61 protein-coding genes and 1 pseudogene (1 of these 62 cut by a window edge) are annotated in these 54,685 nt (G+C 59.4%); 16 read left to right on the plus strand and 46 right to left on the minus strand.

All coding sequences use genetic code 11. The features are described from left to right. Nucleotides 1–887: FAD-dependent oxidoreductase (locus ACQUQ1_RS18190; protein ID WP_435065720.1), on the minus strand; the 887-nt coding region annotated here is incomplete at its 3' end. Nucleotides 888–965: 78 nt separating this feature from the next. Between ACQUQ1_RS18190 and ACQUQ1_RS18195 the strand changes: the two genes are divergently transcribed. Further along, nucleotides 966–1,310, plus strand: a complete 345-nt coding sequence (locus tag ACQUQ1_RS18195; RefSeq protein WP_435065721.1) for a winged helix-turn-helix transcriptional regulator — start codon at nt 966–968, stop codon at nt 1,308–1,310. A gap of 101 nt (nt 1,311–1,411) precedes the next feature. Then, nucleotides 1,412–1,966 (plus strand): peroxiredoxin, encoded by a 555-nt coding sequence (locus ACQUQ1_RS18200; RefSeq protein ID WP_435065722.1) that lies wholly within the window; start codon nt 1,412–1,414, stop codon nt 1,964–1,966. A gap of 42 nt (nt 1,967–2,008) precedes the next feature. Here ACQUQ1_RS18200 and ACQUQ1_RS18205 read toward each other — a convergent pair whose 3' ends face one another. The 7 genes from ACQUQ1_RS18205 to ACQUQ1_RS18235 form a co-directional block, all read right to left on the minus strand. Then, nucleotides 2,009–3,169 (minus strand): hypothetical protein, encoded by a 1,161-nt coding sequence (locus ACQUQ1_RS18205; protein WP_435065723.1) that lies wholly within the window; start codon nt 3,167–3,169, stop codon nt 2,009–2,011. 197 nt (nt 3,170–3,366) lie between these two features. Then, nucleotides 3,367–3,756, minus strand: a complete 390-nt coding sequence (locus tag ACQUQ1_RS18210; RefSeq protein ID WP_011222465.1) for a hypothetical protein — start codon at nt 3,754–3,756, stop codon at nt 3,367–3,369. A 57-nt stretch (nt 3,757–3,813) separates the two neighbouring features. Next, nucleotides 3,814–4,350 carry a hypothetical protein gene (locus ACQUQ1_RS18215; RefSeq protein ID WP_332379496.1) on the minus strand — a complete coding sequence of 179 codons (537 nt, stop codon included), beginning with the start codon at nt 4,348–4,350 and terminating at the stop codon, nt 3,814–3,816. Continuing rightward, entirely contained in the window at nt 4,347–4,982 is a 636-nt protein-coding gene (locus tag ACQUQ1_RS18220) for a hypothetical protein (RefSeq protein WP_049938500.1), read from the minus strand. Before ACQUQ1_RS18220 ends, ACQUQ1_RS18215 begins: the two co-directional genes overlap by 4 nt. 26 nt (nt 4,983–5,008) lie before the next feature. After that, a complete protein-coding gene (locus ACQUQ1_RS18225) occupies nt 5,009–5,140 on the minus strand; it encodes a hypothetical protein (RefSeq protein WP_011222462.1) in 132 nt (43 codons plus the stop codon). Then, the gene (locus ACQUQ1_RS18230) at nt 5,140–5,826 is read right to left on the minus strand and encodes a DUF6166 domain-containing protein (RefSeq protein WP_435065724.1); all 687 of its coding nucleotides are present in this window, start codon (nt 5,824–5,826) and stop codon (nt 5,140–5,142) included. Before ACQUQ1_RS18230 ends, ACQUQ1_RS18225 begins: the two co-directional genes overlap by 1 nt. A gap of 78 nt (nt 5,827–5,904) precedes the next feature. Then, nucleotides 5,905–6,423, minus strand: a complete 519-nt coding sequence (locus tag ACQUQ1_RS18235) for a DUF6166 domain-containing protein (protein ID WP_430506198.1) — start codon at nt 6,421–6,423, stop codon at nt 5,905–5,907. Between the two features lie 616 nt (nt 6,424–7,039). Between ACQUQ1_RS18235 and ACQUQ1_RS18240 the strand changes: the two genes are divergently transcribed. Further along, nucleotides 7,040–8,404, plus strand: a complete 1,365-nt coding sequence (locus ACQUQ1_RS18240; protein ID WP_435065727.1) for a restriction endonuclease — start codon at nt 7,040–7,042, stop codon at nt 8,402–8,404. 36 nt (nt 8,405–8,440) lie between these two features. On the opposite strand, the gene ACQUQ1_RS18245 is transcribed toward ACQUQ1_RS18240, so the two are convergent. The 12 genes from ACQUQ1_RS18245 to ACQUQ1_RS18300 all read right to left on the minus strand — a co-directional run bounded on the left by ACQUQ1_RS18245 (nt 8,441) and on the right by ACQUQ1_RS18300 (nt 17,036). Then, a complete protein-coding gene (locus tag ACQUQ1_RS18245; RefSeq protein ID WP_011222457.1) occupies nt 8,441–9,391 on the minus strand; it encodes a hypothetical protein in 951 nt (316 codons plus the stop codon). Nucleotides 9,392–9,435: 44 nt separating this feature from the next. Beyond that, nucleotides 9,436–10,020 (minus strand): hypothetical protein, encoded by a 585-nt coding sequence (locus ACQUQ1_RS18250; protein ID WP_011222456.1) that lies wholly within the window; start codon nt 10,018–10,020, stop codon nt 9,436–9,438. Nucleotides 10,021–10,102: 82 nt separating this feature from the next. Continuing rightward, nucleotides 10,103–10,498, minus strand: a complete 396-nt coding sequence (locus tag ACQUQ1_RS18255; protein ID WP_011222455.1) for a DUF7567 family protein — start codon at nt 10,496–10,498, stop codon at nt 10,103–10,105. A 72-nt stretch (nt 10,499–10,570) separates the two neighbouring features. Next, nucleotides 10,571–10,936, minus strand: a complete 366-nt coding sequence (locus ACQUQ1_RS18260) for a DUF7568 family protein (protein ID WP_011222454.1) — start codon at nt 10,934–10,936, stop codon at nt 10,571–10,573. A 6-nt stretch (nt 10,937–10,942) separates the two neighbouring features. Next, nucleotides 10,943–11,443, minus strand: a complete 501-nt coding sequence (locus ACQUQ1_RS18265) for a hypothetical protein (RefSeq protein ID WP_011222453.1) — start codon at nt 11,441–11,443, stop codon at nt 10,943–10,945. Nucleotides 11,444–11,551: 108 nt separating this feature from the next. After that, the gene (locus ACQUQ1_RS18270) at nt 11,552–11,974 is read right to left on the minus strand and encodes a hypothetical protein (RefSeq protein WP_011222452.1); all 423 of its coding nucleotides are present in this window, start codon (nt 11,972–11,974) and stop codon (nt 11,552–11,554) included. A 120-nt stretch (nt 11,975–12,094) separates the two neighbouring features. Continuing rightward, complete coding sequence (locus ACQUQ1_RS18275) at nt 12,095–14,458, minus strand: heavy metal translocating P-type ATPase (RefSeq protein WP_435065725.1); 2,364 nt, start codon at nt 14,456–14,458, stop codon at nt 12,095–12,097. Nucleotides 14,459–14,517: 59 nt separating this feature from the next. Then, nucleotides 14,518–15,267, minus strand: coding sequence for a helix-turn-helix domain-containing protein (locus ACQUQ1_RS18280; RefSeq protein ID WP_004594502.1), 750 nt, complete (start codon nt 15,265–15,267; stop codon nt 14,518–14,520). 61 nt (nt 15,268–15,328) lie between these two features. Further along, complete coding sequence (locus ACQUQ1_RS18285) at nt 15,329–15,613, minus strand: hypothetical protein (protein WP_004594503.1); 285 nt, start codon at nt 15,611–15,613, stop codon at nt 15,329–15,331. Between the two features lie 37 nt (nt 15,614–15,650). Continuing rightward, nucleotides 15,651–16,313, minus strand: a complete 663-nt coding sequence (locus tag ACQUQ1_RS18290; RefSeq protein ID WP_004594504.1) for a DUF6735 family protein — start codon at nt 16,311–16,313, stop codon at nt 15,651–15,653. A gap of 67 nt (nt 16,314–16,380) precedes the next feature. Beyond that, complete coding sequence (locus tag ACQUQ1_RS18295) at nt 16,381–16,761, minus strand: hypothetical protein (RefSeq protein WP_004594505.1); 381 nt, start codon at nt 16,759–16,761, stop codon at nt 16,381–16,383. Between the two features lie 86 nt (nt 16,762–16,847). Then, nucleotides 16,848–17,036, minus strand: a complete 189-nt coding sequence (locus ACQUQ1_RS18300; RefSeq protein ID WP_004594506.1) for a hypothetical protein — start codon at nt 17,034–17,036, stop codon at nt 16,848–16,850. 335 nt (nt 17,037–17,371) lie between these two features. Here ACQUQ1_RS18300 and ACQUQ1_RS18305 point away from each other — a divergent pair, with 335 nt between their 5' ends. Continuing rightward, on the plus strand, nt 17,372–17,923 hold the full coding sequence (locus tag ACQUQ1_RS18305) for a DUF7342 family protein (RefSeq protein WP_049938513.1): 552 nt from the start codon (nt 17,372–17,374) through the stop codon (nt 17,921–17,923). 17 nt (nt 17,924–17,940) lie between these two features. After that, the gene (locus ACQUQ1_RS18310) at nt 17,941–18,429 is read left to right on the plus strand and encodes a hypothetical protein (RefSeq protein ID WP_011222449.1); all 489 of its coding nucleotides are present in this window, start codon (nt 17,941–17,943) and stop codon (nt 18,427–18,429) included. Here ACQUQ1_RS18310 and ACQUQ1_RS18315 read toward each other — a convergent pair. From ACQUQ1_RS18315 to ACQUQ1_RS18325, 3 genes and pseudogenes are all read right to left on the minus strand, one after another. Beyond that, nucleotides 18,426–18,586 (minus strand): annotated as a pseudogene (locus tag ACQUQ1_RS18315) (transcription initiation factor IIB family protein); the annotation flags it as partial. The gene ACQUQ1_RS18310 and the pseudogene ACQUQ1_RS18315 overlap by 4 nt on opposite strands. Before the next feature lie 93 nt (nt 18,587–18,679). Then, nucleotides 18,680–19,549: a hypothetical protein gene (locus ACQUQ1_RS18320; RefSeq protein WP_011222448.1), complete on the minus strand. Its 870-nt coding sequence runs from the start codon at nt 19,547–19,549 to the stop codon at nt 18,680–18,682. 263 nt (nt 19,550–19,812) lie between these two features. Next, a complete protein-coding gene (locus ACQUQ1_RS18325; RefSeq protein WP_049938512.1) occupies nt 19,813–20,733 on the minus strand; it encodes a transcription initiation factor IIB in 921 nt (306 codons plus the stop codon). 221 nt (nt 20,734–20,954) lie between these two features. On the opposite strand from ACQUQ1_RS18325, the gene ACQUQ1_RS18330 reads away from it, so the two are divergent. Continuing rightward, a complete protein-coding gene (locus ACQUQ1_RS18330; RefSeq protein WP_011222446.1) occupies nt 20,955–21,704 on the plus strand; it encodes a hypothetical protein in 750 nt (249 codons plus the stop codon). 5 nt (nt 21,705–21,709) lie between these two features. On the opposite strand, the gene ACQUQ1_RS18335 is transcribed toward ACQUQ1_RS18330, so the two are convergent. The 7 genes from ACQUQ1_RS18335 to ACQUQ1_RS18365 all read right to left on the minus strand — a co-directional run bounded on the left by ACQUQ1_RS18335 (nt 21,710) and on the right by ACQUQ1_RS18365 (nt 26,528). Then, nucleotides 21,710–23,047, minus strand: a complete 1,338-nt coding sequence (locus ACQUQ1_RS18335; protein WP_011222445.1) for an AlbA family DNA-binding domain-containing protein — start codon at nt 23,045–23,047, stop codon at nt 21,710–21,712. A 231-nt stretch (nt 23,048–23,278) separates the two neighbouring features. After that, the gene (locus ACQUQ1_RS18340) at nt 23,279–24,139 is read right to left on the minus strand and encodes a hypothetical protein (protein ID WP_004594516.1); all 861 of its coding nucleotides are present in this window, start codon (nt 24,137–24,139) and stop codon (nt 23,279–23,281) included. Nucleotides 24,140–24,726: 587 nt separating this feature from the next. Continuing rightward, entirely contained in the window at nt 24,727–24,984 is a 258-nt protein-coding gene (locus tag ACQUQ1_RS18345) for a HalOD1 output domain-containing protein (RefSeq protein ID WP_004594518.1), read from the minus strand. An 84-nt stretch (nt 24,985–25,068) separates the two neighbouring features. Next, on the minus strand, nt 25,069–25,398 hold the full coding sequence (locus ACQUQ1_RS18350) for a hypothetical protein (RefSeq protein WP_004594519.1): 330 nt from the start codon (nt 25,396–25,398) through the stop codon (nt 25,069–25,071). A gap of 6 nt (nt 25,399–25,404) precedes the next feature. Next, nucleotides 25,405–25,755 (minus strand): hypothetical protein, encoded by a 351-nt coding sequence (locus ACQUQ1_RS18355; RefSeq protein ID WP_004594520.1) that lies wholly within the window; start codon nt 25,753–25,755, stop codon nt 25,405–25,407. Nucleotides 25,756–25,911: 156 nt separating this feature from the next. Further along, nucleotides 25,912–26,238, minus strand: a complete 327-nt coding sequence (locus ACQUQ1_RS18360) for a DUF7558 family protein (RefSeq protein ID WP_011222441.1) — start codon at nt 26,236–26,238, stop codon at nt 25,912–25,914. Continuing rightward, a complete protein-coding gene (locus tag ACQUQ1_RS18365; protein WP_004594521.1) occupies nt 26,238–26,528 on the minus strand; it encodes a hypothetical protein in 291 nt (96 codons plus the stop codon). Before ACQUQ1_RS18365 ends, ACQUQ1_RS18360 begins: the two co-directional genes overlap by 1 nt. 525 nt (nt 26,529–27,053) lie before the next feature. Here ACQUQ1_RS18365 and ACQUQ1_RS18370 point away from each other — a divergent pair. Next, a complete protein-coding gene (locus ACQUQ1_RS18370; RefSeq protein ID WP_004594522.1) occupies nt 27,054–29,033 on the plus strand; it encodes a hypothetical protein in 1,980 nt (659 codons plus the stop codon). 43 nt (nt 29,034–29,076) lie between these two features. On the opposite strand, the gene ACQUQ1_RS18375 is transcribed toward ACQUQ1_RS18370, so the two are convergent. The 8 genes from ACQUQ1_RS18375 to ACQUQ1_RS18410 are packed head-to-tail and all read right to left on the minus strand — an operon-like array spanning nt 29,077 to nt 42,967. Continuing rightward, the gene (locus tag ACQUQ1_RS18375) at nt 29,077–31,092 is read right to left on the minus strand and encodes a hypothetical protein (protein ID WP_134671650.1); all 2,016 of its coding nucleotides are present in this window, start codon (nt 31,090–31,092) and stop codon (nt 29,077–29,079) included. 39 nt (nt 31,093–31,131) lie between these two features. Next, nucleotides 31,132–35,502, minus strand: coding sequence for a type IV secretory system conjugative DNA transfer family protein (locus tag ACQUQ1_RS18380; protein WP_004594534.1), 4,371 nt, complete (start codon nt 35,500–35,502; stop codon nt 31,132–31,134). Continuing rightward, nucleotides 35,495–37,579, minus strand: a complete 2,085-nt coding sequence (locus ACQUQ1_RS18385) for a VirB4 family type IV secretion system protein (RefSeq protein ID WP_004594535.1) — start codon at nt 37,577–37,579, stop codon at nt 35,495–35,497. The genes ACQUQ1_RS18380 and ACQUQ1_RS18385 overlap by 8 nt, the downstream gene beginning before the upstream one ends. Next, the gene (locus tag ACQUQ1_RS18390; protein WP_004594536.1) at nt 37,576–38,589 is read right to left on the minus strand and encodes a hypothetical protein; all 1,014 of its coding nucleotides are present in this window, start codon (nt 38,587–38,589) and stop codon (nt 37,576–37,578) included. The genes ACQUQ1_RS18385 and ACQUQ1_RS18390 overlap by 4 nt, the downstream gene beginning before the upstream one ends. Before the next feature lie 6 nt (nt 38,590–38,595). Further along, nucleotides 38,596–39,969 carry a hypothetical protein gene (locus tag ACQUQ1_RS18395; protein ID WP_004594537.1) on the minus strand — a complete coding sequence of 458 codons (1,374 nt, stop codon included), beginning with the start codon at nt 39,967–39,969 and terminating at the stop codon, nt 38,596–38,598. Continuing rightward, nucleotides 39,962–40,864, minus strand: coding sequence for a hypothetical protein (locus ACQUQ1_RS18400; protein WP_011222439.1), 903 nt, complete (start codon nt 40,862–40,864; stop codon nt 39,962–39,964). The genes ACQUQ1_RS18395 and ACQUQ1_RS18400 overlap by 8 nt, the downstream gene beginning before the upstream one ends. Beyond that, on the minus strand, nt 40,864–42,519 hold the full coding sequence (locus ACQUQ1_RS18405; protein ID WP_011222438.1) for a hypothetical protein: 1,656 nt from the start codon (nt 42,517–42,519) through the stop codon (nt 40,864–40,866). Before ACQUQ1_RS18405 ends, ACQUQ1_RS18400 begins: the two co-directional genes overlap by 1 nt. Before the next feature lie 25 nt (nt 42,520–42,544). Continuing rightward, nucleotides 42,545–42,967 (minus strand): hypothetical protein, encoded by a 423-nt coding sequence (locus ACQUQ1_RS18410; RefSeq protein ID WP_004594540.1) that lies wholly within the window; start codon nt 42,965–42,967, stop codon nt 42,545–42,547. A 139-nt stretch (nt 42,968–43,106) separates the two neighbouring features. On the opposite strand from ACQUQ1_RS18410, the gene ACQUQ1_RS18415 reads away from it, so the two are divergent. Next, nucleotides 43,107–43,310, plus strand: coding sequence for a hypothetical protein (locus ACQUQ1_RS18415; RefSeq protein ID WP_004594541.1), 204 nt, complete (start codon nt 43,107–43,109; stop codon nt 43,308–43,310). A 20-nt stretch (nt 43,311–43,330) separates the two neighbouring features. Here ACQUQ1_RS18415 and ACQUQ1_RS18420 read toward each other — a convergent pair whose 3' ends face one another. From ACQUQ1_RS18420 to ACQUQ1_RS18435, 4 genes are all read right to left on the minus strand, one after another. Next, nucleotides 43,331–43,615 carry a hypothetical protein gene (locus ACQUQ1_RS18420; RefSeq protein ID WP_049909612.1) on the minus strand — a complete coding sequence of 95 codons (285 nt, stop codon included), beginning with the start codon at nt 43,613–43,615 and terminating at the stop codon, nt 43,331–43,333. Nucleotides 43,616–44,260: 645 nt separating this feature from the next. Further along, nucleotides 44,261–44,443 (minus strand): exodeoxyribonuclease VII small subunit, encoded by a 183-nt coding sequence (gene xseB, locus ACQUQ1_RS18425; protein ID WP_011222436.1) that lies wholly within the window; start codon nt 44,441–44,443, stop codon nt 44,261–44,263. 3 nt (nt 44,444–44,446) lie between these two features. Further along, nucleotides 44,447–45,499, minus strand: coding sequence for an exodeoxyribonuclease VII large subunit (gene xseA / locus ACQUQ1_RS18430; RefSeq protein ID WP_004594545.1), 1,053 nt, complete (start codon nt 45,497–45,499; stop codon nt 44,447–44,449). A 75-nt stretch (nt 45,500–45,574) separates the two neighbouring features. Next, nucleotides 45,575–45,742: a DNA-binding protein gene (locus tag ACQUQ1_RS18435; RefSeq protein WP_004594546.1), complete on the minus strand. Its 168-nt coding sequence runs from the start codon at nt 45,740–45,742 to the stop codon at nt 45,575–45,577. Nucleotides 45,743–45,875: 133 nt separating this feature from the next. On the opposite strand from ACQUQ1_RS18435, the gene ACQUQ1_RS18440 reads away from it, so the two are divergent. Then, complete coding sequence (locus ACQUQ1_RS18440) at nt 45,876–46,169, plus strand: PadR family transcriptional regulator (protein WP_004594547.1); 294 nt, start codon at nt 45,876–45,878, stop codon at nt 46,167–46,169. Between the two features lie 71 nt (nt 46,170–46,240). Here ACQUQ1_RS18440 and ACQUQ1_RS18445 read toward each other — a convergent pair whose 3' ends face one another. Together ACQUQ1_RS18445 and ACQUQ1_RS18450 are read right to left on the minus strand one after the other, a co-directional pair. Next, nucleotides 46,241–46,759 carry a winged helix-turn-helix transcriptional regulator gene (locus ACQUQ1_RS18445; protein WP_004594548.1) on the minus strand — a complete coding sequence of 173 codons (519 nt, stop codon included), beginning with the start codon at nt 46,757–46,759 and terminating at the stop codon, nt 46,241–46,243. Next, nucleotides 46,756–47,034, minus strand: coding sequence for a DUF7471 family protein (locus ACQUQ1_RS18450; RefSeq protein WP_225935279.1), 279 nt, complete (start codon nt 47,032–47,034; stop codon nt 46,756–46,758). The genes ACQUQ1_RS18445 and ACQUQ1_RS18450 overlap by 4 nt, the downstream gene beginning before the upstream one ends. A gap of 230 nt (nt 47,035–47,264) precedes the next feature. Here ACQUQ1_RS18450 and ACQUQ1_RS18455 point away from each other — a divergent pair, with 230 nt between their 5' ends. The 4 genes from ACQUQ1_RS18455 (at nt 47,265) to ACQUQ1_RS18470 (ending at nt 51,584) form a co-directional block, all read left to right on the plus strand. Continuing rightward, nucleotides 47,265–47,852 (plus strand): methyltransferase family protein, encoded by a 588-nt coding sequence (locus ACQUQ1_RS18455; protein ID WP_004594550.1) that lies wholly within the window; start codon nt 47,265–47,267, stop codon nt 47,850–47,852. A gap of 76 nt (nt 47,853–47,928) precedes the next feature. Then, a complete protein-coding gene (locus ACQUQ1_RS18460) occupies nt 47,929–49,236 on the plus strand; it encodes a twin-arginine translocation signal domain-containing protein (RefSeq protein ID WP_011222434.1) in 1,308 nt (435 codons plus the stop codon). Beyond that, a complete protein-coding gene (locus ACQUQ1_RS18465; protein WP_004594552.1) occupies nt 49,223–50,284 on the plus strand; it encodes an iron transporter in 1,062 nt (353 codons plus the stop codon). Before ACQUQ1_RS18460 ends, ACQUQ1_RS18465 begins: the two co-directional genes overlap by 14 nt. Before the next feature lie 229 nt (nt 50,285–50,513). Continuing rightward, nucleotides 50,514–51,584: an iron transporter gene (locus tag ACQUQ1_RS18470; RefSeq protein ID WP_011222433.1), complete on the plus strand. Its 1,071-nt coding sequence runs from the start codon at nt 50,514–50,516 to the stop codon at nt 51,582–51,584. Between the two features lie 60 nt (nt 51,585–51,644). On the opposite strand, the gene ACQUQ1_RS18475 is transcribed toward ACQUQ1_RS18470, so the two are convergent. Beyond that, on the minus strand, nt 51,645–53,156 hold the full coding sequence (locus ACQUQ1_RS18475; protein ID WP_004594554.1) for a hypothetical protein: 1,512 nt from the start codon (nt 53,154–53,156) through the stop codon (nt 51,645–51,647). Next, nucleotides 53,140–53,406 carry a hypothetical protein gene (locus ACQUQ1_RS18480; protein WP_004594555.1) on the minus strand — a complete coding sequence of 89 codons (267 nt, stop codon included), beginning with the start codon at nt 53,404–53,406 and terminating at the stop codon, nt 53,140–53,142. The genes ACQUQ1_RS18475 and ACQUQ1_RS18480 overlap by 17 nt, the downstream gene beginning before the upstream one ends. 481 nt (nt 53,407–53,887) lie before the next feature. Here ACQUQ1_RS18480 and ACQUQ1_RS18485 point away from each other — a divergent pair, with 481 nt between their 5' ends. From ACQUQ1_RS18485 to ACQUQ1_RS18495, 3 genes are all read left to right on the plus strand, one after another. Continuing rightward, entirely contained in the window at nt 53,888–54,292 is a 405-nt protein-coding gene (locus tag ACQUQ1_RS18485) for a DUF7541 family protein (protein ID WP_004594556.1), read from the plus strand. A gap of 20 nt (nt 54,293–54,312) precedes the next feature. Beyond that, nucleotides 54,313–54,501, plus strand: a complete 189-nt coding sequence (locus ACQUQ1_RS18490) for a DUF7333 family protein (protein ID WP_004594557.1) — start codon at nt 54,313–54,315, stop codon at nt 54,499–54,501. 126 nt (nt 54,502–54,627) lie between these two features. Further along, on the plus strand, nt 54,628–54,685 hold the 5' end (the start) of the coding sequence (locus ACQUQ1_RS18495; protein WP_004594558.1) for a heavy metal translocating P-type ATPase. Its footprint extends 2,627 nt past the window's final position; the window shows 58 of its 2,685 coding nt (coding positions 1–58); the start codon lies at nt 54,628–54,630; its stop codon lies beyond the right edge, outside the window.

Genomic DNA, 54,685 nt, shown 5'->3' on the forward strand with positions numbered 1-54,685 from the left:
GTTTCGAGGCCGATGCCCTCGCTATTCGGCTGGACGCCGGTCGCGACGAACAGCGCGTCGCCGGTGACCGTTCGCTCGTCTCCGTCGATGGTCGTTTCGACGGCGACGCCTGACTGAATCGCTTCGGCGCCGCCGTCAGCTGCTAGCGTGCGGACGCGCTGGAAGTCGTTGCCGGTGATCACCTCGATGCCCTCCTCCTCGAATGCACGCTGCATCTCGCGACCAAGTTGGCCTTCCATGTCCGAGAGGACGCGGTCGGAGCGCTGGAGAACCGTCACGTCGATGCCGACACGGTGCAGGATCTGTCCCCACTCCAGCGCGATGTATCCCCCACCGAGCATTAGGATACTCTCGGGAAGGTCGCGCTCCTCGAGGATGGTCTCACTCGTGTAGTAGTCGACGTCGTAGAGGCCGTCGATGGGCGGCGCCCACGGTGAACTGCCGGTCGCGACGAGGGCCTTTTCTCCAGTGATGCGCGCGCCCTCGTCGGCGCCGTCGACGACCTCGATGGTCGTGTCGTCGACGAGCCGGCCATAGCCCTCGTAGATGTCGGTCTCGAAGTGCTCAGCGATGTCGACGTAGTTCTCCTGCCGGAACCGCTCGACGAGTTCGTCGGTGTCGTCGAGGGCGGCGGCCCAATCCACGGTCGGCTCCTCGGGGTATCGGACGGCGTCGAAAGGGTTCTCCGACGCTGCAGCGCCGCTCTCGGCGACGGCGAGCAGATGCTTACTCGGGACACAGCCGACGTTCACGCACGTCCCGCCGATGGGCAAGCCGGTATTCACCATCGCCGTCGAGAGGTCCCGTCGGCTCGCTTCAGTGATCGCGGCGAAGGCTGCGGCGCCCCCACCGAGAATCACGAGATCATAGTCGGATGTGTGAGTCATCTATACCGAAACTTTACGACGGGAAGTTCTTATACTCCAGAGTCCGAAGCTATAGAGTAGGTTGGAGTCCACGAAGCTATGGCAGATACTACTTCATCGGCGCCAGAGTGCGATGTCGACGGGACGTGCTACTGCCCGCTCACAGGAGTTATCGACACATTGAGCCGAAAATACGCGATGCAACTCGTCAGTATCATCGGCGCACACGATTCGCTGCGGTTCGCGGAGATTGAGGAGCACCTCCCGACGGCGAGTACCTCGACAATCTCGAAACGCCTCGACGAGTTCGAGGAGGCAGGACTCGTCTCACGGACGCAGTACAACGAAATTCCGCCACGCGTCGAATACGCGCTAACTGCCGAGGGGGATGAGATTCGTTCGAGATTAGAACCCCTTCTTGAGTGGGCGACGGCGAACTCCTGACGTACGGGTTCTAATGGATTTCATCCCCCATCAAGTAGTCAACAATTCAGATCGCAGTGCTGACCCAAAGACTATCCTGTCTTCGTGTGCGACTATGTCGCATGATAAACGAGGGAGCGTCTGCACCGTCATTTACTCTTCCGGGTTTCCGTGACGGAGAACAAACCGGGTACTGCTTGGATGAGACAACTGCCAATGATCGGGCTGCATTGCTGGTATTTTACCCATTTGATTTCAGTCCTGTTTGTACAAACGAACTGTGTGCGATTCGCGATGCGGAGTGGTTTCAGCTGACGCCAGCTCTCGATGTCTGGGCAGTTTCTGGTGACAGCGTCTACGCCCACCGAGCATTCGCCGAGGAATACGGCCTCAATTTCCCGTTACTTAGTGATAGTTCCGGGCGGGTTGCTGAGTCATATGACATCTGTTATGACGAATGGGAGAATCACGAGCGCGTCCCGCAGCGTGCCGTGTTCCTTATCGATTCCCAGCAAACGATTCGATACGCCTGGGCGACAGAAGATGCACTCGAGAAGCCGGATTTCTTCCCTGTTAAAGACGCTCTTGAGACGCTGGAAGCGGAACGCGATGAACTCGGTCCTGAGGATGTTGAATTAGTAGTCGAATATAACGAGGAGCCAGAATCTTTCACGTAGACTATTATTTTAGAATTGTATCAATGAACGCCGCTCCGACAATCAGCTCATCGCATCTTGGAACCGCTCACGGAGCGCGTCCTCACGCTCCTCGAACTGGTCGACCTTCTCCTGTAGATCTTCGTTGACCCGCTCAATGCTCGCGAGCGCCCGCTCGCCGGCGAGCGACGCCTGCGACCCGTCATCGCCGTCTGTCTCCAGCTGCTCCTCGTAAGCGCGTTCGACACGCTCGATGGTGCCCTCTGGGTTGAACAGAATGTCGTTGGCCGTGCGAACGTAGCCGTCCAGCGACGCACCCTCCTTGCCCTGGAAGAAGTGGGTCAGCGCGTACGTCGCCCCGGAATGCAGCGTCCACATATCGATCTCGATCGGTGAGGGCGCGTTGGCCTCCGCATCGCTCGCAGCGCGCTCGGCCAGGTAGTCCGGGAAGCCCAGCAGACTATAAAACTCCGTGACGGTGAACGGCAGCTCCGAGAAGTCGAGGTCGATGTCCTGGGCGTCCCGGATGAACTCGAAGAGGTCGTCAGCGACGAGTTCGACCTGTGCGAGGAGTTCCTCCCACCAGCTCCGGAAGTTCCACACGTCGCCGACGTGTTTGATGACCTCCTTGTCGGTGAGCGAACGCATCGTGTTCGAACAATACCCGTCCTGAGCGAACCCCTCGACGTAGACGGCGTGCTCACCGAAGAAGTCGTAACCCGACGTGACGCCCATCGTGATCGGGTCCGACCGGCCGGGGAGGTGCACTTCGAGGCCGTCGAACATGATGTCCATATGGACCTCGCCGCCGCTCCGGTAGCGCCGGATCTCGCCGAACATCACGTCACCCAGCGGCGTCCCATCGATGGTCTCTTCGCGAAGGACCTCCTCCAGCGGTCCGTAGACGTCGACGGGGTTAATGATCGCGTAGCTGTCCGTCGGAACGTGAAATAGCGGATCGGTCTCGGCGTCCCCTTCTCGGGCCTGCGAGCGAGCGCGACTTGGCTCGACGAGCGCGTTGAACCGCTCCGTCTCGACCCACTCGTCAGTATAGGGATTCTGGTACGCCACGGTCGTCTCGACGGCCTGCGGGAGGTCACGGATCGCCTCGGCGAAGCTCACGGGGTTTTCGCCCCCGTGCCGCTGTCGGTACCACTTGGGCAGTTCGGTGTCGGTACGTCCATCGACGCCAGCGAAGATGGTTCTCGACTCTGGGTCCTTCATTTCAGTCACCTCGACGCAGGAACGCTCATCGACGGCCGCCTGCATCGTCTCGCGCCCTGCGCCCCTCTGCCGGGCGCAACAACAACACCACTTAACCAACACTCACTCTGGTCCCTCGGAATTCGTTGGTTAATCAACTGTCGCCGATAGGCGTGAAGAACCTCTCAAAATGCGGCTGGATGGCCCAGTATCGGCGACTACTCTCGCTCTTCGAGGACGATTTGCCTTGCCTCAGCTACAAGCCCGTGAGCATCACCCATGGCTTCAGCATCAAGAGCGACTGCGGCCCCAATCCCATCGTCGAGAACGAAATTCATCTCAATAACATTCTCGAAGCACTGTACAAGGCACGTGAGCTGTCCGTGGCCTTCTGAGAACGTGTTCTCATATATTGGGGCAGCTAACGATTCCATCCGGGACTCATCGATTGCCGATTCAAGCTCGTCCGGCGTATATTGCTTGGCAACATCATCCCTGAGGTGGATGATCTCGTAGGAACTCTCCTCGTATTTCACGATGCTACGGAGCTTTCCGTCCGTTCGTTGCTCGAAGTAGTCCTCAAGTCGGGTGGCCATCCTTGTCGCCATATTACCACACACAAATTCAAACGATATAGAGATTGGTCATTAAATAACAACTATATGTTATTTCCTTCGCGCACGGCGAATCTGCTTGGGATTTGGAATCCAGAAGTGTTCTTTCCAACAATGAACAGCGTGGGTCTGTGGTTCGTCAAACAGCTCACCACAGGGACCACACTCGTAGACATCGTCGGGCCAGGGCTCACTGACATACCTCGCTGTCACAGTCGTCGCGACCGGCTCCGGAGCCTCACTCCGCTGAACGTACCTGTAGCCGAGAACCGTCCGTTGACGGATCGCTATTCGGGCGATCTCGGCGGGCTTGCCCTCGGGGAGATACACCCAGCGAACGAAGTCGTCGACCGACTCCTTGGCCGAGGGCTGGAGGATGAACCACCGCTCGTGGGCATCCCGGAACAGGTAGCGTTCGGTGCCCCTATTTTGGAGGTACACCGGGTCACCCCGACCAGGGATGAGTCGCAGCCCGAGGGCCGGTGATATCGGGTCCAACAGTCGCTCAACCACTGATGGATCGCGCTCCGGCTGGTTGTTCGAGTCTTCCTCTGCTGCGAACTCAATGAGGCGAGCGTTCGTGGTCACGGGGTCCACCGTCCGAGTGAGGTCTGTTCCCGTCTCGACTCAGCAGGAACTTCACAGAGAAACCGCCATTTCGGCCGCTCTCGGATTTGCTTGTCGGGTCGGTTACCTGCCTGTCCGGGTTCCGTTTTCCCGGCACAGTGCCAGCCCTTGTCTCTGAGCGCTTTGATCATCGAGCCATCGAAGTCAGCTCGCACGAACGTCAGCAGAAGGCGAACGCCTCGCCGCCGGCCGTGCCGGCGCACGAACCGTTCCATCGACCGGGCGAGGGCGGCAGAGGCGAGGTTCGGGAAGTCGACGCCGATGCAGATCCGTGCTGCCTCGACGATCTCGTCACCCTCGTATCGCGTCCCGTCGTACTCCAGCGAGCGAATCAGCGGATAGCGCCAGGTAATCGCACCCAGTAGCTGGTCCTGGTAACAGAGCCCGTGATGGACGAGGTTCGTCCGCGGGACACTGTCCATATAGGAATGATGGGCTTCGTAGATCGCGCCGGCGACGTGGCGCGGGATCGATTCGATATGGACGCGCTCTGCGAACCGCAAGCCGAGCGGCGCCGTGAACGGCTGGCCGTCGCGATGAATGGGACACGAGCACCCCTCGGGAGTGCGCGTGTACTGGAACCCGGTACTCACTCGCTGGCCGGGAGAACGTGTCTGCGTCACGAGTCGGTACCGTCAGTCTGCTCTTGCCGGTCGTTGTACCGTTCCAGTTCGCGACCGATTTTCTCGAGCGCCTCGACCCCCCGTTCGAGCAACTGGTGGGTGGCTCGCGACAACCGAAGCGTCTCCATCAGCACTCCCCCTCCGGTGGCTCGATGAGGTCGTTGCTCTCGTCGACGAGGGCCCGGACGGCCCGATCGACATCGGCATCGCCCGAAACCGTCCGGCTCGCTAGGGGTGCCGGGTAGGCGCGGTCTCCCTGACTGCAGAGGACGGCCAGCCAGCCGTCGGTTCCCTCCCCGAGCACGATGTAGTGGTCGCGATCAGCCCGCTGGAAGACTCGTCGGTCAGGGCGAGTGACCGTTCGCCAGTTCTCGGGGAGTGACGGTGACGGCCCCCCGCCGTCGGGAAGGGCGACGACATCGTCGGTGATCGTCGCCATCGCCGCGTCGATTTCTTCACCTGTGAGGTGCCAGCACGCCGCGGGGCCATCACACTCGAGCTGGCTGATCACGCAATTCCGGAACCCAATGTAGTGTTCTCTCGCGATCTGGGCGTCGTTGTAGTAGTCGAGGAGGAGCCCACAGGCGAGCTGTGCGGGCCCGCTTCCAGCGTATCCCCACTCGAAGCCTGTCGGGCTGTGGTTGACCAGATCGAGACTTCGATCGGGAGTGAGACGCTGGTGTTCGGAGAGATTCAGAACGACGGCCTGGCCGTCGATGCGAAAGCCGACGTATTCGACGGAGTCGTCGCGACGGTTAGCGAGCGCTTCTGTCTGGACTACGTTCGACGTGGTGCGTCGGGCGTTCCCGTTCATCGGTACGTTGCGGGAGTGGTGACCCCCGCACCCCTCTCGGGGGTTCTACAAACAGAGCCGGAAACGCCCTCACCGTCCCTACTGGCTAGCTGCGGGGAACTCGAACCCGCCGGTGTCGGTCTGTGACTCCTCCGAGTCGGTAGTTTCTGATTGGACTGCCTGGCGGGCGTCTTCCAGTTCCTCGCGGCGGTCGTCGACGCTCTGGTGGATGCTAATGTCGTGCTGCTCGCAGAGCGCTCGCTCGACCGCGAAGGTCATCTCGTCGAAATCGACTGCCGTGATGTCGACGTCCTCCGGTGAGGGCGTCTCATCAGCCACGTCGATGTCTCGCGACCAGGTATCGGCCGAAATGTCGCTGGTCGGGAGCCGCCACTCGTCACCCTCGAGCTCTTCACGCAGGTACTGCGCGAACTCCTTGTAGTGGTCGAGTGCGATCTTCTTCGTCGCTGAATCGGCCAGCAGCGCGATCGCGAGTTGATCGATGCAGGCCTCGTCGGCCTCCGGTCCCCAGTCGAATCCACCAGGAGCGCGGCGCAAGACGTGGAGGTGCTTGTCCAGTACGTCGCCATCGGGCGTGTACACCAGCTGTCCACCCATACAGCGTTCACCGCGGTACGCTCGGCCGCCGGTCATCGGAACCCACCCTCCCAGTGACCCATACCTCGTGGTCGTTCTGGGGGCTGGCGGGGGAAGGAATCCGACGGCCGACGGGCGGTATCTGGACCAGGTCCGGCTCCCTGATTGCTCCCACTCGCGGCCTCGGTTGGTCGGGGCCCGACGTACATCGGTTTTCGCGCTTGACTTCGCTCCGTGACGACCTCCCGATGGAGCATCGTACAGAGCTCCATGACGCTCTTGGCGAGGTCGAACGCCGCTGCTCGCGACCGGAGGTCGTGCTGACTGAAGAGGATCGTCCCATCGGCTCGATCGATCCGGACCAGCCAGTCCGAGGGTTGCTGGACGTGGCAAAGGACGGATTTCGAGAACTCGTAGGCGAACACGAAATGGTCGTCATCTGTTCGGCGTTGCAACCACCAGTTGTCGGGGGCGCTCTCGCTGTTGCTCTCAGAACTCATCGGTAATCCGGGACGAATGTGTCGTCCCGCACCCCTTGCGGGACGAACAACAACACCAGCGCTCACGTCGTCGCGACTTCGTCGCCACCGTCGGCAACGTATATAGTCATAGCAAGATACTGTCCAATTACATTCGGATGGCTGTACTGGACGACCTCTCGGGATTCGAGTTCGAGGACTTGATGGAGGACGTCTTCCGGAACCTCGGCTACGAAAACGTCCGCCAGGCCGAGCGGACGGCCGACGAGGGGCGCGACGTCATCATGGAGGAGATCGTCGACGGCACGCGACGGGCGATCATCGTCGAGTGCAAGCACACCGGGACGGTCGGCCGGCCGGTCGTCCAGAAGCTGCACTCGGCCATCGCGACGTTCGACTTCGACGGCCCGAAGCGAGGGATGGTCGCCACCACAGGTCGATTTACGAACCCTGCCGAGGAGTACGCTGACCGGCTCCAGCGGAACGACGATCCCTATCCCATCGAGCTGATCGACGGCGAGGACCTTCGGGAGATCGCCGACGAAATCGGTCTCGATCTCTACAACGGGCGCATCGAGATCCTCTGTGACGAGACGCTCCGACCGTACGATCCGGCGGCGGATGTCGACGCACCTGTCCAGGAGGCGTTCCGCGACATTGAGAACATCGAGGCCGCGGATCTGCCGGTGCCGCACTCGCAAGTGACGTTCCGACCAGTGGTTGCGATCACCGCCGACACGAACTCTGTCTTCGAGACCTCAGTCGGTGTCATCCACCGGATCAACGACCGCACACAGTTCGTTGTCCACGCTGAGCGCGGCCATCCGAAGGTGGCCGACGACGAAGTCGCGACGCTGGTCACCGAGAATTTCCACGCGACGGTTCCCCTCGATACCGGGCAGTTTACCGAGGTATTCGACGACGTCGACGAACGACGGTTCGGCCAGACCCAAACGGAGTACAAGGAGTGGGCTGTTGACCGCCTCCAGGATTACCACACGACGACGGTGACCTACACCGGCGACAATAACGTCACGTACAACAAGACGTGTGAGCCGAATCTCTCGGACATCTCAGTGCAATCGATTGAGCCGGTGTATCTACCTGAGGTTCGGCAGACGACAGAGATACTGGAGTACTCGTATCCGTACGAATACTATTCTGCTGGCCCCTCACGGGTCACTCTGGAGGACGGCATCCATCGGTGCGTCCACTGCGAGACGAGCGGCGTTGACGAGACGTATACCTACTGTCCGAACTGCGGGGCGATCGCCTGCGACACCCACATCAAGACCGAACGGCTCGAAGGGGAGCCGGTCTGTACCGGCTGTGCGGTGACCGAACGGTTCGCGCTGAAGAGGAAGTACTTCTACGACGAGGAGAACCTCGACGCGTTCCGCAAGGAGTACGCCGAGATGCCCCTCCACGAGAAGGCGATGGAGAACAAGCTGCTTGCTGGAGGGAGCGTGGTTGCGACGCTGCTGCTCGTCGTCGGACTACTCGTGATCGGCGGCATCATCTAACCCATCGCAATTTTCCGCCAGACTGCGTGGTTGGTGTTACGCGACTCCGTACTGGTCTTTGAGTGCCATATATTCGTTCTTTTTTGGGAGGATGACTGGCAGATCATCTGTTCTGTCGAAGTCGCCCTGAAGTGGCCGATACAACGCTTTCACAGTGGGTTCCAGGTCGTACCACTGTGCGGTCTCGACGAGTGTCTCCTGATCGATATCCTCCGCCTCGATCAGCAGCATCGAATAGCTGACCCGCCTAGATCCGCTATCCAGAAGGAGCGTATGGCATACGACTTCAGCAGGCGTTAGGTCTTCGTCCGGAGCATACCAGAACGGAGGCTCGCCGGCGAGGAAAAACTGTAGACCATACGCTGTAAACCGACCCAGTCCGGTCATCTCCCAGTCCGGAGCTGCTTGGAGTGCGTCCGTATCCTCGTCGGTCTGCAGGCGAACGAGTGCTCGCTTCGGATCGCACCACGCGATCGTGGCACTGGGAGCGATTTCCCGGACTCGGGCTCGATGTTCGTGCTCTACAGTAGCCCGGGCGAACGCCAACAGCGGCGAGACTTCGTCATGAAGGGCGTACTTCGAATCAGATCTGGAGAGTAGTGCTCGGTGCTTGAGCGGTGATAACGCGCTGTGGACACCTTGTCGAGTGATTCCGAGCCGGTCTGCGATATCAGCGATGTGTCGTGGTCTATCGAGATACCAACACACGCGGAGTGTGGCTGGGGAGAGCAGTTCCGTCCAGTCTACGTGGCTGAACTCCGACTGCAGCGTTCGATACGCTTCGGTAACTGGATGTTCCGCGATGCGGACACGACGCTGATTGCTGGACCCACGGGTTTCTGTGAGCAATCCCGCTGCGAGCAATTCGTTGAGTACGTCGTACAGATGGTCTCGTGAATATCCGGTTTCGGCCGCGAGTTCCGCCGGTGTTGCTTCACGGCCGGTACTCAGCGCGTCAAGCACGGCGAGTCCGGCCTTCGAAATCATCTGGGTCTTTCTAAACCCTAACTGTATAAATACGATTTGGGATTTTACTTGACGACTGCTTCGTCCCGGACCAGTTCTGCGAGCGCGTCCTCGAGCGACCCGTGGAACTGCCAGCTCGCCTGCTCGAAGGCCTCGTCGGTCGGGCCGTCCCAGCGGGGGAACGCGGAGTGACCGCTCACTTTGACTGTCCACTCGGTCGGCTCGTCGAACGGGTTCTCCGTCGGGAGTTCGACGACGTAGAGGTACTCCTCGTCGCCGTGGATGCCGTCGGCCGGATTCTCGACGCCGTGGCCCAGCAGGAACAGCGGCTGGTCCAGGTGCTCCATATTGGACGGCTCGAGGAGATCCGCTGGCTGAGCCGCGTCGATCGTTCGCTCTGGGTCGCCATCCAGGTAGAGGTCGACCGTCGAGAGCTTGTCGAGGAACACGAAGGTCGCCGCCGTGTAGCCCGGGCCACGCTCTGCGCGGGTCGCATCGAGCAGCTCTTTCAGTTGTGCGAGATCCCGGAGGACGCTCCCGGGATACCCGTCCGAATGCCGGTACACCTGCGCGACGCGGTCGGCGCTGCCATCTGTCTCACCGGTCTGTTCGACTCGTTGGACGAATCGGAGTTGGCTCCGTGTCGACATCGGTACTCGCCGGCGCGTGTGCGCCGGCACCCATCGCCGGCGCTGAAACAACACCACACAGTCGTAGCGGGATTGCAATCCGCTACGCGAGATGTGACACCTCGTCTGGTTCCTCCACGTCGTCGAATTCACCACGCTCGACCGGCTCCCAATCCTCCCCAGGTGCTGGACTCCACCAGTCGATCTCATAGGCACCCGGTGCACCGAGGATTTTTGCCCGTGCCGAGCCGTCAGGCAGGTCGCGGCGGAGCTTCTCGTCGACGTGAAGGTTCCACGTTGAGTCGGTGTCGAAGCACGCGAGCACAGCCTCCTCGTAGCCACGGTCTTCTCGAGACTCTTGGAGGACGACCTGCGTGTTACAGTTCTTGCAGAACACTCCCTCGAAGGGAATGTGGGTGAACACTTCCTGCCCGCAGACGGGACACCAGAGGAACTCGAACAGTGCCTCGCTGTGTCGGTCGAGTACTTCGAGACTCATTGTTGGACCGACCCGGTTCGACCGGGTCACTCTCTCCGCCCCGGCCGAAAAACACCCTGCGTGTGTACGTCCTCAGCGTTCAGGGCCGTAGACGATGCGCGAGGGGGCTTCGTACCCACAGTCCGGACAGTCGTACCAGCGCTGTACCGTCGCTCCATCAGCTGTCTTCTCACCGACGAGGACGTCGTCGTTTGGACACTCCGGACAGTTCAGTTCGGGCGCTGGCCGCTCCCGAAGCGCATCCCGGAACGTTGTCGCCTCCTTCGTCTCGAAGCCTCGCGACCAGATCGGGTAGCCGTCGACGAGGATCGCTCCGCGCCACTTGTACCGGTATGAATCCGGCGCCCGGTGTAGAACAGCTCGCGCTCCAGTCTCGGTGTTTCGATACGCGAGTGTTGGTGAGCGACTCTCTCGTGACCAGTTGGTGATTCGTGGCATCGTTGGTCAGAAATGAACGTCTGCGGGGACGATCCAGAGCGTCTGGCTGTCCTCGTCTTCCTCGAGGACTCGGTCGAGCTGGCCTCGATGCCGAATCCCCTGGGCGTGCTGGTCGTACATCGGGATTGAGGGCCCTTCGTACGCGCCGACCTGGTGGAACGCGTGGCGGGCGAGGTCCTCGTCGCGCATGATCGCCTCGTCGCTGAGCTCGTCGAGCGCCTCCTTCACGCGGTCGAGATTCCGCTGAAACTCCTCTTTCGTGGCCTTCCAAGCCCGGTCGAGCAGTTCACCGCCCTCCTCTGAGTTGATGGGGGCCGCCGTCGGCAGGTCACCCCAGCGGGCCTTCCCGGCGACCGTCGTGTCGTCTTCATCGAACGTGACGTAGTAATCAAACACGGCGCAGCCGTGGGGATTCGCGCCGACGAGACGGTCGAAGACTGCTTTCCCCTCGACCAGGGCGTCGTGCTGTGTCGGTGCTTCCACCAGCGCGTAGATGACCATATGCATCTGGTTCACCTCGGAGTGCCGACTCACCGGGCGCCGCTCGGCGCTGTCTGCTCGGTGCGCCGGCACCCATCGCCGGCGCTCGAAAAACCTCGCTTCGGGAGACCGCGTTCAGGAATCGGCAGTCTGCTCGACGGTGATCGTCAGGTCGCCCGACTCGTAGTCGGCCTCGAAGTCGGTGCTGAACGCGTCGGAGTCGTAGGCGGCGTGGTAGGCACGGTGCAGTTCGAGCGACCCGGTCGCCTTGAAGTGGAAGAACGCGGCCGCCGTGTAGGGTTGGCTCTGGGTTTCGATCTGCGTCTCGACAGAGGCCGGGAGCGCGATTTGTGGTGTGTCCGTATCGATACTCGTAGCGAACGCCTTCGCTTCCTCGACGGTCGCCTGCGAATGTGCGGGTGTCTCGCCGGTGAGCACGTTTACCGGCGTCTCGGTATCGTCAGTGAACAGGACATCGTGGAAGGTGCGCGTCCCGAGGACTGCGTCGGGACTTAACTCGCAATCGTGGAGTGGATCGTCGTCTGGATTCTCGGGCATCAAATCAGAGCCTGCGGTGGGGCTCAGTCTCTACTGCCCCAGACAAACTGCAAATTGTCTCGATAGAGCGCAGGAAAGTCGCGAAAGAGGAGCGTCCTGCCCGCACTTCCCGCCGCAGAGTCAGGTGTCGGAGAACCGATCGGGCTCGATTCGCGACAACCGCATCGCGTTCCCGGTGACACCGAGGCTCATCCCCATATCACCGACAACGACCGCCAACGCAACGCTGACCAGCCCCAGTGGCACGCCCAGCGCGAGCAGGAACTTCACGCCGAGACTCGCCCAGATGTTCTGCCGGATCACCCCGTTGGCCGTATGCGACAGGTCGTACAGGTACGGGAGTTTCCCGACGTCGTCGCCCATCAACGCAATATCGGCCGTCTCGAGAGCGGTGTCGGTGCCGGCCGCGCCCATCGCGATGCCGACCTCCGCGGTGGCGAGCGCGGGCGCGTCGTTGATGCCGTCGCCGACCATCGCGACCTCCCCGTACTCTGCCTGCAACTCCTCGACTGCGTCGACCTTCTCCTCGGGGAGGAGTTCGGCGCGATACTCATCGACACCGACCTGCTCGGCGATGGCGCGGGCGGTGCCCTCGTTGTCGCCGGTCAGCATCACCACGCGCTCGACGCCCAGCTCGTGCAGGCGTTCGACGGCCCGCTTCGAGGCCGGGCGAACCTCGTCGGCGATGGCGATCGCACCCAGCAGTTTCGACTCCGTCCCGACGATAACGACAGTCTTGCCCTCCCGCTCCAGCGCGGAGAGGGCATCCTCGGCGAACGCCCCGTTCTCGCCCTCGGTCGCCTCTTCCGTCATAACGCCGCCGTCCGTCTCGCGGCGTGCCCGAGCGAGGTCGAAGCCCAGTTCCTCGAAGAGCGCGGGCTTGCCCGCATAGTACGTCTCGCCGCCGATCTCGCCGCGGATGCCCTTCCCAGTGAGGCTCTCGAAACCCGTCGGGTCGGGCAGGTTGCCCACGCCCGCCTCCTCAGCACGGGCGAGAATCGCCGTAGCAATGGGATGCTCACTGCGCTGCTCCAGCCCAGCGGCGCGACGGAGCAGATCGTCCTCCGTAGTGTCACCCACCGGAACGACGTCGGTGACGGCGAGTTCGCCCTTGGTGAGCGTCCCGGTCTTGTCGACGGCGACGGCGTCGACCTCGCCCATCGCTTCCAGGTAATTTCCGCCCTTGATCAGGACGCCGTTCTTCGCGGCGCTCGTGATGCCCGACACCACCGAGACGGGTGTGGAGATGACGAACGCACACGGGCAGGCGATCACCAGCAGCGTGAGCCCACGGATGAACCACGTCTGCCAGTCGCCCGCGAAGGTGAACCCGTAACCGGCTAGGTCCACCGCCACCGGATCAGCGATAACCAGCGGCGGGATAGCGGCGGTCAGGATTGCCAGCACGACGACGAGGGGTGTGTAGTAGCCGGAGAAGCTGTCGACGAACTGCTCAGACTCGGTCTTCTTCGCCTGTGCGCCCTGTACCATTTCGATAATACGCGAGAGCGTCGAATCGCCAGCGGTCGAGGTGACCTCTACCTCGAGGTACCCCTCTTCGTTGATCGCGCCGGCGTACACCTCGTCGCCGGTGGTCTTGTCGACGGGGACGCTCTCGCCCGTGATCGGCGACTGGTCGACTGCACTCTCGCCTTCGATGACCGTCCCGTCGAGCGGAATCTTGTCGCCAGGGCGGACGACGACGGTCTCGCCAACGTCGACCTCCTCGACGGAAACGGTCACTTCCTCACCATCGCGACGGACGGTCGCCTCGTCGGGCGAGAGTTCCATCAGCTCGCGCAGAGAATCCCGTGCCCTGTCCATCGCATAGTCCTCGAGCAGTTCGGCGATGCTGAACAGGACGGCCAGCGTCGCGGCCTCGACGAAGTAGCCGATGCCGGTTGCGGCGATGATCGCTGTCCCCATCAGGAGGTCGATGTCGAGGCTTCGGTTCTTCGCGGAGTAGTACCCGCTGCGGACGACCGGGATGCCACTGGCCGCGACGGCACCGAGGAACAGGACATCTGCGATGTGTAGCGGGTAGTCGAGGATGCTCGCTATCGCGACGTTCTGGCCGGTGAGAAGGAACTCGAAGACTAGACCAAGGATGACGAACGCTGCGCCGAGCCACGTCTTCTTCGCGCGAGAACTCGTCCAGACCTCCGAAGGTGGCGCGATATCGACGCCGTCGGCAGACTCGTCGGTTTCGTCGTCTGCTCCGCCGATCACGTCATAGCCGGCGGCTTCGATCGCCGCGACGACGTCGGCTTTGGTAGTCCGGTCCGGATCGTACTTGATGGTAGCTGTCCCGGTGGTCGGCTGGAGCGTGGCCTCAACGACGCCGTCGACGCGCTGGAGGCTCTTGTCGACTTTTTGCGCACACGACGGACAGTCCATCTCGGGGACCGTGAGACGGGCAGTCAACTCCCGCTGCCCGCCGCCGTTCGGTGGTCCCGCTGTATCCACATCGGAATTCTCTGTCATCACCTCACGGTAGGAGCGGGAGTTCGATATGTCTTTGTTGGAATATTCCAACCGCGGTGTCAGTGCGATGCCAGCCGTTCTTCCGCTACCCGCTCGCCGGCGACGTGTTGCTTCGCCAAATGTTCTTCCGCCCGACGGAGCCGGTAGGTAAGTGTTGACCGAGGCACGTCGAGATGCTCGGCCAACTCGCCGACATCGACCTCGCGGGGCGACTCGTAGTAGCCGTGTTCGACGGCGGCTTGGAGGGCGGCTTCCTGCGCCGGGGGTAATCCGCTCGGTGTTTCGTCGCTTCCTCCAGCTGCTGTCGTCGTGTCCGCGGTGCGGAGCATCTCCATCTGAGCGCATTCTTCGACGGCAACCTCGAGGGAGTCGAAGAATGCCGCCACGTCGCCGTCGCCCGAGTGGATGAGTCGCCACGTGTAGTGGCGGCCCTCATGACGGGTCTCGAACAGCACGCCGTCCCCGAGATGGTCGCGGGCGATGTGGGGAACCGAGGCGCAGGTGGGGGTTCGCTCCCAGTCGGAGTAGAGGACGAGCGTGTCGTCCGTGCGGTCAAGGACGCGGGTGGTCTGGGTGGCGCCGCAGTCCTCGGTGGCGAGACAGTCGGCGTAGTAGTCGCTGTTTCGAAACGCGTCCTCGATGGCGTCGAGTGCGTCCGGAGTGCCGGTGGCATGGTCGACTCGCCAAAGTTGGTCGGCAGTCGCGTGCAACGAAAGCGAGCGGACACGGGCGTCGGGGTAGTCGGCAAGGGCATCCGCCACCCTATTGCACCCCGGCTCGTATTCGAGGGCGAAGACGAGTTCGCGCATACCCCGTCTACGGCCTCCTCCGACATAACCAATGGCACGGGACTACGTCTACTGGTGAGCATCAGATCACGTCGTTCGGGTCGTGGACCTCCTGCATTCGCTGCGCTTCGGCCGCGTATTGGTCCTGGAGATCGGGGTCATCAACCGTGCCGAGATTGCCGGGCCCCGCATCGACTGCCGCTGTCGTATCTCGAATATCGGTGAAGGACGTGAGTGCCCGCTCTTTCCGATAATACTGTTTGCCGTCGGGTGTCGCGTAGGTGAGGATGATTAGGTTCTGTTCATCATCGGAGTAGGTACGTTCGACGAGCCATACTCGCACCTCGTCATCAGCCCGATCTGACATATCCAGACGTTCGTGGGGACTCAGAAAGGGATTGGCGTTATAATCGGTCGACTGACGCAGTTTTCGACGGTGATTCACCACCAGGGATGCGCAGTTCCTGGCGCTCGCCGACCCACTCGCCGAGTTTCTGCTTGAGGTACTGCCTCGCCGTCGACGGCGTGAACACCCCCTTGTCGACCATATCGCCGACGACGTCCTTCAGCGCCCGGAACTGCCCCTTCAGATGGCCGTCGCCGACCGGCTCGCCGTCGTGCCACCGAACGGTCGCGAGCGCCCCGTTCCCGACCGTCTCACCGTTGTCGATTGTCTCTGAATCGTACTGCAGGCCGAACCACAGCGTCCGGTAGGCGGTCACCTCGAAGGTCGGTGACACCACGTAGAACGCCTCGTGGTGGAGGTAGTCGAGATGGTCAGCGATGATCTCGTCGAGGGTGAGCCCGGTGGCGCGGGGCTTCGGCTCGACGACCGTCGACGGTCGATCCTCGTCAGCGAGGTAGCCGTCGACCGCATCTGCCTCGAGGCCATCGGCCAGTTCAGCCAGCAGCTGTTTCGCCCACTTGGAGTTGGTGTCGTCGCCACCGAACGGCGACTCAGCCGAAATTCGGTGCTTGAGCTTGAGGTTCGCTGCGCCCCAATGGCTGTAGTGGAGCGTGTACTGTCCGTCTGTGCGTTCGTACGCAACGAGTGCGCGGTGGCCCATCGAGCAATCACCTCACGGGGCGACCGCTACTGGATCGCCCCGCACCCCTCTCGGGGGACGAACAACGCTACTCCTCGATTGGTTCGGGGGAACTGAGATCCGCGTAGAGGACTTCGCCGTCGCGAACGACGTACCGCTTCGCCAGCACTGGGAAGCGACACTTCGTGAACCCCGCTGTCTGGATGTCGAGTTCCTCGTCAGCTTCGAGGTGGTCGGCAAGTTCTCGCAAGAATTCGTGGGTCACGATGCCGCCCTCGTAGTCCGGGAGGCCGTTCTCCCGCGCCTCGTACACTTCGAAGTCATCGTACCCCCAGATGGTGAGTTCGCCCTTGTCGGTGACCTCCCAGTCGAGCGTCCCGAAGCAGTAGCTCTCACAGAGTTCGCGGACAGCCTGTGGATCCGATACGATCGCGCCGGTTGACGTCGTCGCAGCTTGTAGTGTCGCCATGTCTGGACTCGCGGGAAGCCCCGCACCCCTCTTGGGGGGCGATAAACCGACACTGGAAGTGCCCCTGGCGTCGACGGCGATGACGATCAGTCGTCTGTTGGGGCGTCTGGTCCGCTCCCGTCCTCTGGTCCCGTGAGTAGGCTCACTTCTTCCAGGAGGTCTCTTGCAGTCTCGACTCGCTCTCGATCCGCGTCGTCCAACCGCTCGACGTCGAGGCGGCTGAGATTGCTGAGTACACGATGCATCCAGTAGCCCTGTTCGACTTGCTGATTCATCGGTAGCGCCTCACCACTCGCCGGCGCGGATAGACACTCCACGTGACTGTCGTCGTCGCATCAGGTCGCCACCAGTGCTCGTCGCGACGCGTTGCCGCCAGGAGGTCACTCTCACACCCGTCGTCCAACATTGTGTCCGGGCTGTGGGATGCCTCGCCGGTCGGCCGTAGTTCCTCAACGTCAGAATATCGGTCGTACATCGGTTGGCCATACCTTCTGTCGGTATCGCATTTCAACGTCCGGACGCCTTCGCCCGCAAGGCATTCTTGATTATGCGAGACAGTACAAACATATATGGGAGTAGGGCGCGAACACTGTCCCAAGAGGTGCCAACCATGACCGAATCCTCGCGAGATGGGGTCCAATCGTGGACTGAGTCGATGAGCGCCCGCGACCGCATTCGGGCGGTCGCCGAGTCACTTCGCGAACCCCGCTCAGTTAACTGGATCAGCGAGCAGGCCGACGCCGCCTGGAGCACGACCAACGAGGAACTTCAGGACCTCGTCGACCAGGGCCAGTTGCGTCGCGTCGAGGCCGGCGAGACGACGCGCTACCAACCGGACTACACGCGACTGCTCTTCGAGGAGATCCGCACGCTCATCGAGGAAAATACCCGCGAGGAGCTGCGGAGTGAATTGGCCGCGATTACCGAGGAGATCGAGGAGTGGCAGGCGACCTACGACGTCGAGACGTGGGAAGAGCTTGAACAGTCGCTCGCCGACGGCGACCTCACAAGTGCGGAGCTCCGGGACCGCCGCGACGTCATCGCGTTCTGGCGTGAGAACGAGGAGGATCGCCGCCTCATCAAGCACGCACTGGAACTCTACTCCGACGTCGAAGCTGCCCGCGAGCAGATGACCGACGTGGCTGACCGCGCCACGAGCTAACCCTCCTCTCTCACAGAATGATCTTTCTTGCCGGTCGCGACCGCTATACACAGCGGACCCTCCTCCGCGACGTTCACGACCGATTGACGAACCAGCCAGGGTGTGAAGAGGTCCGCTATCGCCCGTCTCGACGCCGACCCCGGTACGTCATCGCGGGTGTCGATCCGACGACGTTCCTGAGTGACTCGTACGACGCGGCGACAGCACGACTGGAGATTCGCTTCTGGTACCCCGCCGGCGTCGACCACGAATACTACCGCATAAACTGGGTCGAACCGGACCGAAATCTGATGCTCGGATTCCACCAAGATGCCGACCATCCGGACCTTGGGCCCTGTCATATCCAACTCAATCACGAAGACACGCCGGTTGATCGGCACAAGGCGACGTTTCTCGATGCGCACCCACTCGCCGTCCTCGATGACCGACTACAGCAGTTCCCGCCCGCGCTAGATGCGATCCACTGGAAGAATGGAGCGCCCTCGCTCCCTACCTGGCCCGTCTAGACAGCGAGTTCATCGAACCTCTGGTGATGCGTCCAGGCCGTGGTCGGCGTGACGTTTCCGGACTTGGCGATGTCACGGTGCGTTACCCACACCCCCTGTTCCCGCCCCGCTTTGTAGAGACAGGCCGCTGCGAACCTGCCGAATGAACGCCCGCTATGACTGACGTCGGACTTGCGGGTACTCACCGTGTTAACCAACAGAAGCCATCTCCATCGGAGACTGTTGGTTAAACGGTGAGATTCCTACTGCCCTATTCGGGAGCAGGCCCGTAGCGACCTGTGCCACACACTTGGCACTCCCAGATTGGTTGGCCCGTCCAGGTCTCGTCAGGGAGCGACTCGCGTGTACTGAAGCGATGTTCTGTTTCTTTCGTACAGTGCTGGCACTCGAGGGCTGTTACGGTCGGGATTTCAGCTCTGGTACTGGAGGATTTCGTTTCGCGGGGTACTGTTTCCACAGCGATTGCTGGGACGATCCACAGCTGATCGCTGTCGTCGAGCGTGTGCTCGAGGGACGACTCATCGCGAATTCCCTGGCCACGCTCGTCATAGACGCGTGGAATCTCCGTCTGAGAACGATCGCTCCTCTCGTTCCACGCTGTCCGCTCACGGGCCGCTGTTAGTAACGCGTCGCCAGCCGCTGCGGTCACCTCAGTAGCAGCGGGGAGCGTAGGCCAGCGCTCGGTTAGCTGGGGTGCGGGCTCGTCGTCGAGATCGTAGATGAGCGTACAGTCGTCGATGGGCTGGTCGTGACCTGACGAGAGAAGTGTCGCTGCTGCTGCTCCCCTTGCCACGGCGCCGTAGAACGTCCCCGATTCGACGAGGAAGTGGATCACACCACGCAGTGTCTGCTCGGAACTCGCAGCACCCGACTCCGACGCGCCGTCAAGTTCGTGTTCGAGACAGAACCGGCATTTTCGTTGCGACGCCGGGATCGATGCGCCACAGGAGACACAGGATCGGTCTGTGTCGGTTGTTCCGTCCGGATACCCACCCGAATGCGAGGCTTCACGCTGGCGGCTTGGCTGGCCGTCTGCTGGCTGATCCAGCGCTGGGTCCGGCACCAGAGCGCCCTCCCCGACAGGTTGGAACGCCTCTCGGTCTGAGTTGTGGTCAGTCATCGATTCGCTCCGCGTTTCCCCCGGTTTGGTATTTAAACTCAGGGGTGAGAAAATGCGGGGACGGATTCGGCGACGACGGGATAAATCTGACCGCCTGAGACCGATTCAGTCACGGAGCTCGGCGACCGCTCGACCGACCTCGCGAACGTGCTCACTCCGCTCGATATCGAGTTCTGTCGACAGATACTCGACAGTCTCGTCCAGATCCATACCCCCTTGTAGACTCTCTGCCTGTATGTAGGTATTCCTCTACCGGAGGCGTCTCAGATCGCTTGGAGTTCGTCTCGCCGGCTTCGGAGCGTCACGACTGACACCTCTGCTGCCGACGCGACGGTGGATTGGGTAATCAACGCGCCCTGCTCTTGGGCAGCCAGATAGACACAGGCGGCCGCGACGCCCGATGGCTGACAGCCGTTCGTGAGGGTTGTCCCCTCGGCGCGTTCTGCGAGTTCGTTCGCGCGCCGACGAATGTCGTGGTCTAACTCCAGCGCCGAGATCAGGCGTGGAATGAACGACGTCGGGCGCATTGGTGGTGCTGGGAGCTCTAATTCGCGATTCAGTGTTCGGTAGGCGTTGGTGACACGAGCGGACTCGACTCGGGCGGCGTCGACGACATCCTCGAGGAGAAGCGGGTGTTGGTTACATCGACAGGTACCGTAGATACTCGCTGCACCGATGGCTTCGATGGATCTGCCTCGAAGCAGATCCTCGCTCTGAGCGCTCCGGAAGAGCTGGCACGCCTGGTCACGAATCGACTCAGAGAGCTCGAGCGCACTCGCCAGCCGGCGTACCTCGCCCAACCCGTGTGCGAGATTCCGTTCCGCTTTGGACCGCCAGCGACCACGGGTCTGCTCACGTCGCATCCGGGCCAGCTGCCGGCGTTTCTGACCAGAGAGTTCGTTCCCGTGTGCGTCGGTTCCGTGGCCGATCTCGGTCGAGATGCCTCGATCGTGACGGGCTGTAGTGAGTGGTGCGCCTGTTCGCTCGCGCTCGTCTGCATCGTACGCCCGCCACTCCGGCCCGTGATCGATACGTTGTTCCTCGATAACAAGTCCACAGTCCTCGCAGATCGTTTCGACCGCATTCGTAGTGACCCGGCCGTCACACTCTGGACACTGGGTAGCGCTCGACTCTGTTTGGACGTCTTCGTCGAAGCCAGTTTCGTAGATGTCTCTGGTAGTCATCGTTCTCACCATGTTCAGGAACTCGCCAGTACAGCGAATCCTTCACCCATTATGGGTGGAATAAACCTCTACAAGACGGTTCAGATATCTCGGAACCGATGGCGTACAGCGACCGAGTCTGATTCTTATACCAATGAACTGGCTATGCAGGAACTGGGGCGGCACTCAAGGCCACAACAGGGGACCGAATACATATTTATCTAAGGTGAGAGGGGGAGCATATGAGTGATTCACATCTTCGGCGTCTCCATGAACTCAACCGTGAATATCCGGCGGTTGATCGGTCGACATTATATCGCGAATACCACCTTCAGCGCTTCGATATGCTTAATTCAGAGGATGCAATTCCACAGCTCTTGTTCCATATTGTTCCTGAAAGTGCTCTTGATGGATCGCGTCTTGTCGATATCACAGAACTTGAGGAACTGCCTGTTCCCGCGACGTGTCGACCATCGTTTCGGCCCGATAGACTGTTTGAACACGCGGATCCGACATGGAACCATATTGTCGCTCGCTACGAGAATCGAAAAGACCTGAGTTCAGTGGCAACTCTGTATGATACTGGCATATATGAGGCCCGGGGGAGCGGGCTCTGCTATCCAACCGGTCATTCATACGACTGTGACTATGCAGTCAGTTCACAGGATCTTGAATTAAGTCTCGTCACCGTCCTCCAGTTCTATCGTGACGTCCTTCCTGATGAACACAGCGAGAAGGTGTATGCAATCCTCAGTGGGACAAATCTCACGAACGCGACAATAGACCAACATCGGCAGGTTGACCGGGTTGAAGCATTTCCTGAACCTAACCGCACCTCGCGCCTCACACCTCTCAGTCTGTCCGATGAAGACGGTATCCGTGACCAACTCACACCGCTTTTCCGACCATTATCAAACTCTCAGTTCGGATATCATCCCGGTTTCTATTACGATGATGAAGGTGCGTGGGAATTGGATGAACATCTAGAGTAGCGTTGTTACTGGCTTTGCATCCGGTCCAGCTCATTCTGGATTAGATCGGATGGCGGCTCGTAGAAATCAAAGATCTGGTATAGCGGTTGGGTCAAGGTCTCAACCACTTCCGGTAGAGCGTCTTCAAAATCTTGAACAGTGAAGCGTTGACTGGCCGTAACTGTCGCTTGATGTGATTCTCTTTCAATCGGAGGGAAAAGTCCACGGCGATTTTCAATTGAGCCCAGTGTTCGTCCCTCTAGTCCCGTCCATCGGGCTTGCACGGTGACCGACGTGTTTTCCTCACCGAGTTCTCGCCCCAACCGCTTCGCATGTAGCAAGCATTCACCGACTCGCCAGATTGGGAGAATATAATCCAAAACTGTACCTGGCTCAAGTTCATCTTTGCTGTCTTCCTGATAGCCACGAAGCAAGAACAGCATCCCGTCTGGGGATGCACGCCAGTAGTCTGCGTGCGCTGGGTCATCGAATGTTCCGCCGGTATACCACCCTTCGATTGTCTCATCGCGGGGATGTACCTGATCCTCGCTGATCAGCCACGCCGGCCACCCCGTTTCATGACCTTTCACCTCCCGTAGTAGATCTAAGAACTCAGAGAGAGATGGCTGATCAAACTCAGAATCCAGACTGTAAGCAAATGACCAGTACCCGTGACGATAGGGTGAATTATCCATATTTCCGTACTCGTCCATCACGTTGGCTTCCCAGTCTTCCCGCATAGCCTCAGTCCACGAAGCAAGCTGATCCAGCGGATCAATCTCTTCTTCACTTGCTCCTTTTTCGAACCCCGTCAGTACGGTTCGCATTCGATCTAACAGATCATCACGTGAGGCAGTGACACACCGCCGAATCAATTCGTCCCACTCACGTCCTGTCTTCGGTGCTGCACTTTCTGGCCCTGGCCGCCTAATATAATATGTGTTGTAGGTAACGTGTTGGTCTTCAGGGCCAGCACTGTCTGATCGAATCGGCACCCGATGGTCTCCCGGTACATCGATAATTGGAAAGACTTCACCAGATTCTGGATGTTCAATATGGTATACTTCACAGTGAAACTGGGGCTCAGCAAACTTCTCAACGATCCCATTAATCGTATCTTGATCGTAGTGGTCAATCGGATGTGGTCGAGATGGATCCGGTTCCCATGATTCACCGACCTCCTCATATCCAATCAAAATCTGACCCCCACCAGAATTCGCTAATGCGAGCATCGCTTTTGCTACGTTTGCCTTGTCCACATTATCAGACAGATCAAGCCAGCTTTTGATTTCACGATGGACCTCTTCTCGTGGATTACGCAATAGATCCTGCCACCGCTGATCCACGTCTCCCGATTTAACCATATTCCCTCTATGTTTCTAGTCAGCCTAAAAACCTCTCTAGGCGGTAGTTGCTTTTTATTTCGGACGGATACACGCGGTTAGCGAATTCCCGAATTCTGACATACATCTCAGCTCGGTTCTTGAGGTTGTGGCTGCGCGCGCAGCGACCAGCGGGAGCGAGCACGGAGCGGTGGGTGGGGCGGTGGGGCCTGGGCCGGTCCGGCACTCACGAAAAAAGAAAGGGCGTTGCCCCTACTCCTCCCACCAGCGGCGGTCGCGTTCTGGGAAGACGATCATACTGTCGTAGGTCACGGCGAGTGAACATCGTCCCTCGTACCAGTTCTTCTTAACCGCCCGCATTCGGACGGTGTCCCCTTCTTGGACGAAGGCAGGCTCCGATTTTCGCCACGAGGTGAACTTGATTTTCCCGGTGTCGTCCGCGACCAAGCCCACTTGAGCGATCTTCCGGCTGGAAGCATCCCAGAGCTGAACGACTTCTCCTTCGATGCTCACCTCATCCGTCTGCACGTCCGGGACGTCCTCGATCGGGCAGATGGCGCCGGGGGCCGCCTTGAGTGCATCCATCGTGTCGAACACTGCTTTGGTGATGTCTTGCCCCTTGGCGACCCGCTTTGCGAGCGCCCGCGAGACGGCCGCCCGACTGTGACCGGTGCGAAGCCGCTGTGCCATCCGGTCTGCTTCCTGGTTCACCTTCGCCAGCTCCATCCGGGAGAGACGCTCTCGCGGATCCGTCCGGTCCGGGGTGCGTTCCGCCCGCTTACGCTGTCGCCGTTCGGTGACGACCTTGCGAGTTCGCTTCGCCCGCCCGTCTTGGGTGCCGAGTTCCGCCTGGGCGCTGATGTGGTCCAGTTCGGCCTCCCGGGCGCGAATCTTCTCTTCCTGCGCGAGGGGCAGGTGCGAGAAGTCCTGGACGATGCCGTCTGGGTGGTTGGAATCCACCTTCGCCTGCTTTTCCTGCTGAACCGTCGCTCGGAACTCCGGTTTGTCGTCGACGACCTTGAAGCCGTCCTCGTCGACGCCGGCGTCTTCGGTTCGTTCGAATGCCTGTTCATCCACCGTAACGACCTTGCGACTCGAGTTGTTACTTGACATTGGTATCCTCCAGATACCACTGAAGGCGCTCGTGCGCCGCCACCGCGATGCCCCTAACATCGCGGTTTTCCGACGACGTCGACGACCGATAGCACCGACTGCGCGCTCTCGCTCGCGCCTTCGCGAGCGCCCTACCGGGCGCGAGCGAGAGCGCGCCCGAGTGCGGCGACCCCAACCAGCACCGCGCGCCGACCCGCCCGGAGCGAGCGGCCAGCGGAGAAAGCGTGGGGGGTGAGCAGCCACGCCGCGCAACCCCCCGCGCTTTCCCGCTGGCGCCGAGGGCACATTCACTTTAGCCCGGCAGCCCGCCCGCTACCGCAGGCAGGCAGCCCGGAATGGTCGGTCGCGAGCGACGCGGAGGGCGGCAGCGGCGAGCGGGGCGGGCCGGTACGGACACACCTGTCCACCCGGCTGCGCCGCTCGGATGGTCATTCACCGTCCTGGCGGACTCAGAAAGGGCGAGGCCGCCTCGGTCGTCCCCCGACCCCGCAAGCACCGCAGGGACGAGGAGCGCAGCGGTGGTCGCGGGATGCCGAGCGGCCGAGGGCTTTCAGGGAGTGTCGCTGTCGACGAATTCGATCGCGCTACTAATCCGGTGCCCCGGCTGGCTCGTCGAGAAGGACATCGACGCCGTCGTGGGTGACGGCGAGTTGGATCCCCTCCACGGTGAACCGGACTTCCACGTCCCCGGCTGAGGATGCGAGAAGCTGCTCGAGTGCCTCGACGTCAACAGCGTCGTGGAGCTGATACGAGTCGGTGGGGAGCCCGTGGGCTTCCAGTGTCTCGACGATTTCAACGAGTAGATCGGGGGATGGATCTGAGTCTCTCGGGGTGGAGGGTGCCATTATGGCCTCGACGGGTAGATAGGACGAACAGGAGTTAAAAATGGGGGCTCGACGGCCTGTCGCTGCGGCCTTTCAACCGGTCCCTCAGTGGTCGTCCTGTGCGTTTAGCTCCTCGAGAAACCAGCTGGCTGCGGTTCCGATCCGAACGCCGTCGACGTTGCGCATCTCAAGGCCGTTCGTGGCGGTCCGGAACGGCTCGTCGTCGACGAGGATGCGGTTGATGACTGTCCGGACCGACTCCGTTCCGTATCTGTCGACGAGAGCCGCGACCGCCGTATCGAAATGTGCATCCTCGTGCTCGGTTCGCGGGTTCTGCGCCCGGTAGATCACGAGGTCAACCACATCGTCGACCGATGCGTGCTCGGGATTCCCGGTTTGCTCACGAACATTATAGTTGGCCTCTGTATCAGGCATTGCGAGTCACTCCGCCGCGTCGTCCGTATCGGTCGTCGCCGAGTCGGTTTCTCGTTGCTCACGGATTGCAGCCAGCGTCTCCTCAAGCGTACCCACACAGCCGATCGCTGCGAGCTCATCGGCAATCTCGTCGATGAGTGCGGCTCGCTCGACGGCAGTCTCGTCGCCGGCGGTCCTGTCGATCGATGCGACGCGAAGCGCCCGCGTTTCGTGCCAGCCACAGTCCCAACAATCGCGGGTCACCTCGATCTGCTCGTCCTCTTCCGCTGCGAGGACGGCGTCGGACAGCGACGTCGACAGGGGCCGGTCTGGTCCGACCTCGAGGGTGACGGGGGACCCGCACGCGGGGCAGTCCATAGTCATCCCGAGGAGCGCCCGTCTGTTGAAGATAGCGGAGCAACGAGACAGCGACACAACCAGCGCTGCTGAGTTCGCGGGGTGGGACAGCTACGGACAACTGTGACCCTCCCGCAGTGGTCGCCGTACCACTCGCGTCGACGACCGCTCGGCGGGTCAGTCAGAGACGATGTGTGCCTCGAGGTCGCGTGTCCAGTACGTTGCTGGCCCGCCTGGACTACACCGCGCACAGACCTGTATCGGGCCTTCGAGATGGCCGAGTTCGATTCGAAACCGTGTGAGCGCTGCGAGCGCGTTGACGACGAGGCCACAGCTGTCACAGGCGTAGTGATCACGATCATCGGGATCCGGCGTCTCTTGGATCGCACAGTCGACGCAAATCGGGTGGTTGACCCGCTCTTCCTTCCCCCACGTGTAGGCGATCCCAGTCTCTATCCCGGATGGAGCCTCGCAGAAGGCACAGCCGGCCAGCGTCTGCTGCATCACCCATCACCCTCGCCGGCGTCCCGGGCGGCCGTCCAGCCTGTGTGGAAGACGGCGAGCTGCTGCATCGATTCGAACGCTGTGTTGCTGGGCTCGTGAACGAGGAGCCGCTGGTCGACGACCGGTGTGACTGTCCCGGCATCGAGTAGCTCTCGAACCAGCTGGCGGGCCGTCTCGTCGTCAAGATCCGCCGTCGATGGTGACCGCGCATCCCGATCCTGAGCGAGCAATTCCGCTTCGAACCGTTCGTGATCGTCTGCCGTATCGTCGTATCTATCCGGACCAGACATACAAATCAGGGGCAGCACAGGAACCGCCCCGCACCCACTCGGGGGCACAATAAACAGTCGCCACAGTCACCATTCTCAGTCACGATGTCGATCTGCTCCTTCACCCTCCACGCCCCACGCCATCGTCCGGGTGGCAGCCTACTCTCGCTTGGCCAGCGGCCTGGCATCTCGGCCCTGGTGGCCGCGAACATAACTTTGGGCCGCCACCCCCACCACATATCGGTTGATTTTCCTGCTGTCTAGTGGCACAATTCGCCTCCAAATCGCAAGACAGCAATACCTGACACCAGATTTCGGGGGCTGTCCGGGAACTCCCTCGTCGGTGAGTCTGGTGTCTAGTGCTGCCGTCCTACGATTTGTTGACTCAGCACGACTCTCAGCATACCTGGTGTCTAGGGGAGGTCGTCGCTGGTGTCAGGTTAACTGTTCGGACGATTTAACCGAAATGGCCCTGTCGAACTCTGAAGAAAGTGAAAGAAATTCTGGTGACAAACGCTTTTCACCCTCTTTTATATACTGTATAGTATGTCTGAAAATGAGAAAAGCTTCTTCGAGTATACCGAGTTTTATTCTGACTCAGAGACTCAGGATCCCGAAGAGGTTATTCAGGATCGTCAAGACCCGGAGATAGCGTACGCTCACATATGTAAAATCGCAGGGACAATCAACGCAGGGTTGGATGCGGTACCTGAGGACCAGCGGGATACTGTAAAGGTGTACTCGGTCGTGGATCTTTTCCGAGCAACGATGCAGTATATCGAGGAGTTTGGATCCTATTTCAGATATCTCATTTTGAATAAGGAATCCTATATTAATGAGATTATCCGGACTTCAAGCGGAGATATACGGCCACTCTTTGAGGCTATTCTGGAGGAGGAACTTGATGGGTATCTTGATAAACGAGATGTTGAGGCTGACTCGAATGAGGTTCTGAGTTTGATCTTTGGGTATCAGGCGGTGCGAGAGGGAGCGATTAGTTTCTCAGAGGAAGAACTGGAAGATGTTCCAGTTGATGTTGGGTTGGCTGATATAGAGATTCACGAAGGTGAGGGTGAGGATATCCCTGAGTCGATGGAGATGGAGTTGTTAGTCGAGGATTCGATTGAGAATCTGAGAAATAAACTCAAGAATATTGCTGTCTTCTATTTGAATTTCCGAGAGGCGTACAACGCCGTTAAACACGGCAATCGGGTTACGGTTGGTGACAGTACTGGGTTTGAGCTCGGGAATGACGAGTTACTCGATGATCGAATTGTTCTCGATGATGAAGTCATTCAGTTCCTGTGTAAGTACTCTGCTGATTCACAGGATGGTGAGCCGTATCTGCTGACTATTCCTCGATCGATTCTGGAAGAGAAGACTCTGAATGTCGTCGAAGATGTGTATACTCTCTATACCCAGGCATATGATGTGGCGACTTTAGATGAGGGTGAAGAGATTAATCTCAGCTTCTGGAAGTCCACCGGTGGTGGTGGCCAGGATGAGAATGATTTGATACATATCGCTAATCCTGATTCTCGGATTCTATTGCCGAGAAATGTAATGCCGGATGTAATTGAGGATTTGCAGGTTCCAGAAAAGTCAACAGTAGAGTGGATCGGTAATTGGTCTCTTGCCGGCGACACGCTGGAGTTTGAGGTAGAGTTTGGTTCGGAGCCTACACCTGAGCATCCAATCCACGTTGAGATTAATTGGGAGAAGACTGCCGATGATATCCACGAATTCGGAGAAGGCCAGTTCAATTTTAATGTTGATCCTGATGATCTGAGTGTTGAGCAATACTTTGAGATGCTCAAAATCCAGGATAAGGATGATATCCGGAGGGTAGAATTTGAATTCCCAGATTCGGATAAGACGTATCAGCAGCGGCTTGAGGAGCCTTTCGAAGGTATCGATTTACCTGAGCCCGAGGATCGTGATATCCTCGAGTTTGTGAAACGTGTGGGGTTGGCGACGGATACTCGGATTCCTCTTCCGGAGTTTATCACGGAGAAGCATCGGGAGGTGTACGATGACTACAAGGATTCCGATTTGGACTCTGATACAGCAGAGGAGATTCTTTCTGAGCTTCAGGAGCGAGGTGAAAAGGTTCGGCGGTCATTAGTGGGTGTTGCTGTCTGGGAGGGTGATTTCTCGGATGTAGATGTTGATGAGGATGAGCCGGCACACGCTGAGGATTTAGGCGAGCTCCGTGCTATAATGGGTTTGAGCGAATCTCAGGATGCGGATGATATGGAACGTTTTCCTGGGGAAGTACGCTGGACACACCCTGAGTCGACGAAGTATACACCTGATGAGTTACTTGATAAGCTGCGAGAAGGGTATGGGGAGACGGTCGGTGAGCTCCAGCGTTCGGAGGTTGATAGGGAGGAGGCTGAATCGGAGTTTAGTCATCGGATTCGTTTCGGGCACGAGACTATGTGGGGAACCTTTGATAAGCACGTTATCGATATCTTCCCAGTGTCTGAGGGGGCGTTTGATAGAGAGGATTCGCCGGAGACGTGACTGTTGAGGTAGTTTAAGATTTGATGCTGAGTGAGTGAGATGTCTACCGATTGGATGAAATGAACCTTCTCGCCCTGTCAAGTGGGGATCGATTCTCGTCCTGGTTTCCCTGATTTGGCTCTTGCTCGAACTCACGTTCTTCGAGAGCAGCCTCTAGCCGATCACGTTCAGAGCGGACGGTAGCGAGCTCCGATTGGAGATGGTTGACCTTTGTTTCCAGCCCCTCGATTTGCTCCGATTTCTCCTCCAGTTCAGATTCGAGACGCTTGATTTTCGCTGTCAACAGACGGTTCTTTTCGCGAAGGTGAGCCCGGTCCAAGTCACCAGGTCGATCGTCACTCGTAGGAGATTCGGGGGGTGACTTCGATTCATCGTCAGCTGCGTTCTCCTCGGGCGTGACCCGCTCGCGCCCGTGGTTCAGGTCCGTGTCTTCGATGGCTTCTAGCGTCTCGTTGTAGGTTTCGTACCCGGGGAATCCCTCGTAGGTTCCTTCCTCGCCCTCACGATCGACGAACGCATTCTCCGGACAAATCTCGAGCGCGACAGCCGCTTTCCGAACGGCCCAGAACGGCATCTGGTCGTAGGTCCCGCCGTCGACGCGGTCCGATCCGGCCTCTGGAACCCACACCGGAATGTCGTAGCCGGCGCTCCGCAGTTCGTCGACGGCAGCCCAGTAGTCCTCCCCGTCGAGGTCCGCATCGGCGGCGGAGATAATCCCCGTCGCGAGCGCCATCAGCTTCGCCGGCCCGCCCCCGGCGTTAACCTTCGAATCGCCGAAGGTATTGGCCTGCTCGTCGACGAAACAGGATTGCCCGCTCTCACTGTGGCGCCAGCACGGGTCGAACTGCGGCCGCGGCTGGTTCGGATCCGTATCGTAGGCATCGCTCGCGTAGTGACGGGCAATCTCGGTGATGTCGATATCCTCGACAGCCTCGTAGACGTCCTCTTTGAACGGCGTAACGGGACGGCCTTCGAGGGTACCGTCGAGTTCTGCCATTCGCTCTTCGCGTCGCTGGAGCGCTGCCTCACGCTGTCGCTGGCGCTCCCGTTCCCGCTCACGCTCCGCTTCCACCCATTCCTCCAGCGTGGCCTGCCACCCCCCGTGGTCCTCGTACAGGTCCGGCCAGAGCGTCGCGACAAGCGAGTCGACGCAGTCCGTGTGCTCGACTCGCGTGAGGTCATCGGCCCAACTGACCGCCTGCTCGAGGAGTGCGTCGTCGACACCCTCGAACGGACGGAGTTCGTAGCGGACGTTGTCGGTCGCGATGGGCGTGACGACGGCATCGTGGTCGGCGTGGATCGAGAGTGGCGGCTTGTACTGGCGGTTCTTGTTGTTCACCCAATCGGGCTGAATGACGTCGCCGGCGCCGTCGACGCGCTCGTTCACGCGGGCCTCTGCCTTCTGGAGCCATGCGTTCGAGCGGTCGAGGAACTCGTTGAACACCCGTTCGAGCGCATCCGGATCGTCATTGAAGTGGTCCGCAATTGGTAGTGTGGCCTCCGGGGCCCCAAAGACGTACGCGCCCCCGACGGAGTCCAGCGCATACACCGCCTTCCGCGTGCCGTAGAGCGTTGCATACTCGTCGATGTAGGCGTCGAGGGTACGCTCGACGAGGGCACGCGTCTCGCCATCCAGGTCGCCTCGCTGCGGCTTGATGTCGTCGGCGAGGTCAATATCGCCCCAGGTGGGAACTGCCCGGAGGTCGGCATACCCGGGGGTTGGGGGCTCATCCTGCCAAACGGTCGTCCCCTCAGACTCGTCGTAGCGACAGGGTTCCCACTGTTGGAAGGCGGTCGGTGTCTTGTAGGTGGTGACGGCATAGAGGGTCCGGTTGAGGCGGTCGTGAATCTCGTCGTAGTCACGATCGAGGCGGGCAACCCGTCCGCGCTGCGGATACCCGGCCTTAATCGCCTCGACGTCGTCGTGGTCGCGTTTGATGTACCATCCGACGAAGTCGTTCAACCCGATGGTTGGATAGTTCTTGACAGTCGCCAGCGCCTCGTAGATGGGTTTGGCACGACGGTAGTGCTCGCGGATGGCTGCCTCGGAGAGCGTCATTTCGTGTGCTCCTGCACCTCCTGAGCGGGAGCGAAACGACTACGCACTGGCATCATTCGGTTCCTCCTGGTCGCCGGCGTCGTCCAGCTCGATTCCGACGTAACAGCGTCGCGTCTGACCGTCCAACCACTTCTTGTCACGCTCGAACGCAACGTGGTCGCGAAGCGTACGTGTGAACCGGTTTTTTGGCTTCACCTCGTACTCCTCGGCCGTCGCATATTGCTCGTACGCATCGTAGACCTCAGCGACCGCGACGACCCCGTCGCCGGATTTAACGATGCTATCGCGGACGAATGCTTGGATGCCGAACGGATCGTTCTCGTGGTCTTCCTGCTTCATAGATTGCTTATCGGCAGGTTCGTCTGGCTCCACACCTGCCAGATGGAGTTCATTGTTTTCGATCGCCTCAATGAGCCCAGCAAGGTCTTTGGTCGCGTCAGAGTCTCGAGTGTAGAGCTCGAGATTCTGCTCATCCTCGATGACACCTATCGCATACGAATCATCCGTGTACTCCGGAACGGGTAGGTCGGTACTGGGCACGAACGGGCGCTTGACAGGTACCCAATCCGCTTCGAACGCCTCACGTGACTCGTAGGACTCGGGAAGTTCTCCCGGCCTAAAGACGGTGTATGACTCGCTCTCGGCGTCGTAGCTGTACGTCGCCGGGAACTGATCTTTCGACACAGCGTCGAAGGAGTCGATCCGGGCGTGCTGGTCTCCGGCACTATCCTCGAGGACGAACGCACCGTCCCGCTCGAACCAGCGGGTGTGGCGACTACCACCAGTGGCCGGTCGGACGGCCGTCACTCCATCCGCGGCTCGCGCACCACCGTTGAATGTGACGTTGTGGTTCATCGTATACAGCCGTGTTTCCCCGGAGGAGAGCTGATTTCGCGGCTCGCTGAGGATTTTCGCAAGCCGGTCGGCAATCTCGTCAGCCGGCTGATCGTCGTGGTCTGCGACGACGAACAGCGGGATTCGCTCCTGTTCCTGGGCCTTCCGGAGGTTCGTGAGGACCTTCGCCGGCCGGACGTGGGTGGTGGTTTCGACCTCCACCTGGAGCTCCCGGTCGAGATCCGGATGCGTCGCGATGGCATCGGGGCGGGACTCCCCGTTCTGATCGAGGACCTCCACGGAGAACCCCGCAGTTGCGAGGGATTGCTCGACCGTTTCAAGGACTGCATCGTGGTGCTCGCCCCCGCCGGTCGGTGATGTCGACGTGTCGGGCGCGGCTGCTTGCTCACCCTCGTCTGTGAGCCGACACTGCACCGACGAACCACCGTCCGGGAGATCGACCTCGATGAGCGAGGACGCCTCCCTCACTTCTGGTAGTGTCTCGTAGCCCTGCGCCTCGATGGTGTCTTCCTCGATGCGCGAGAGCAGTTCCTCATCGACGTCCTCGACGGAGACCCAGCCGTTCGTCTCACGTACGTCGTTCGACAGCTGGACGGCGCGAATCGCACGGGCCATCGCGACTTCCAACGGTAGGTCATCCGCGTTCTCCAGAGCGACGTCAGTCGCAGCGTCACGGCTCTCCACGGTCGTCCCGCCGGCGACCCCGTACTCCTCGCGGGTATGCTCGTGGACGGCGTCCAAGGCGTCTTGGAATCGCTCTTCTTGCGTCCCGGTCAGTGGCTGCTCGCTATCGGGATGACCGGGTGGAATCGGAAGGGGTTCGATACTGAACGGGTCGGGGCCGGTTTCGCCGAACTCTGGGCTCGGGAGCTGTGCGATCCACTCGCCACGCGGGAGGGAACTGATCCGATTCTTGAACTCGACGGGATCCATTGCCTCGTGTGAGAGTGCCTCGGCGATGTCGGCGTCGACGGCGATCTTCCCGACGAGCGGACTGCCGATGTTGTTCAGGACGTTCAGGTAGACCTCGCGGTTGCCGGCCTCCTTCATCTGCTCAGGGAACTGCGTCACGAGTTCGATGGATAGCCGGAACTCCCGCCCCTTTTCGAGCAGCGTCGTCAGCGTATCAGAGACGACGACCGACGACGCTTCGTCGATGAGCAGGTTCGCCACGTAGTCGTCTGGCTTGCGGGCCAGCTCGTCGCCGTCGCGACGCTTGACAGCATCGTAGAGCTGCGTCAGAATGACGCCGGTCATCACACGGGCGGCCTCGTCGCGGAGATCGCCGAGGTCGAAGATGACTACTTTGTCCTCGTCGAGGAGGTCGCGGAAGTCGAACTGTGACTCGGTATTGTTGAAGATCCGCCGGAGATGGGCGTCCTGCGTGATGTAGTCCATCCGGTTGCTGATGCCGCTCACGACGTTCGAGAACGTCGCCGGGTTCGAGCGCAGGTGTCGCTCCAGTTTCTCGGCGACCTGCGGGTCGCTGGCTCGCGGTGCATCTTCGGGTGTCGAATCTGGTGGCCCGGCGGCGTGGAACTGGGTCACCGCCTGCTCAAACTGGTCGTGGGTGAAGTAGTTTGTATCCTGCCGGAAGTGTCCGTTTTCGAGGCCGTACTCCTCGTCGTACATCGCCTTGATGAGGTACTTGATGAGCGTCGGCGAGGCGATGGCGTCCTCGTACCGCTCCGGCCCCATCACGAGCTTGATGAGCTCCTCGTAGTGGTCGGCCTTGTCCTGAATCGCGTCGACGCGTCGGACGCCGTCCTCCAATGCCGGCGTGATGTCGAAGAACGCGAAGCCAGGCAGGATGTCGGGCACCGAGAAGTGGAGGACGTTCTCCTCGAGGTCGTCGGTGCCGAAGCGCTTCGCGTGAGCCCGCATATAGTTCTCGGGGAAATTCCCGCCCTTGGAGTCGATGATGAACACTGGCCCGTTCGTCTGGTCGTACAGCGAGAGGGCGTCGTTTTCAAGCGCGACCGATTTGCCGGCGCCGCTCTTCGCGAACCGGCCGACGTGGAACGGAAGTAGATGCGGGGGAATCCGCATCGGCTCCGACGTGGGCGTACCGTCTTCCCCAAGACCGCGGCCGATCGCCATCCCGGCGTCCGTGAACGCATCCATGTGGTCCTGCGCCGGGAGTGGCAGGGGCGTCCGGCTCTCGGGTTCGGCGTCGGACCCCCGCCCGCCCTCGGTCGTGAGGTCAGTTGCCGGCGGAACGACCACGAAGTTCGCCAACTCAGCCGGCCCGAGGACGAGATCGGGGCGGGTCTTCCGCCAGTCGCTCTTGGTAGCCAACGTAGCGTTGAGTACCCGGTCGGCGTGCTTCTTGGCTCGCCGCCCCTTTCGAAGCCCACGGCGGATGCGCTTCGGTCGGAGCCGATAGTGCGGCCCGTTCAGGTGATCGAATACCGACCCGATATCATCGAGACGATGGTCAACCCGCTCTCGTTGTCGGTCGGAGGTCACGAGCGAAAGTGCCCGCATATTCACCGTGAACGTGTGCTGTGGCTCCTTCTCGTCGATAGCCTCGACCCGCTCTCGCCCACCGATGTCGAGATACCGACGCTGTCGCCCGGTGTTCGACGGACTCTGTGGTTCGTTCTCTGTGTTTCCGAGGAGTTCTCCGAAGAACCAGTCGACGACCCGGTCTTCGCCTTCACGGAGCTTCCGCTGGCGCTCTCGTGCCTCGTGCGTCCAGTCCGATTTCCGCTGAAAGAGTACCTGGAACGCGATCGGGTGTTCGGCCCGGGTCAGCTGATCGATGAGTGACGCGAGCGGGGCCCGAGCGTGATCGTCATCGTCGTCTTCCGTATTCGTGAATTGGGGTAGTGTCGTCATCCAGTCTTCCCGCCGGGTAGCCTGCCCGTGCCAACTGATTCCGAGTGGGGTCGTCTCATCGACGGTCGGTTGCGTATGAGCCGGCTGGTGATCGGCATCGAGTTCGGAGTCGGACGGACCAGCCGCTGTGGACTCGTCACTCGAATCGGCCTCGAACAAGACTTCGTCCTCGTCCTGCGACATAGTGCTCTCCGACAGCACACTTCCGCCATCACCGACCGGTTCCTGCCCCGTCGAATCGAAGAGAGTCACGGGCTCTGAATCCGAATTCGGGTCTCCGGAGAATTCCTCAGCTGTCCTGGGGTTCATTCCGTGGCTATCGTCACCTCCGGCACTGTGGTCCTGAGACGGGTCTGCTGTCGATGGGAGTAGCTTCGTTTCCAAGTCAAGGGTGACCCGCTCGAACGTGACGGTCGGAGGATACAGCGTCCGGAGGCGTTCTTCGAAGGCATCTAACCGGCGGTCGGCCCCGTAATAGAACTCGACCGGCTCGTCTGCCCCCTCACTCACTGCGAGGAACTCGAACACCGGTGGCGGATCGCCGAAGGGACCGATACTTGCGAGAAGTCCGTCGTTGCCAGCGTCAAGGCCGTGGAGGCCGGCCAGTTGACGGACTACGGTCTCCGGCGCGAGATCGCTCCGGGAGGGAGTGATCCGGATGTACTCGTCGCCGTTAGCCACTGACGGGATTTCTGACGGGGTCTGTTCAGTCATCCTCCTGAGTGGTAGTGCTAGTTGGTTCACCGCCGTCGGCACGCGTTCCGGCGGGTCGGCTATCTGGATTCGTCACGCTCGTCGTCGGCTCGGGTTCAAGCTCGGCCACGTCCGCAGCGCCGCCGTCGATAACGTGAGCCTCGTAGTCACTTGCCCGAATTCGGAGTGGGAACCATCCCTCCTGGTCGATACCGACGAGCGCCTCAGAGTAGCCGTCCTCGTCTTCCCCGGCCTTCGCGGAGGTAACCCAGTTCACCTGCCGCTCGCTGAGGTCGAACCACTTGGCGATCTTCTCTTTCTCCTCATTGACGCGGTGGAGGACGGTCAACGAACAGAGGTTCGCGATGGTGCGTGCCTCCGGCGTCAGCGCGAATTCACCCCCCGTTTGCGTGATGAATTCGAGGCTCAGATCGAAGTGGCGGCTGTGCCGGACGGCTGTCTCCAGGAAGTCCAACGAGACGGCGTCGTTCATCAGGTAGTGCGCCTCGTCGATACAGAAGACGACGCGCTTGTCGGTCTGTTTGACCCGCTCGTAGACGCTGTTGAACAGCACCTGCATCATCAGGCTGGTCTCCGCCCGGCCACGGGTCCCCTCCTCCTGGTGGAGATCGAGGTAGATGACCTTCGAATCGAGGTCGAACTCGGAGGGGCGAGCCAGATTCTCGAGTTCACCGCCCTCGCGGAATGACGGTCGGAGGTCCTTGAGTAGCGACTGAGCATCGGACTGGACGGCTTCCTGCTCCCCATCCGTGACGTAGCCGTACTCCTCGGGGTCTTCGACCATCTCTTCGAGGACCGTGATGACGTCGTGGATGGTGGGCGAGTCCCGGGTGTGCGTCTCTGGATCGCGGGTGATCCCGCGCTTCTCGTAGGCTTCTTGGACGGCCCGCCGGAGCGTCTGGTTGCGCTCGCCGAGTGGATGGTCTGCGACGTGCTCGAAGAACGTCGCGAAGAAGGTCATCACCCAGTTGATCTGCTCGCCCCACGGGTCGATGTCGTCGACCTCCTGCAGGACGTGGTCGGGCGTCGGTTTGATTTCCAGCGGGTTCAGCCCCCGCCGGCCACCGACCGTGATCCGCTCGCCATCGAGCGCCTCGTTGACGCCGGCGAACCCCCGCATCGGGTCGAGCATAATGACGACCGTATCCTCGTCGAACATCGCCCGCCGCACGAGCCGGAGCTTCGTCGCGAAGGATTTGCCTGCGCCGAGCCGGCCGATAACCATCATACAGTAGCCGGTTTGCCGTTTGAATCGGTCGAGGATGAGTGGACTCGAATTCAGCGCGTACGTCCCGTATTCGATACCGGGTTCCGCAAACGCACCGGAAACGAAGGGGAACATCGCGCCGACTGCCCCGCCGAGCATCGGCGTCTTGCTGTCGAGCGTCTCGTTGAACTGATCCAGGGCGATCGGGCTCGCTGAGGTGAACGTCTTCAGCTGTGACCACCGGGGCGTCACCGGCGTCAGATTCGCAGGCGCTTGTCGGGCTGTCGTCGACACCGACTCGGCGTCGATGTTCTCGCGATCGTTGCCCCTGACCGTGAGATACATCGAGACGTCGAACGCCTGCATCGTCGTGTTCCGAAGGACGTCGTACATCTCCTGGTGGTCCTCGAGGTCTTTCTCGACGCCCCGGGCGCTCGCACGATGCTTCTCGGTCAGGTACTCGTAGTCGGCTTCGAGGTCCTCGATCTTGTTCTCCAGCGAATCCAACGTCTCTCGCGTATCACGAGGATCGATGTGGATGCTGACATCTGTCTGTTGGGTCTCGGCGGCCGCGTACAGTTTTTCGAGGAAGCCATCCATCGGAGCATCGGGATACTCACCGACCCACAGACTCTGCGCCCACTGGGTGTCAGTCCGGAGGGCGCTGGGCGTTCGCTCGATACTCGACGGCGAGACGACGGTCTGATGGATCTCGGGGATGCCGTCGACTGCCTCACCGTCGGCCTCGTAGTCCACGGTAAACTGTGATTCAGCATCTTCCCCCTCTTCGTCGGGGGCCTCGTCTGCGGTCGCCTCGTCGTCAGTTTCTGAACTATCCGAGCCGGTGAAGGGCAGCAGGTTTCCAATCATGACTTGTTGATGACGGGGGACGTTCGAAGCACCTGTTCGGGGTCGCCGTACTCGATTTCCGTGCCGGTCCAGTATTCCGCGATGAGGCGGGTGAGTTCGGCCGCATCAACGGGGCGCGTGTCACACCCCTCGATGCCGCGGAGGCCGCGCTCGACCCGCCGGCGCCGCTCGTCCAGTTCCTCGAGCATCGCGGCTCGCTCTTCCTCCTCCGGCGGCGCCGTGACAATCTGGATGAGGATGCCCAGTACGGGGATCCTAGCGAGCTTTTCGAGGAGGCTGGCCCGTTCGTATCGGACCTCCTCAGGTCGTACCGGAATCAGGACGTAGTGGTCGCGAATGGTCATCTGACGCTGCGCCAGCTCCCGGTCGTACCAGTCGACGTAGTGTTCGATGAGCGCCTGGAGTTTCTCGTTCGATTTGACGTCCGGGTCGCTCAACCGGTCTTCGTACCGCCCGACGTACTCGTCGGCGGGGAACGCCTGCGTCGTCGAGTAAATCTGGATCGGGAACTCGACGGTCGTATTGACGAAGTCCTGGAAGGCCTCCGCCTTCTGGGCCCACTCCTCGTCGGTCGCGAGCGCCATCGTCGGTGGCGACACCTGAACGGCTCCGACAAGAGCCCGGTCCGTCCGCTCGATGGCGTCTTGTCGCGGGTAGACGCGCTCGACGTGAGTGTACTCCTTCGCCTCCTCGTGGGCGATCTCCGTCTCGCTGCGGTGGAAGTTCACGAACAGACCGAGCCAGTCGAGACTGTTGGTGTAGCCGGGCGTGAGGTAGACGAACAGCCCACCGAAGGCGATCGCAATCGCTGCGAGGGGGATCGTGAGGGCGGACACCGGAATGCCACGAACGGTGAGTGACGGTGGGATAACGACCTGCGTCACCAGGACTACCAGTACACCGGGAAGACCGGCGACGGCGAGGTCCGTCAGCGAGTACTTCCCGAGGAACTGGGTGTCGGTACCGAGTGACTTCGGAATTCGTTTCGCGGGGTCAGTTGCGGAGCTCATGGGTTGTTAGTGGATATAGCGTGGCGGGTCATCTGCTGAATCTGGATTCCGGTTCCGAGTCTGGGGGTCCCGGAACGCATCGTCTCGATCGAATTCCTCGCCTCCGTCGTTCCCACTACTATCCTCGCTGGTGGTGGAGCCGGCCGTAGAATCATCATTTCCGCCGCCGAGGTTTCCGCCTCCGCTGTTTCCTCCCCCTCCACCGCTGCCGTCGGTGATCGCTTCACGGAGGCGAGAGCCAGTCGTATTGAGTCGTTGGCCGGTAGAGTGGGCTCTCGAATCACCAGAGTTCAAGACGTATTGGCCACCGCTCTTGACTGCGGGCTCATCGCGCACTCCTCGAACGAAGTTTCTCCCACCCTGTTTGGCCGATTGGACTTGTTCACGCCCTCTAGACAACCGACTACGGGCCTTCTCAGCAGACATATGCCTGGCCGCCCTGTCGGCGATGAAGAACAACGCCCCGGCCTGCCAGAACAAAACAAACGGAGAGGCAACGGCGAGAAGCGGGATAACGAGTGCCGTCAACCAAGCCCCGAACTCACCGGCTGAGGGGCCGAAGCTCGTCCCCAAGATGTCCCCGAGACGGAACAGGAGAGCAACTGGAACCGTCATAAACAGGAAAGGGACGTAGAACCCGGCCAACTTCTTCATGAATTTCGAGACTAGGGCGAACGGCCCGACGCCAGGGATCCAGAATACAATGAGTAGTGGCATCAGGAACACAAATAGGTAGAGTGCCAGTTGTCTCGCTAGGTAAATCAGGCCGATCAACACGAATAGGAGCAAATTCGTTGAGAGAGCGACGACCGTGCCGAGCACGCCCATCCCAGTGAACGACAGCGTCTGGAATAGCGAGATTTCTGACACCGAGGGGACGAGGAACCCAGCCAATGCATCCATAAACCGCAACGATAGCGCTGAGATCCACCACCACGACAAGATACCGAGCAGTCCAGCGAAGGCGCGTTTCTTGAGCTTCGAGCGATGGTATCCGTTGAACAAGTGGCTCGTCGATTCAAGGAAAATGACGATTCCAATCGAGAGGCCGTACAGCGATAGCGAAAGCGGGATAATCATCTCCCAGTAGTAGTCATAAATTCCGGGCCACGCTGCGTTCGTCGGCTGATTGAACACCGAATCTGGATGGGGAGTACCCACCACTGTCCGCAAGACTGCATCACCGTGATTCTCTATGACGGTCTCTATAGGGCTGAAGAGTATCTCAAGGAGTTCTTGGATAGCGCTGATGATAATGTCTCCAAGAGCACCTCCATCGCTGCCTCCGTCACTTTGAGCTAAAACCGGAGCAGTGCCCGTAGTCAGTAGCCCGAAAAAGACGAAGATAGAGCGAACTAGGAATCGGACGGGACTACGCATTGTCTCCACCCCCGTCCAGTAGTTCAATCTGGACGTCTTTACACGGGTGTTGGATTGCGCCTTGATCGTCGATGTGGTATCCACCGGACAGTTCCGCCCGAATCGGTTGCTCAATATCTCCGTGTGGGGTCTGAACAACAACGGTTAATTCTGCAGTATCACTCTCACATGAGACATCGTCGTTGTCATCGATGACGAGAACACCCCGTTGTTTCAGGAATTCCCGTTCAGTACCGGGGCTGAGGAATTCTTCGCTCGCCTCCGGACGCTCGAACGTGGTATCAGCAACGCCGTCTCCTTCGATTACCTCAGGTGCGTTCCGATACGGCGCATTCCGGAAGCCAATATTATACACCCAAGAGGGACCAGTACCGACGTTCTCGACCGTCACAAAGAGCCGACCGCTACTGTAGCCATCATCTTCATCGAACTCCGGTTCGACATCGACGATCTGGATATCGGGCCGAAGCTCCAGGGACATCGACTCAGATGTCTCGCCCGAAACGGCGACTAACTCGTACTCGCCGGCAGAGTACGTCCCACCAGTCTTGAAGACAATCTGTATTTCGACTCTTGTAGCTCCCTGTGCAACGGTTGACTGTTCGAACGTAGTACCATCTGGACCAATCAGATTGAGTTGGTCGACATCGTGATCATCAGCCAGCGTCACCACAAGGTTGGGTCCCGCGAAGCTGATTTCCTCAAATACCGAATCTGTAGACGGCGACGTAGAGGACGAACCTGTTGGGGATTCAGTCTGGTTGCCGGGACCATCGGTTCCGGAACACCCTGCTACTCCTGCAAGCAGGGCTGTTCCAGACGAAGCCAAAAGACGGCGTCGACTAATCCACCGTTCCGAATTCCGGTCATGGGATTCTGAATGTTCTCTGATCATTATAGTGACCTCCACGGGGGCCAGATACGCCACCCTGTAATCCGATCGATGAAGAACACTGCAAGGAGGAACAGCGAGACGGGAACGCCGATCCGGAACAGCGTCGACACCAACTGGAGCACTGAGCCTTGCAGCAGGACAGTATCCGAGTCGCCGGTATAGCCGGGAGGATTGAGCCACCAGTGGCCGGGTTCGTATCGGGCCGACACACCGCCAGGGGAACGTTCAATCGTCGTCGTGACGGTTCCGTTCCCGGTCGTGTTCACCCGCTGCCCGTTGACGACGACGTAGCCGTCCCGTTCGTCGGTATTGATTGGTGCGCCGGTGTTCGCGTTCTGGAGGGTCACCCGGACGGTGACCGTATCTTCGGTCTGGTTCACCACCTCCAGAGAGAGGTTGCTCTCGTCGATCTGGATTCGAGCGAACTCATCGGCGGGCCGTTCTGCCTCAACCCCTCTGACGAGCCCCCACGCACGGACAGTCTCGGGCTGTTCGTCGGTCGTGGCCCGCGTCGCGATGCCGTAGCTGGCCGTGTACGACTCCGTGAGAACATCCAGGTGAACGTTCGACGGGAGCGTCGGCGGCGACGTCGACGTCCCGTACACATCCAGTATCGTCACGTTCCGGCGGGGCGACGGCGTCGGCCCCGTCTCGATGGGGTACGCGTTCACCTGGAGTGGATGGAGCGGTGAGTGGGCGGTCCGCTGTCCGTCGTCCGAGCTGTAGACCAGCGTATCCCAGTCCTTGTCTCGGGCTGAGTAGAACCGCCAGACACCTCGGACATCACCGTTGGGCAACTGGTAGCCGAGCCACGGCTGGTTCTTGTAAACGACGAGGCCGAGATCACCGTTCGGATACTCCGCGATGAACCCTGATACCGCGAGGTCATACTTCGTGACCTCGATGGAATCGGTTACCGTGACGGTCTCGGTCGGGTATGAAACGGAACTCTCCCAGTTGGTACAATCGCCTTCGTCGTTGTGAGCGGTACAAACTTCGACCTCCTTCCGAAGTCGGACCGAGATATTCGCCTGGAGCGTGAGCTGGTGGTCCTCGCCGGCGTATCCATCCAAGGAGTACGACAGTGCCGGCGTGTGGGAACCACCAGCCGTCGTCTCCTCGTCGCCGTCGACGAGGAGTCTCGTCTCCTCAACCTGATGGCTCTCCAGACTCCAGTAGACACGTCGATCGCCGGAGGTGTCGTCAGGCGGCACCGCCACCCGGTAATCGACGGTCCCGCGGAGCGTCCCGTCTGGAGCGACGTAAAGCGGCTGTCTAGACGACGAGAGGCGCGCTCGGGTGGACGGCTGAACGGCGAACACCTCAGTATAGGCTTCCTTGATGAACTGGTCGCTGGTGAGGTCCGCATCTGGTGGATGGATCGACACGGAGCTGTTGGTCGCCGGGAACTCCGAGTGGTCGCCACGGTTCCATCGCTCAACTGCACGCGGGGGCGAATCGAACGGGACATCGGTCCCCTCGCCAAGCTGCTCGACCGCCGACCCGTTACTCAGATTCGCACCGTCGGTCGCACCGTCTTGATCCCCCGACCACAGTTTGTGAAAGGTCTCCTCCGGAACGCCGTGGTCAGTACTATTCGGGGGATGGGCGCCCACTGGAACGGCGGCTGTCGATGCGACGAGGACGGCGGACATGACGAGTGCGAATCCTGGTGCGTGGTTAGAATCCACAACTCGTGCCACCGACCACGATGTTGTTCAGGATGAACTGGACGATCTCCGTCCCGAGGGGGGCGACGATCACGCCCCAGAGCAGGCCCTGATTCCGGACAGATTTCATCTCCTTCTTCCAGTCCGAGCGACGGGTGAACGGGATCGCCACCGTCGCGCCGAGCGCGAGGACGCCGCCGATGAGCGGCCCACCGAACTGGATGATGGTGAAGATGTTCTGGATGGTGTCGGCCATGTTCGAGTCGCAGAATGCGCTCCCCGGATCCGACTGTGCGGCCGCCGTCCCCACGAACAGGATCAGCGGGAGGAGCGCCAGCAGAATCGGGCCGATGGACCTGTGGATGATCCGAATGACGGACGTCGATTCCTCAGTACTGGCCGGCGTCTCGCCGGAGGGGACCTTAGCACACATCGTTTGTGGGAAAGGATAGCACGACCAAAAGAGGTCAGAAAATTTGAATGAATTTGTAGATCTTCAAAGTTCTCCAAGTTCTCTAGAGAAGTTCTCATTCTACTGGGATATATGCGACCGCATAGCCTGGGTCGAACTAATGTCAGACGCGGACACAGCAACCAGCGCCAGCAACTCCGACTCGGATGTTAGCGACGATGTGGCCCGAATCAATATGCGAATCCCGCAGGACAAATACGAGTGGTTACAGGAAGAACTCGACTCATTCACGAGTGATACAGGCCGATTCCAGTACCTCATCCAGTTCTATTCCGACCACAAAGAAGATGACACCGACTGCTGATCTGCGACCCACAGGGCGACTTAGACCTGCAGCGGAGCAACGATGAGAAGCGGGCAATCCTCGCCCTCGAAATAGTACTGCTTTACCGTCGTCGCGTCCTCGAACTCGTCCGCATCCTCAGGAAGGGTGATCGTGCGGGCGCTGCTGTGTTCGTGGATCGAGTAGATGCCGAGTTCGGAGAGGTCCTCACACTCGGCGGGATCCAGTTCTCTACTGACCGCCTCCAACCACGCTTCAACTGACACGGAGGACCGCTCGTCCGTATCAGTTTCACGGGGGGTACTGCGGGGACTGGCTTGTGCCATGATACATTTGCACATACTTGCGTCTTATCTACTAAATACTGACGGCCAATGACTTTCTTAAAATCTGACTATGTAACTAATGAAGTGTTTGTCTGACGCCGACCGAATACACGTTAAGAAACGCTATTCTGAGGCGTTGAGACACGCTTGGATATCAGCACCAGTCGGAAAAGTCAAAATCACGAGAGGAACGGCGACAAGCGACCACCCGACTGGATCCAACTGTGGAACCGGATTCGACGAGAGATAGGCTCCAATTCCGAGTACGACAATAGGGGTATAGAGGAGAGTCGGCGCGATCGAACCGAGTCGGATAGCGACCGTCGGAGCAGACGGGGCGTAAACGGCGTCAACGTATGGGCCACGTCGATTGACACCGAACGAGACTGATTCCGCATAGAGCCTGTGGACGGCGTAGTGTGCGGACTCATGGAGGATCCACGCTACACCACACGCGAGTAGGTAGACGCCGAATATCAGAACCGTCTCATGGAACATTGGAACTACCGTCGAACGGTTCGAAATGGGAGGACATCGCAGATAAGCCTGAAGGGTAACCGTGGCTAGCGACCTTAACCAACAAGCTCGTGAACAACGGCAGGCTGTTGGTTAACGCGGAGAGACAGTCGATACCGCTGCCGTTCCTCATTTGATCTCGATGACCTCGCCCTGGCCTTCGTGGAGTCGCTCGCGGATTTCAGTTAGTAACTCCTGCCCTTCCTCGTACAGCTCACTCCCTTCATCAAGTGACACCTCATCCGCGTCGAGTTGGTCGATAATCTCTTCGATTCGGTTCATCCGACTCCTGATGTCCGTGTCTTTTGCCATCGATTAGATCACCCCCAGCCAGAGTGCAGTAATGAGCAGCAACAGCACTAGGAGCACGACAATTGCAACCTTGTAGTAAACTGGCGACAGGCCCTCAGGCGCGGTCGCCTCTTCGACTGCCTCGGCCAGTTCCTGTTCGTGTTCGTGCTCCTGTTCAAAGGTCTCGTACGCGGCCTCAAGCTGTTGCTCAAGCGGGCCAATGTCGCTAGCCAGGAAGTCATTCCGAGACTTCGCGATGTACTCGCCGGCCGCTGTCGGTGTGATCGCGGCCATATCCGCTACCCGATCCGCGATTAGCCGGTCGTCAGTATGGCCAATTGCCGTGACGATCGGGGTGTTCGCGGTGAAGATCGCTTCCGCGACCCGCTCGGTGTTGAACGCCTGAAGGTTCGAATCGCTCCCACCGCCGCGGCCGACGATAATTGAATCGACGTCCTCGGAGCGGTCCAGATGGTGAATCCCGTTCGCGATAGACGTCGGTGCCTCTGACCCTTGGACGGTCGCATCCTTCACCAGGATGTCGACTGTAGGGTCTTGCTCGTGGATCGCGCTCTGGATGTCGTACCGAGCATCCCCTCGGAGTGAGGTCACAACACCGACCCGTTCCGGAAACGCTGGCGGGCGCTGTTTCTGCTCGTCGTCGAACCAGCCACGCTCTTCGAGCTCGCTGCGCAGTCGCTCGACCGCGGCCGCTTGGTCGCCGTCGCCGACGACGATCACTTCCCACGGCTTGAGGTCGATTTTCCCGCCTTCAGTCCAGTAGTCGATATCGCCTTCCAGGATGACCTCAGTCCCGTCCTCGAGCTCGGCGTCCATCTTCCGATAGCGGTTTGCCCAGATCATACAGGGGAGCTCGGCGTCGCCATCGGTAAGCGTGAAGTAGAGCGCTGTACTGTTCTGATGGAGATCCGTGACTTCGCCAATACAGCGGACACCGTCGAGGGCAGGCGCATCCTCGACGACCGAGGCGATTCGGTCGTTCAGCTGTGACACGCTGAGGACGTCTCCTGCCTCAGGCTCGACCGCCTGCCGTTCAGTATCCGGTGCGTCCGCCATCTTCGTTTCCTAACTTCTGTACAGGAACCTCAAAAAGCTACGTTCGAGTGACGGGCTTGGCTGCGTTACGCAGGCCTACAGGTCGCGGGGCTGGACCGTCTTCCGGTCGTTGGACTCGGCACGCTCTGCGGCGTCGTCGAGCAGTTCGGCGACCTCCTCGTTGAGCGTGTCGTAGAAATCTGCCGAGACGTTGTTGTCCGAGAGTGCGTCCTTCACGGCTGCTTTGACGATTAGGTCAGACATTCCATCGCGGAATTCACCTGTCCACTATATAAAGGTTCGAAGTTTTCACGCGATATCCCGACCCAGTCAAGCCAAAATCGCCTCGGGGTACCAGAGAGAACATATGCCACCCCTCAAAATAGAGAACAGACGGATGCACGATCTAACTGGGTTCCAGCGGGACATCTTGTATGTAACGGCCGGGCTCAAGGAACCACACGGGCTCGCAATCAAAGACGAACTCGACGACTACTACGAACAGGAGATCAACCACGGGCGCCTCTATCCGAATCTCGACGACCTCGTCGACAAAGGACTGCTCGAGAAGGGTGAACTCGACAGGCGGACGAACGTATACACAGTTACACAGCGCGGTCAGCGTGAAATAGAGGCACGTCGTGAGTGGGAAACCCAGTATCTGGGAACCGTGGACTCAGGGACTGCATAGCGTTCTATCCAAGTGGGTGCAGTAATCGAACAATCAAGTTCTCGTTTCAACGAAATACATCCGAGGGCTCGTTACGATCCATCCGCCAATAGGTTATCGACGAGGCGGGTGAACCGGTCGATCATCCGATCGGACAGCGAGGGGGAGATCTCTTCGAGGAGGCGAGCGGTCTCAGTCCGCTCGGCTGCGACCAGCGTCACGTGATTATTGACATCTCGGTGTTTCTCGATGAGATTCTGTTCCGTCAAATGATCCAAGTGCCACTCAAGGGTTCCCCGAGCAATCCCGAGGGACTCTGTGACAGCGTTCGGGCTGGATGTTCCCTGTTCGAGAACACAGAATAAGATGTCGCGTGCTGTTTCCCGGCGAAGGACAGCGATTGCTCCCCGCTCCCACGCATCATATTCCGGTGTGTAATAGTGGGTCCGGCCATAGAGAGGTAGGTTGACCACTCTCTCTTGATTCTGGAGTTTCCTGAGATGGTACTGTACCTGTCCTGGTGCGAGGTCGAGTCTCCGCGTGAGCGCGTTGAAGTGTTCTCCAGGGTGGGTGGCAATATACTCGTGAATTCGGTCACGTTGGTGTGTCATGTATCGAAGTTGGTCTCGTTCGAAATGGTTCGGGAGTGATAGACTGCAGCAATAACGAGCGCTACAAGAATGACATCAAGCCCGTGTTCGAGGAGGTGATGCTCGGCTTGTGAAAACAGGCCTACGATGGAGATCCCCGCAACCGCAGAGCGTCCAAGAAGGGCAGCCAATGCAGCGACGATTAACAGATATGGACGGGATTGGCGTTGAACGAACGCGCCGATCGCAAGTCCCAGAAGTACCGCTGTACCCGCAGCCGCGGCGGTGATCACCACGAGCAACGGAAGGGACTGCGAACCGGTAAACCCGCTATGGAGTGGGACAAATCCCGCCATGTGGGCTGAATTTGAAACGCAGTTACCTGAGAACGTCGATTCGAGTTACTCCGGATGTTAGAATTGTAGAGAGTGGTTGGTGGTTCCAAACCTCTTCAGAGGGAGCAGTACCCAGATGCGAACCCAAGATTGTCTCACTTTTTTGTCCTTCACTATCACGACATACACGTATGTCCTCGTTCTCAGATCGTGCGCTCCTGACGGCGGTCGTCGCGGATGTCACGCTGATTCTCGGGTACGCCATCAGTGCGGTTCATCCTGACCGTCGAGTGTGGCCCATCGGTGACAGCTCTTGGCGGTGGTGGTTCAATTGGTCAGCGCTCTCCGTCGTGTTCGCTGGGTTTCCCGTGCTGGGCGCGCTCGATCGGGACTCCTTCATTTTCACCGAACGTTGGAGCAAACTCACGGGTAGCGGTATCGCCGCACTCGGGATGGGATTTGCCCTCTCAGCACTCTTCGAACTTGGGTGGATGGAAAGCAGTGGAAGAGAAGGGGAACTTCGGACGAACGGTATCTACCAGTACACGCGCAACCCTCAGAGCGTGGGATTCATTACGTTCATCGTCGGCGCGATCATTGCAGTGAACTCCCGGAAACTGGCTGTACACGGCATCTTGACCATCCTCGTGTACGCACTGTTCCCGTTTGCCGAAGAACCGTGGCTGCGAGAGCAGTATGGCCAGGAATACGAGCAATACCGCAAGCGGGCCCCCCGATTTATCGGGTGGAACTTGGTGAAGAAGCTCATCACCAGATAGTCTACTACCGACCTTGAGCGGGGATTCAAGAACTCTACCAGAACCGCCTTTTCCGTTGGCTTCCTAACTGTCGTCAATGACTGATGAGAGAGGTATCCCTCGCAGAGAATTCCTCAAGTCGGCCGTCGCTATCGGAGGCGCAGCGGCATTCAGTGCCTGTTTAGGCCGTGAAGATGTTGACGTCCCAACAGGGCCGGATGATCTCTCGTCGTATCCACAACGTCAGCACGCTTGGAATGAGGCCCTCCCACGGGACGACCACGGGAACGTCGTCGCTCCGAGCCATCGTGTGCTCCTCTATCTAAATTACCGACGAGACGGGCCCCCGAACGAAGACGACCGTGACCAAGTTGAAACAGCTCTCCGTGGGATCGAACACGCCTACGAGCGAAGCGGGGGCGGGTTATTGCTCACGGTGAGTTATTCTCCGGCATACTTCGACCGATTCGACGAATCGCTTCCCGAAGACGTTGACCTCCCTGATCCAGAAGCACTTGCGCCGTTTGAGGATCCCGAGTTCGATACGCCCGATGCAGTCGTCCATCTCGCGAGTAACACGGCACAGGTGGTGCTCGGTGCCGAAGAAGCCCTCAAAGGGAACAAATCAACCCTCAACGGTGTCGATCAGCCTGACGCTACACTGACCGATGTTTTCTCAATCGCCGACCGGCGGACGGGCTTTATTGGGGACGGGTTGCCGGCGGAGAATGCTGACGATGCAGAGGGTGTTCCGGCAGATAAGGTCCCAGAGGACGCGCCGCTGTTTATGGGATTCAAATCGGGATTCAAAAAGAACCAGGCCAGTGAAGATCGCGTGACAATCCAGTCGGGGCCGTTCGCCGGTGGAACGACCCAGCACATCTCCAAGCTCCAGCTCAATCTCAATCAGTGGTACAATCAGGACGATCGCTGGCAGCGTGAGGCGAAGATGTTCTGTCCGTACCACGCCGAGAACGACGTAATCGAGGGCGCTGGAGACAATCTCGGAACCAGCAGCAAAATCGACGACTGTCAGCCAACGGATGAGACGGCCCGCGAGATGGGCGTCGTCGGTCACTCCCAGAAATCCGCCCGCGCTCGCGATGACGATGACTCGCCTCTCATCCTTCGGCGCGACTTCGATTCTACCGACGGTGAAACCGCCAGCCTCCACTTCCTTGCGCTCCAGCGACGGATCACCGACTTCGTCGACACGAGAGAAGCGATGAATGGCACTGACGTCACCGAGCAGTCGGCCGTCGGTCAGCGAAACAACAACGGCATCCTGCAGTACATCCGAACGGAGCGTCGCGGTAATTTCCTCGTCCCCCCACGGTCGTTGCGTTCGCTGCCGCCTGCGCGACCGGTCGAGAACGCACAGGAGGTGACGCATGAATCGTCGTGACGTGCTTCGGGCGGTCGGGGGCACGTCACTCGTGGGGCTCGCGGGGTGTACCGGCCTGTTTGAGACGCGGTCAGCGCGGGCACCACCGCTCCCCGAGAACCGCCCGGACGCAGTCTACTATCCGACCCACTACGAGGGCATGAAAATGCCCGGAATGAAGGAACAGGGCGGGTACAGTTGTGCGCTCACGTACTCGTATGCGCACCGGTTCTGGCTGATGAAGCCGAATGGGATCACGAAGGTCGAGATTCAATCCGAAGATTCGATTCACCTGATGCCGGTCGTTTGGGAGACACAGACGGGGATCATCCCACCCGATATCAATCCACAGCTCACGATTACACAGGACGGCGAGCAGGTCGACCAGTTCGCACCGTGGCCGATGCTCTCCCAGCCGATGGGGTTTCACTTCGGCGATAACGCACAGCTCCAGGGCGACGGCACATACACTGTCGAGGTCAGCATCGGCGGGCCGTCGACGCGACGGACGGGGTCGCTGGCCGAGAATCAGGGGAACGCCTCGTTCACGTTCGAGTTCGAATTCAGCGAATCGACGCTCAACGAGATCTCGTATACGGACATTCCCGACGACAGAGAAGGCACGAAGGGTGCTGTCGACCTGATGGACATGGAGATGTTACCGAGTTCGCAAGTGCCGACACCGGACGCGCTCCCGGGGGACGTTCGTGGCTCGGGGACGAGTGGGGACGCGAAGTTCGTGGTTACGATCCTCGAAGACGCGTCACGTTTCGGTGGGGACGAGGAGCAGAGGTATCTCGCTGTTTCTCCGCGCACACCCTACAATCGAACGATGCTGCCGATGATGTCGCTTTCGGGAACACTGCACCGTGACGGGATGTCAGTGTTCGACGGAATTCTACAGGCAACCATCGATCCAGAGCTCCGCTATCACTACGGAGCGACGGTCGCAGATGTACAGACGGGAGATGAGCTGACGATCACGGTCGATTCGCCCCCACAAACAGCTCGCCATGAAGGATACGAGACAGCCTTCGTTGATATGCCAGATGTGCAGGTGACGTTGTAGTTCCAAAGGTGTCTTTAGAATTCCAACCGAAGCCAAATCTATGGAAGAGAAGCACCTCCTACTGGCGACGTTACTTGGCGTTGTCTCACTCCTGGTACTCACCGGATTCGTCGTTCGCTTAGCGTAGACAGTCACAGAATGGCCGAGGCTGGCAGTTACAGAAACCCCCGGTTGACGACAGCGAGGTCGACTCAATGAATCTACCAAACATAGTATCTCAGAGGAGAACATGAATCGGAGAACGTTTCTCAAACAGGGGACTGCTCTCTCGGGGGGCCTGGTACTGTCTGGTTGCCTGGGGCGGCTCGGATTCGAGACGCAGTCTGCATGGCGTGATCCACCGATCGTGGAGGATCGACCTGACGCGGTCTACTATCCGGCAATCATCGAAGGGATGGGAATGTACGGAACGACGACGGCAGGCAGTCTCGGATTTGCACTGATGCACTCCTTCCCGCACCGTTTCTGGAACCTCACTGGCTCACGAAAGACGAAAGTCGTCGTTCAGTCGGATGATTCGGTGCATCTGATGGCGAGTGTCTGGGACACCGAGACGGAGACGATCCTCCCGGTCGACGTCTCTGTCGAAATCAGTAACAGCGACGGTCGAGTGTCCTCGACCAACCTCTGGCCGATGATCTCGCCGAATATGGGGTTCCACTACGGCGACAATATCGCTCTCCCGGGGGAAGGACAGTACGATGTGACGCTCCAGGTTGGCCCGTTGCAGACAGCTCGTACGAGTCCATTCAACGGGCGATTTACAGAGGGACAGTCTGCCACGATGCAGTTCACGTTCGATACGGATGAGACGTACAATTTGGAGATTCGCCGGTTAGGGGACAAAGCAGGCACCCGTGGGACAGTCGATCTAATGGATATGGAAATGATTCCTGAACCGGTCGTGCCGACAAAATCCGAGCTTCCCGGTCGACTACTCCACGAAGGGCAATCCGGTGACGCAACGATGCTGGTTGCTCTCGTTGACGGTGACCATCGGTTTAGTGATACTGAAGGACCCTTCCTAATCGTTTCTCCACGCACACCCTACAATCGCGTGATGCTCCCGAGGATGGCTCTTTCAGCAACACTCGACCGTGGAGGGGATACAATCACACAAGGGACACTCCAAGCGTCCCTTGATCCTGACCTCGGGAGTTTCTATGGGATGGGTATTGATGAACTCAAGACTGGCGATACGGTCAGAATCACTGTAGAGACACCACCCCAACTGGCGCGCCACGACGGCTACGAAACCGCGTTTCTCGACATGGACCCGATTGAGTTCACTGCCGAGTGATCTTTCTGGTTGAGTTCTGACCTTAGTGTGCGATCCGTTGTTCTCTCGAAACCACCAGAATCAGGGTAGATATGGGGGCGTCGCTCCTGGAAGTGAGAGAATCCAGAGGCTAATAACGGTGTACCCGATCATCACACCGATGAACGGGTACTGGCTCCGGATTGCGACGAGACGACTCGAGAAGAGTTCGTAGGCGGTCGCGTGCGCTGCCCAGATAGCGAGGAGATGCCCGATGAGCACGTAGGCGATACTCAAACCCTCGAACCACCCAGGTGGAGACAATGTCAGGGGATTCGCTGGGGGCGACAGTGGAGAGAGAATTGCCATGCCTAGAGCCGGACTGAGGGATACAGCCAGTCCGGTGTAGTGGGCGAGGTGATATCCCGCTGCGATGGCCAATAGCGAGGGTGCAAACCGAAAGGCGATACGTTTCGCTGTGATGTATGTCCCGGTCCGTCGCCGAGAGAGTACGCCCGCATACCAATACGCGGCGAAGAAAACGACGTAGCCACTGACGAAAAGGAGTGTGTAGATGAGGATCGCACGAATCTGTACGGCTCCCACTCCAATATTGGAGAGGCTGACGAGTGCCTCGGTAGTTGCTGCGCCCGTCTGCGTCGTGATGAAGCCGCTGTACGTGAGCTCCCAAATCAGCGCAATGACGAACGCAACATCGGAGGTGTCCGTGATTAAGTCTGAGTCAGTCAGGTCGCTACCGGGCAGTTTTACAGTGAGCTTCCCGTCCCGCCGTTTTACAGGGGCGACAGCCCCGAAAAATCGGAACAGGACGGATAACGGATCTGCGTTCTCGAACCACGCGTCAGGACCGAAGAGTACTGCGCCTGCGATTGTGACGGCACTGTAGCCGAGGATCGCAAGCGAAAGAATTGACGGAATCGTGCTGACAGGGAAAATCACCTCAATCCACACAAGGAGTAATAGGCCACCGACAGCTGGCCATCGGGCTAATTCTCTTGGATACGTTCTGTGTCCAGCTGGGAGAAGCGAGACGATCCCTCGCCAGGGGTTCAGTGCTGGCCAAACGTTCCCTCCAAGATACGTAAGCATCGGCAAGCCCGCTCGAACGACGACAAATGTGACGAGAATGGTGAAGCTTGCTGTCGGGAGCTGCGGTCCGGTCAGTCCGAGATACACTGCCAGTCCAAGGACGACAATCCCAAAACTACGTCCGATCCATCGAATCGGTGTCCACCAGTCGTCGACCGTCGGACCGGGGAGTGACCAGTTGTGGAGATAGCGGATAAAGGCTCGATCAGTAACGAAGCTCGCAAGTAGGGCAGAGGCGCCGATCGTGGCGCCGCCAGTGGCAAGATACAGCCATCGGGGAACGGCAAGGGTATCCCGAGGCTGCTTCGAGAGCGTCATCCCGTTACCGGCAGCGACTGTTTCGGTAAACAGCGTCAGTATCGAGACCCAGAGTACAAACTGTACGAAGAGTCTGAGCTTCGTGTTCGAGACGACCCAATGACGAAGCCTCGACCCTGGACCTGACTCTATGTGTACCTCTTCGCTTGCCCCGGTGTTCGTATCTGAGTCAGGCAAAGATAGCATACATGAATAGAAGACCGAAGTACAGGAGCACGAGGGCTCCAAGCGCTTTCAGACGGAGTGTACGCAACTCGTCTTCTTCGTCTGCTCGGGCAGAGAGGAATGCGTCCTCCTCGTCGTCATCCAGCTCTTGGGGATGTTCTAAGCCTTTGTGGAGGACGAGGCGGTCGGTCGTCGGGAACGGATGCCCACAGTAATCACACTCCCCTGCAGGTGAGTCACGCCGTGGAACCGTAGTGCCTTCGTATGACATACTCTCGAAAGCTGTTATTCGGCCGTAGGCCAGTCAGCGTTGAAACCGTTCTGGTTCGACGTTCGAACTTCTCCGCTCGCGTATCGACCTACGTGGCGTCATCAATGGCCAGAATGGTCGGTTACAACAGATCTGCTAGCGAAGAACGAAGTTGTCCAAACGCTCCCTTTGACAGCGTGGAAGTAGTCTTTTGTTCAGAGTGGTTGTCTTCGACTGGAGACTGACTCTCCGTTTCTCGCTCTTCTTCGTAGGCGTCGCAGTAGATGCACATAAAAAAGAGTAGGCAGAGCGTCTCTATAAAACCATTTGACCGTAAGATGGGATAGCGCGGAGAATCGGGACTAAGCAGTATTACCAGCTTCAGACTGTGAGGTTATACCGCACCAATATTAACTAACGGCTGAATTACAGCCATTTTCTATTAACTATAGGGGTATCAATAACAGCCGATTTATTATATCGTGAAGCTCAACTCGAGATAATGAGCGATTCCGAAGACACGGATTCAACCTTCACGGGAGCGAGTCCATGGCCACTCTTTGTCGCTATTGGATTTGCTCTCTCGGAGGTCGGTGTCGTTCTCGGCCTTCGTCCTGTCTCTGTTGCGGGACTGTTGTTGTTCGTCGGATCTGTTGCTGGCATTCTCACAGAGGCGGAGTATATTACTGAACCAGCGAAAGCAGCAGGTGTTCAAGGATTCGTCCTCTTCGGCATCGGTATCTTGCTGATCACACAGAACCAGACCGGGACGACAATCCGCGGTCAATCGATTGCGATCGCTGGTATCCTGTGTCTCGTTGGTGCACTTGTCTGGGTAGGCTTCGTTCGAAGGAAGACCCGCGCAACGGTATCGACAGCAGAGACGTCGGAAACAACATCTGATTGAGTTTCAGTAACAAACTATCGATGGAATTCGATAACACGAAAACGGTAATCGCGTTCGGGGTCCTGCTCACCCTCATAATTGGTGGGACGATGATGAGTCCGACGAGCAAAAGTACAGTCATGATGGTGAGCGTCGGCCTCGTCGTGTTTGGAGTCTTTACGCTCTTCCTCGAGGTCAAACACGGTGAGTATCGAGCAAACCATACTTAGGTCTGCATTTGAGATGAGACAACGGCCGAGTTAATAATATAGGGCAAAGTATTTATTAGGTATTGGCAGAAAATGGGTGTTTTATAGCAGTCGATTTAATAAATGTGTAGTGGCTAGGGGAGAGTGATGACCTCCCCCGACGACGATTCCCACAACAGGAGTGGTGAGCCACCGGATCGCGCCC

The sequence above is a fragment of the Halobaculum sp. EA56 genome, assembly GCF_051195075.1.
In the GTDB taxonomy this organism is placed as follows: domain Archaea; phylum Halobacteriota; class Halobacteria; order Halobacteriales; family Haloferacaceae; genus Halobaculum.

Coding starts and splice junctions, on each gene's coding strand:
- ACQUQ1_RS18390 (WP_004594536.1), bottom strand. CDS start 38,589: ATGAGCTCCGCAACTGACCCCGCGAAACGAATTCCGAAGTCACTCGGT.
- ACQUQ1_RS18275 (WP_435065725.1), bottom strand. CDS start 14,458: ATGACAGAGAATTCCGATGTGGATACAGCGGGACCACCGAACGGCGGC.
- ACQUQ1_RS18225 (WP_011222462.1), bottom strand. CDS start 5,140: ATGGAGACGCTTCGGTTGTCGCGAGCCACCCACCAGTTGCTCGAACGG.
- ACQUQ1_RS18465 (WP_004594552.1), top strand. CDS start 49,223: ATGAATCGTCGTGACGTGCTTCGGGCGGTCGGGGGCACGTCACTCGTG.
- ACQUQ1_RS18210 (WP_011222465.1), bottom strand. CDS start 3,756: ATGGCGACAAGGATGGCCACCCGACTTGAGGACTACTTCGAGCAACGA.
- ACQUQ1_RS18195 (WP_435065721.1), top strand. CDS start 966: ATGGCAGATACTACTTCATCGGCGCCAGAGTGCGATGTCGACGGGACG.
- ACQUQ1_RS18295 (WP_004594505.1), bottom strand. CDS start 16,761: ATGGCGACACTACAAGCTGCGACGACGTCAACCGGCGCGATCGTATCG.
- ACQUQ1_RS18230 (WP_435065724.1), bottom strand. CDS start 5,826: ATGAACGGGAACGCCCGACGCACCACGTCGAACGTAGTCCAGACAGAA.
- ACQUQ1_RS18485 (WP_004594556.1), top strand. CDS start 53,888: ATGAGCGATTCCGAAGACACGGATTCAACCTTCACGGGAGCGAGTCCA.
- ACQUQ1_RS18260 (WP_011222454.1), bottom strand. CDS start 10,936: ATGCCACGAATCACCAACTGGTCACGAGAGAGTCGCTCACCAACACTC.
- ACQUQ1_RS18400 (WP_011222439.1), bottom strand. CDS start 40,864: ATGATCAGAGAACATTCAGAATCCCATGACCGGAATTCGGAACGGTGG.
- xseA (WP_004594545.1), bottom strand. CDS start 45,499: ATGGCGGACGCACCGGATACTGAACGGCAGGCGGTCGAGCCTGAGGCA.
- ACQUQ1_RS18340 (WP_004594516.1), bottom strand. CDS start 24,139: ATGTCAAGTAACAACTCGAGTCGCAAGGTCGTTACGGTGGATGAACAG.
- ACQUQ1_RS18235 (WP_430506198.1), bottom strand. CDS start 6,423: ATGGGTGGACAGCTGGTGTACACGCCCGATGGCGACGTACTGGACAAG.
- ACQUQ1_RS18250 (WP_011222456.1), bottom strand. CDS start 10,020: ATGTCGACACGGAGCCAACTCCGATTCGTCCAACGAGTCGAACAGACC.
- ACQUQ1_RS18205 (WP_435065723.1), bottom strand. CDS start 3,169: ATGAAGGACCCAGAGTCGAGAACCATCTTCGCTGGCGTCGATGGACGT.
- ACQUQ1_RS18370 (WP_004594522.1), top strand. CDS start 27,054: ATGTCTGAAAATGAGAAAAGCTTCTTCGAGTATACCGAGTTTTATTCT.
- ACQUQ1_RS18445 (WP_004594548.1), bottom strand. CDS start 46,759: ATGACACACCAACGTGACCGAATTCACGAGTATATTGCCACCCACCCT.
- ACQUQ1_RS18405 (WP_011222438.1), bottom strand. CDS start 42,519: ATGTCCGCCGTCCTCGTCGCATCGACAGCCGCCGTTCCAGTGGGCGCC.
- ACQUQ1_RS18270 (WP_011222452.1), bottom strand. CDS start 11,974: ATGCCCGAGAATCCAGACGACGATCCACTCCACGATTGCGAGTTAAGT.
- ACQUQ1_RS18415 (WP_004594541.1), top strand. CDS start 43,107: ATGTCAGACGCGGACACAGCAACCAGCGCCAGCAACTCCGACTCGGAT.
- ACQUQ1_RS18435 (WP_004594546.1), bottom strand. CDS start 45,742: ATGTCTGACCTAATCGTCAAAGCAGCCGTGAAGGACGCACTCTCGGAC.
- ACQUQ1_RS18490 (WP_004594557.1), top strand. CDS start 54,313: ATGGAATTCGATAACACGAAAACGGTAATCGCGTTCGGGGTCCTGCTC.
- ACQUQ1_RS18280 (WP_004594502.1), bottom strand. CDS start 15,267: ATGCGCGAACTCGTCTTCGCCCTCGAATACGAGCCGGGGTGCAATAGG.
- ACQUQ1_RS18285 (WP_004594503.1), bottom strand. CDS start 15,613: ATGTCAGATCGGGCTGATGACGAGGTGCGAGTATGGCTCGTCGAACGT.
- ACQUQ1_RS18395 (WP_004594537.1), bottom strand. CDS start 39,969: ATGCGTAGTCCCGTCCGATTCCTAGTTCGCTCTATCTTCGTCTTTTTC.
- ACQUQ1_RS18385 (WP_004594535.1), bottom strand. CDS start 37,579: ATGATTGGAAACCTGCTGCCCTTCACCGGCTCGGATAGTTCAGAAACT.
- ACQUQ1_RS18300 (WP_004594506.1), bottom strand. CDS start 17,036: ATGAATCAGCAAGTCGAACAGGGCTACTGGATGCATCGTGTACTCAGC.
- ACQUQ1_RS18380 (WP_004594534.1), bottom strand. CDS start 35,502: ATGACTGAACAGACCCCGTCAGAAATCCCGTCAGTGGCTAACGGCGAC.
- ACQUQ1_RS18475 (WP_004594554.1), bottom strand. CDS start 53,156: ATGCTATCTTTGCCTGACTCAGATACGAACACCGGGGCAAGCGAAGAG.
- ACQUQ1_RS18480 (WP_004594555.1), bottom strand. CDS start 53,406: ATGTCATACGAAGGCACTACGGTTCCACGGCGTGACTCACCTGCAGGG.
- ACQUQ1_RS18440 (WP_004594547.1), top strand. CDS start 45,876: ATGCACGATCTAACTGGGTTCCAGCGGGACATCTTGTATGTAACGGCC.
- ACQUQ1_RS18335 (WP_011222445.1), bottom strand. CDS start 23,047: ATGGTTAAATCGGGAGACGTGGATCAGCGGTGGCAGGATCTATTGCGT.
- ACQUQ1_RS18470 (WP_011222433.1), top strand. CDS start 50,514: ATGAATCGGAGAACGTTTCTCAAACAGGGGACTGCTCTCTCGGGGGGC.
- ACQUQ1_RS18350 (WP_004594519.1), bottom strand. CDS start 25,398: ATGCCTGATACAGAGGCCAACTATAATGTTCGTGAGCAAACCGGGAAT.
- ACQUQ1_RS18310 (WP_011222449.1), top strand. CDS start 17,941: ATGATCTTTCTTGCCGGTCGCGACCGCTATACACAGCGGACCCTCCTC.
- ACQUQ1_RS18345 (WP_004594518.1), bottom strand. CDS start 24,984: ATGGCACCCTCCACCCCGAGAGACTCAGATCCATCCCCCGATCTACTC.
- ACQUQ1_RS18365 (WP_004594521.1), bottom strand. CDS start 26,528: ATGTCTGGTCCGGATAGATACGACGATACGGCAGACGATCACGAACGG.
- ACQUQ1_RS18255 (WP_011222455.1), bottom strand. CDS start 10,498: ATGAGTCTCGAAGTACTCGACCGACACAGCGAGGCACTGTTCGAGTTC.
- ACQUQ1_RS18460 (WP_011222434.1), top strand. CDS start 47,929: ATGACTGATGAGAGAGGTATCCCTCGCAGAGAATTCCTCAAGTCGGCC.
- ACQUQ1_RS18305 (WP_049938513.1), top strand. CDS start 17,372: ATGACCGAATCCTCGCGAGATGGGGTCCAATCGTGGACTGAGTCGATG.
- ACQUQ1_RS18320 (WP_011222448.1), bottom strand. CDS start 19,549: ATGACTGACCACAACTCAGACCGAGAGGCGTTCCAACCTGTCGGGGAG.
- xseB (WP_011222436.1), bottom strand. CDS start 44,443: ATGGCAAAAGACACGGACATCAGGAGTCGGATGAACCGAATCGAAGAG.
- ACQUQ1_RS18375 (WP_134671650.1), bottom strand. CDS start 31,092: ATGACGCTCTCCGAGGCAGCCATCCGCGAGCACTACCGTCGTGCCAAA.
- ACQUQ1_RS18290 (WP_004594504.1), bottom strand. CDS start 16,313: ATGGGCCACCGCGCACTCGTTGCGTACGAACGCACAGACGGACAGTAC.
- ACQUQ1_RS18410 (WP_004594540.1), bottom strand. CDS start 42,967: ATGTGTGCTAAGGTCCCCTCCGGCGAGACGCCGGCCAGTACTGAGGAA.
- ACQUQ1_RS18325 (WP_049938512.1), bottom strand. CDS start 20,733: ATGACTACCAGAGACATCTACGAAACTGGCTTCGACGAAGACGTCCAA.
- ACQUQ1_RS18330 (WP_011222446.1), top strand. CDS start 20,955: ATGAGTGATTCACATCTTCGGCGTCTCCATGAACTCAACCGTGAATAT.
- ACQUQ1_RS18265 (WP_011222453.1), bottom strand. CDS start 11,443: ATGCATATGGTCATCTACGCGCTGGTGGAAGCACCGACACAGCACGAC.
- ACQUQ1_RS18360 (WP_011222441.1), bottom strand. CDS start 26,238: ATGCAGCAGACGCTGGCCGGCTGTGCCTTCTGCGAGGCTCCATCCGGG.
- ACQUQ1_RS18355 (WP_004594520.1), bottom strand. CDS start 25,755: ATGGACTGCCCCGCGTGCGGGTCCCCCGTCACCCTCGAGGTCGGACCA.
- ACQUQ1_RS18420 (WP_049909612.1), bottom strand. CDS start 43,615: ATGGCACAAGCCAGTCCCCGCAGTACCCCCCGTGAAACTGATACGGAC.
- ACQUQ1_RS18240 (WP_435065727.1), top strand. CDS start 7,040: ATGGCTGTACTGGACGACCTCTCGGGATTCGAGTTCGAGGACTTGATG.
- ACQUQ1_RS18245 (WP_011222457.1), bottom strand. CDS start 9,391: ATGATTTCGAAGGCCGGACTCGCCGTGCTTGACGCGCTGAGTACCGGC.
- ACQUQ1_RS18200 (WP_435065722.1), top strand. CDS start 1,412: ATGATAAACGAGGGAGCGTCTGCACCGTCATTTACTCTTCCGGGTTTC.
- ACQUQ1_RS18455 (WP_004594550.1), top strand. CDS start 47,265: ATGTCCTCGTTCTCAGATCGTGCGCTCCTGACGGCGGTCGTCGCGGAT.